Source organism: Vibrio gazogenes, assembly GCF_023920225.1.
GTDB classification, from domain to species: Bacteria; Pseudomonadota; Gammaproteobacteria; order Enterobacterales; family Vibrionaceae; genus Vibrio; species Vibrio gazogenes.
Genome location: NZ_CP092588.1, coordinates 57,672 through 115,342 on the forward strand (window position 1 = coordinate 57,672; position 57,671 = coordinate 115,342).

At 44.5% G+C, this 57,671-nt stretch carries 58 protein-coding genes (2 of these 58 cut by a window edge); 27 read left to right on the forward strand and 31 right to left on the reverse strand.

Annotated elements, in window-relative coordinates; all coding sequences use genetic code 11:
* Positions 1-1,048, reverse strand: the 5' end (the start) of a protein-coding gene (locus tag MKS89_RS15860; RefSeq protein WP_072954196.1) for an FAD-binding and (Fe-S)-binding domain-containing protein. It extends 1,790 nt beyond the left edge of the window; only the first 1,048 of its 2,838 coding nucleotides appear in the window; it begins with the start codon at positions 1,046-1,048; its stop codon lies beyond the left edge, outside the window.
* A gap of 238 nt (positions 1,049-1,286) precedes the next feature.
* Between MKS89_RS15860 and MKS89_RS15865 the strand changes: the two genes are divergently transcribed.
* The gene (locus MKS89_RS15865; protein WP_072954198.1) at positions 1,287-1,598 is read left to right on the forward strand and encodes a hypothetical protein; all 312 of its coding nucleotides are present in this window, start codon (positions 1,287-1,289) and stop codon (positions 1,596-1,598) included.
* Positions 1,599-1,671: 73 nt separating this feature from the next.
* Here the strand turns inward: MKS89_RS15865 and MKS89_RS15870 are convergent, their stop codons facing one another.
* Positions 1,672-1,941 carry a YrhK family protein gene (locus tag MKS89_RS15870; protein ID WP_306345695.1) on the reverse strand — a complete coding sequence of 90 codons (270 nt, stop codon included), beginning with the start codon at positions 1,939-1,941 and terminating at the stop codon, positions 1,672-1,674.
* A gap of 375 nt (positions 1,942-2,316) precedes the next feature.
* Between MKS89_RS15870 and lpdD the strand changes: the two genes are divergently transcribed.
* Together lpdD and MKS89_RS15880 are read left to right on the forward strand one after the other, a co-directional pair.
* Entirely contained in the window at positions 2,317-2,712 is a 396-nt protein-coding gene (gene lpdD / locus MKS89_RS15875) for a prenylated flavin chaperone LpdD (RefSeq protein WP_072954203.1), read from the forward strand.
* Between the two features lie 269 nt (positions 2,713-2,981).
* Entirely contained in the window at positions 2,982-4,133 is a 1,152-nt protein-coding gene (locus MKS89_RS15880; protein ID WP_072954207.1) for an MFS transporter, read from the forward strand.
* 72 nt (positions 4,134-4,205) lie between these two features.
* On the opposite strand, the gene MKS89_RS15885 is transcribed toward MKS89_RS15880, so the two are convergent.
* Positions 4,206-4,622, reverse strand: a complete 417-nt coding sequence (locus MKS89_RS15885) for a MarR family winged helix-turn-helix transcriptional regulator (protein ID WP_072954210.1) — start codon at positions 4,620-4,622, stop codon at positions 4,206-4,208.
* A 233-nt stretch (positions 4,623-4,855) separates the two neighbouring features.
* Between MKS89_RS15885 and MKS89_RS15890 the strand changes: the two genes are divergently transcribed.
* The 4 genes from MKS89_RS15890 (at position 4,856) to MKS89_RS15905 (ending at position 8,966) form a co-directional block, all read left to right on the forward strand.
* Positions 4,856-5,461: a non-oxidative hydroxyarylic acid decarboxylases subunit B gene (locus MKS89_RS15890; RefSeq protein ID WP_072954214.1), complete on the forward strand. Its 606-nt coding sequence runs from the start codon at positions 4,856-4,858 to the stop codon at positions 5,459-5,461.
* Complete coding sequence (locus tag MKS89_RS15895; RefSeq protein WP_072954216.1) at positions 5,451-6,890, forward strand: non-oxidative hydroxyarylic acid decarboxylases subunit C; 1,440 nt, start codon at positions 5,451-5,453, stop codon at positions 6,888-6,890. Before MKS89_RS15890 ends, MKS89_RS15895 begins: the two co-directional genes overlap by 11 nt.
* The gene (locus MKS89_RS15900) at positions 6,887-7,123 is read left to right on the forward strand and encodes a non-oxidative hydroxyarylic acid decarboxylases subunit D (protein WP_072954219.1); all 237 of its coding nucleotides are present in this window, start codon (positions 6,887-6,889) and stop codon (positions 7,121-7,123) included. Before MKS89_RS15895 ends, MKS89_RS15900 begins: the two co-directional genes overlap by 4 nt.
* Positions 7,124-7,751: 628 nt before the next feature.
* Positions 7,752-8,966 (forward strand): glycoside hydrolase family 30 beta sandwich domain-containing protein, encoded by a 1,215-nt coding sequence (locus MKS89_RS15905; RefSeq protein ID WP_207521925.1) that lies wholly within the window; start codon positions 7,752-7,754, stop codon positions 8,964-8,966.
* Between the two features lie 174 nt (positions 8,967-9,140).
* Here the strand turns inward: MKS89_RS15905 and MKS89_RS15910 are convergent, their stop codons facing one another.
* The 3 genes from MKS89_RS15910 to MKS89_RS15920 all read right to left on the reverse strand — a co-directional run bounded on the left by MKS89_RS15910 (position 9,141) and on the right by MKS89_RS15920 (position 10,957).
* Positions 9,141-9,566 carry an MAPEG family protein gene (locus MKS89_RS15910; RefSeq protein WP_072954225.1) on the reverse strand — a complete coding sequence of 142 codons (426 nt, stop codon included), beginning with the start codon at positions 9,564-9,566 and terminating at the stop codon, positions 9,141-9,143.
* Positions 9,567-9,759: 193 nt separating this feature from the next.
* The gene (locus MKS89_RS15915) at positions 9,760-10,308 is read right to left on the reverse strand and encodes a sugar O-acetyltransferase (protein ID WP_072954227.1); all 549 of its coding nucleotides are present in this window, start codon (positions 10,306-10,308) and stop codon (positions 9,760-9,762) included.
* Between the two features lie 163 nt (positions 10,309-10,471).
* Entirely contained in the window at positions 10,472-10,957 is a 486-nt protein-coding gene (locus tag MKS89_RS15920) for a GNAT family N-acetyltransferase (protein WP_072955047.1), read from the reverse strand.
* Between the two features lie 168 nt (positions 10,958-11,125).
* On the opposite strand from MKS89_RS15920, the gene MKS89_RS15925 reads away from it, so the two are divergent.
* Positions 11,126-11,746 (forward strand): Fic/DOC family protein, encoded by a 621-nt coding sequence (locus MKS89_RS15925; RefSeq protein WP_072954230.1) that lies wholly within the window; start codon positions 11,126-11,128, stop codon positions 11,744-11,746.
* Here MKS89_RS15925 and MKS89_RS15930 read toward each other — a convergent pair.
* The 3 genes from MKS89_RS15930 to MKS89_RS15940 all read right to left on the reverse strand — a co-directional run bounded on the left by MKS89_RS15930 (position 11,729) and on the right by MKS89_RS15940 (position 15,137).
* Positions 11,729-11,881 (reverse strand): hypothetical protein, encoded by a 153-nt coding sequence (locus MKS89_RS15930; RefSeq protein WP_162841352.1) that lies wholly within the window; start codon positions 11,879-11,881, stop codon positions 11,729-11,731. The two genes, MKS89_RS15925 and MKS89_RS15930, sit on opposite strands and share 18 nt — an antisense overlap.
* A gap of 202 nt (positions 11,882-12,083) precedes the next feature.
* Positions 12,084-12,569, reverse strand: coding sequence for a GNAT family N-acetyltransferase (locus MKS89_RS15935; RefSeq protein WP_072954233.1), 486 nt, complete (start codon positions 12,567-12,569; stop codon positions 12,084-12,086).
* Between the two features lie 207 nt (positions 12,570-12,776).
* A complete protein-coding gene (locus MKS89_RS15940; protein ID WP_072954236.1) occupies positions 12,777-15,137 on the reverse strand; it encodes a Lon protease family protein in 2,361 nt (786 codons plus the stop codon).
* 323 nt (positions 15,138-15,460) lie between these two features.
* Here MKS89_RS15940 and MKS89_RS15945 point away from each other — a divergent pair, with 323 nt between their 5' ends.
* Complete coding sequence (locus tag MKS89_RS15945; RefSeq protein ID WP_072954238.1) at positions 15,461-16,792, forward strand: MATE family efflux transporter; 1,332 nt, start codon at positions 15,461-15,463, stop codon at positions 16,790-16,792.
* A 133-nt stretch (positions 16,793-16,925) separates the two neighbouring features.
* Here MKS89_RS15945 and aroG read toward each other — a convergent pair whose 3' ends face one another.
* A complete protein-coding gene (gene aroG / locus MKS89_RS15950; RefSeq protein ID WP_072954241.1) occupies positions 16,926-17,993 on the reverse strand; it encodes a 3-deoxy-7-phosphoheptulonate synthase AroG in 1,068 nt (355 codons plus the stop codon).
* 368 nt (positions 17,994-18,361) lie between these two features.
* On the opposite strand from aroG, the gene MKS89_RS15955 reads away from it, so the two are divergent.
* A complete protein-coding gene (locus MKS89_RS15955; protein ID WP_072954243.1) occupies positions 18,362-20,077 on the forward strand; it encodes a phospho-sugar mutase in 1,716 nt (571 codons plus the stop codon).
* 111 nt (positions 20,078-20,188) lie between these two features.
* Here the strand turns inward: MKS89_RS15955 and MKS89_RS15960 are convergent, their stop codons facing one another.
* Together MKS89_RS15960 and MKS89_RS15965 are read right to left on the reverse strand one after the other, a co-directional pair.
* Entirely contained in the window at positions 20,189-21,886 is a 1,698-nt protein-coding gene (locus tag MKS89_RS15960) for a phosphoethanolamine transferase (protein WP_072954246.1), read from the reverse strand.
* Entirely contained in the window at positions 21,883-22,239 is a 357-nt protein-coding gene (locus MKS89_RS15965) for a diacylglycerol kinase (protein ID WP_072954249.1), read from the reverse strand. Before MKS89_RS15965 ends, MKS89_RS15960 begins: the two co-directional genes overlap by 4 nt.
* Positions 22,240-22,467: 228 nt before the next feature.
* Here MKS89_RS15965 and MKS89_RS15970 point away from each other — a divergent pair, with 228 nt between their 5' ends.
* Entirely contained in the window at positions 22,468-22,692 is a 225-nt protein-coding gene (locus tag MKS89_RS15970) for an ROK family protein (RefSeq protein ID WP_165614801.1), read from the forward strand.
* Here MKS89_RS15970 and MKS89_RS15975 read toward each other — a convergent pair.
* Genes MKS89_RS15975 through MKS89_RS15985 form a run of 3 tightly spaced genes read right to left on the reverse strand, consistent with a single transcriptional unit; the run spans position 22,683 to position 26,340 of the window.
* Positions 22,683-24,812, reverse strand: a complete 2,130-nt coding sequence (locus tag MKS89_RS15975; RefSeq protein ID WP_072954255.1) for a putative bifunctional diguanylate cyclase/phosphodiesterase — start codon at positions 24,810-24,812, stop codon at positions 22,683-22,685. The genes MKS89_RS15970 and MKS89_RS15975 overlap by 10 nt on opposite strands.
* A gap of 38 nt (positions 24,813-24,850) precedes the next feature.
* Positions 24,851-25,303: a hypothetical protein gene (locus MKS89_RS15980; RefSeq protein ID WP_072954258.1), complete on the reverse strand. Its 453-nt coding sequence runs from the start codon at positions 25,301-25,303 to the stop codon at positions 24,851-24,853.
* A complete protein-coding gene (locus MKS89_RS15985; protein ID WP_072954261.1) occupies positions 25,303-26,340 on the reverse strand; it encodes a hypothetical protein in 1,038 nt (345 codons plus the stop codon). The genes MKS89_RS15980 and MKS89_RS15985 overlap by 1 nt, the downstream gene beginning before the upstream one ends.
* 390 nt (positions 26,341-26,730) lie before the next feature.
* Here MKS89_RS15985 and MKS89_RS15990 point away from each other — a divergent pair, with 390 nt between their 5' ends.
* Positions 26,731-27,336: a DNA-3-methyladenine glycosylase I gene (locus tag MKS89_RS15990; protein ID WP_072954264.1), complete on the forward strand. Its 606-nt coding sequence runs from the start codon at positions 26,731-26,733 to the stop codon at positions 27,334-27,336.
* A gap of 461 nt (positions 27,337-27,797) precedes the next feature.
* On the opposite strand, the gene MKS89_RS15995 is transcribed toward MKS89_RS15990, so the two are convergent.
* The 4 genes from MKS89_RS15995 to MKS89_RS16010 form a co-directional block, all read right to left on the reverse strand.
* Complete coding sequence (locus MKS89_RS15995; protein ID WP_242656008.1) at positions 27,798-28,265, reverse strand: 5-oxoprolinase subunit C family protein; 468 nt, start codon at positions 28,263-28,265, stop codon at positions 27,798-27,800.
* Positions 28,266-28,279: 14 nt separating this feature from the next.
* On the reverse strand, positions 28,280-28,873 hold the full coding sequence (locus MKS89_RS16000; RefSeq protein WP_083571242.1) for a 5-oxoprolinase subunit B family protein: 594 nt from the start codon (positions 28,871-28,873) through the stop codon (positions 28,280-28,282).
* An 84-nt stretch (positions 28,874-28,957) separates the two neighbouring features.
* Positions 28,958-29,209, reverse strand: a complete 252-nt coding sequence (locus tag MKS89_RS16005) for an acetyl-CoA carboxylase (RefSeq protein WP_072954266.1) — start codon at positions 29,207-29,209, stop codon at positions 28,958-28,960.
* Between the two features lie 29 nt (positions 29,210-29,238).
* On the reverse strand, positions 29,239-29,697 hold the full coding sequence (locus tag MKS89_RS16010) for a LamB/YcsF family protein (RefSeq protein ID WP_242656009.1): 459 nt from the start codon (positions 29,695-29,697) through the stop codon (positions 29,239-29,241).
* 3 nt (positions 29,698-29,700) lie between these two features.
* Here MKS89_RS16010 and MKS89_RS16015 point away from each other — a divergent pair, with 3 nt between their 5' ends.
* Together MKS89_RS16015 and MKS89_RS16020 are read left to right on the forward strand one after the other, a co-directional pair.
* Complete coding sequence (locus MKS89_RS16015; protein WP_131814830.1) at positions 29,701-29,979, forward strand: LysR substrate-binding domain-containing protein; 279 nt, start codon at positions 29,701-29,703, stop codon at positions 29,977-29,979.
* A 58-nt stretch (positions 29,980-30,037) separates the two neighbouring features.
* Positions 30,038-30,820, forward strand: coding sequence for a transporter substrate-binding domain-containing protein (locus MKS89_RS16020; RefSeq protein WP_072955050.1), 783 nt, complete (start codon positions 30,038-30,040; stop codon positions 30,818-30,820).
* On the opposite strand, the gene MKS89_RS16025 is transcribed toward MKS89_RS16020, so the two are convergent.
* The 4 genes from MKS89_RS16025 to proV form a co-directional block, all read right to left on the reverse strand.
* Positions 30,817-32,106: a magnesium transporter gene (locus MKS89_RS16025; protein ID WP_373636469.1), complete on the reverse strand. Its 1,290-nt coding sequence runs from the start codon at positions 32,104-32,106 to the stop codon at positions 30,817-30,819. The two genes, MKS89_RS16020 and MKS89_RS16025, sit on opposite strands and share 4 nt — an antisense overlap.
* Positions 32,107-32,445: 339 nt before the next feature.
* Positions 32,446-33,435 (reverse strand): glycine betaine/L-proline ABC transporter substrate-binding protein ProX, encoded by a 990-nt coding sequence (gene proX, locus MKS89_RS16030; RefSeq protein WP_373636468.1) that lies wholly within the window; start codon positions 33,433-33,435, stop codon positions 32,446-32,448.
* 242 nt (positions 33,436-33,677) lie between these two features.
* On the reverse strand, positions 33,678-34,691 hold the full coding sequence (gene proW / locus MKS89_RS16035) for a glycine betaine/L-proline ABC transporter permease ProW (RefSeq protein ID WP_072954275.1): 1,014 nt from the start codon (positions 34,689-34,691) through the stop codon (positions 33,678-33,680).
* A 2-nt stretch (positions 34,692-34,693) separates the two neighbouring features.
* Positions 34,694-35,881: a glycine betaine/L-proline ABC transporter ATP-binding protein ProV gene (proV, locus tag MKS89_RS16040; protein WP_072955054.1), complete on the reverse strand. Its 1,188-nt coding sequence runs from the start codon at positions 35,879-35,881 to the stop codon at positions 34,694-34,696.
* Between the two features lie 308 nt (positions 35,882-36,189).
* On the opposite strand from proV, the gene MKS89_RS16045 reads away from it, so the two are divergent.
* The 3 genes from MKS89_RS16045 to MKS89_RS16055 all read left to right on the forward strand — a co-directional run bounded on the left by MKS89_RS16045 (position 36,190) and on the right by MKS89_RS16055 (position 38,353).
* Positions 36,190-37,029, forward strand: a complete 840-nt coding sequence (locus MKS89_RS16045) for a tetratricopeptide repeat protein (protein ID WP_072955056.1) — start codon at positions 36,190-36,192, stop codon at positions 37,027-37,029.
* Positions 37,030-37,180: 151 nt separating this feature from the next.
* Complete coding sequence (locus MKS89_RS16050; RefSeq protein WP_072954277.1) at positions 37,181-37,528, forward strand: helix-turn-helix domain-containing protein; 348 nt, start codon at positions 37,181-37,183, stop codon at positions 37,526-37,528.
* 111 nt (positions 37,529-37,639) lie between these two features.
* Complete coding sequence (locus tag MKS89_RS16055; protein WP_072954281.1) at positions 37,640-38,353, forward strand: carbonic anhydrase; 714 nt, start codon at positions 37,640-37,642, stop codon at positions 38,351-38,353.
* A gap of 175 nt (positions 38,354-38,528) precedes the next feature.
* On the opposite strand, the gene MKS89_RS16060 is transcribed toward MKS89_RS16055, so the two are convergent.
* Positions 38,529-39,857 carry an anaerobic C4-dicarboxylate transporter gene (locus tag MKS89_RS16060; RefSeq protein ID WP_072954283.1) on the reverse strand — a complete coding sequence of 443 codons (1,329 nt, stop codon included), beginning with the start codon at positions 39,855-39,857 and terminating at the stop codon, positions 38,529-38,531.
* A 242-nt stretch (positions 39,858-40,099) separates the two neighbouring features.
* Positions 40,100-40,930, reverse strand: a complete 831-nt coding sequence (nadE, locus tag MKS89_RS16065; protein WP_072954286.1) for an NAD(+) synthase — start codon at positions 40,928-40,930, stop codon at positions 40,100-40,102.
* Between the two features lie 210 nt (positions 40,931-41,140).
* Here nadE and MKS89_RS16070 point away from each other — a divergent pair, with 210 nt between their 5' ends.
* Together MKS89_RS16070 and MKS89_RS16075 are read left to right on the forward strand one after the other, a co-directional pair.
* Positions 41,141-41,656 carry a nicotinate-nicotinamide nucleotide adenylyltransferase gene (locus MKS89_RS16070; protein ID WP_072954288.1) on the forward strand — a complete coding sequence of 172 codons (516 nt, stop codon included), beginning with the start codon at positions 41,141-41,143 and terminating at the stop codon, positions 41,654-41,656.
* Positions 41,657-41,991: 335 nt separating this feature from the next.
* Entirely contained in the window at positions 41,992-43,551 is a 1,560-nt protein-coding gene (locus MKS89_RS16075) for a DUF3369 domain-containing protein (protein WP_072954291.1), read from the forward strand.
* 10 nt (positions 43,552-43,561) lie between these two features.
* Here the strand turns inward: MKS89_RS16075 and MKS89_RS16080 are convergent, their stop codons facing one another.
* Both MKS89_RS16080 and MKS89_RS16085 read right to left on the reverse strand, forming a co-directional pair.
* On the reverse strand, positions 43,562-45,508 hold the full coding sequence (locus tag MKS89_RS16080; protein ID WP_072954293.1) for a sensor histidine kinase: 1,947 nt from the start codon (positions 45,506-45,508) through the stop codon (positions 43,562-43,564).
* A gap of 54 nt (positions 45,509-45,562) precedes the next feature.
* The gene (locus tag MKS89_RS16085) at positions 45,563-47,476 is read right to left on the reverse strand and encodes a sensor histidine kinase (RefSeq protein ID WP_235862537.1); all 1,914 of its coding nucleotides are present in this window, start codon (positions 47,474-47,476) and stop codon (positions 45,563-45,565) included.
* A gap of 388 nt (positions 47,477-47,864) precedes the next feature.
* Here MKS89_RS16085 and MKS89_RS16090 point away from each other — a divergent pair, with 388 nt between their 5' ends.
* Entirely contained in the window at positions 47,865-48,212 is a 348-nt protein-coding gene (locus tag MKS89_RS16090; protein WP_072954299.1) for a HopJ type III effector protein, read from the forward strand.
* Between the two features lie 38 nt (positions 48,213-48,250).
* On the opposite strand, the gene MKS89_RS16095 is transcribed toward MKS89_RS16090, so the two are convergent.
* Complete coding sequence (locus MKS89_RS16095) at positions 48,251-48,598, reverse strand: cysteine-rich CWC family protein (RefSeq protein WP_306345703.1); 348 nt, start codon at positions 48,596-48,598, stop codon at positions 48,251-48,253.
* 181 nt (positions 48,599-48,779) lie between these two features.
* On the opposite strand from MKS89_RS16095, the gene MKS89_RS16100 reads away from it, so the two are divergent.
* Complete coding sequence (locus MKS89_RS16100; RefSeq protein ID WP_021021310.1) at positions 48,780-49,220, forward strand: Lrp/AsnC family transcriptional regulator; 441 nt, start codon at positions 48,780-48,782, stop codon at positions 49,218-49,220.
* A gap of 12 nt (positions 49,221-49,232) precedes the next feature.
* Here the strand turns inward: MKS89_RS16100 and MKS89_RS16105 are convergent, their stop codons facing one another.
* Positions 49,233-50,180, reverse strand: a complete 948-nt coding sequence (locus tag MKS89_RS16105) for a LysR family transcriptional regulator (protein WP_072954301.1) — start codon at positions 50,178-50,180, stop codon at positions 49,233-49,235.
* Positions 50,181-50,290: 110 nt separating this feature from the next.
* Here MKS89_RS16105 and MKS89_RS16110 point away from each other — a divergent pair, with 110 nt between their 5' ends.
* The gene (locus MKS89_RS16110; RefSeq protein WP_205409181.1) at positions 50,291-51,259 is read left to right on the forward strand and encodes a DMT family transporter; all 969 of its coding nucleotides are present in this window, start codon (positions 50,291-50,293) and stop codon (positions 51,257-51,259) included.
* A gap of 278 nt (positions 51,260-51,537) precedes the next feature.
* Here the strand turns inward: MKS89_RS16110 and MKS89_RS16115 are convergent, their stop codons facing one another.
* A complete protein-coding gene (locus MKS89_RS16115) occupies positions 51,538-52,692 on the reverse strand; it encodes a hypothetical protein (RefSeq protein WP_072954304.1) in 1,155 nt (384 codons plus the stop codon).
* A 264-nt stretch (positions 52,693-52,956) separates the two neighbouring features.
* Between MKS89_RS16115 and MKS89_RS20910 the strand changes: the two genes are divergently transcribed.
* The gene (locus MKS89_RS20910) at positions 52,957-53,082 is read left to right on the forward strand and encodes a hypothetical protein (RefSeq protein WP_261859404.1); all 126 of its coding nucleotides are present in this window, start codon (positions 52,957-52,959) and stop codon (positions 53,080-53,082) included.
* Positions 53,083-53,293: 211 nt separating this feature from the next.
* Here MKS89_RS20910 and MKS89_RS16120 read toward each other — a convergent pair whose 3' ends face one another.
* Positions 53,294-54,775: an alkaline phosphatase family protein gene (locus MKS89_RS16120; protein WP_072955062.1), complete on the reverse strand. Its 1,482-nt coding sequence runs from the start codon at positions 54,773-54,775 to the stop codon at positions 53,294-53,296.
* Between the two features lie 196 nt (positions 54,776-54,971).
* On the opposite strand from MKS89_RS16120, the gene MKS89_RS16125 reads away from it, so the two are divergent.
* From MKS89_RS16125 to MKS89_RS16140, 4 genes are all read left to right on the forward strand, one after another.
* Entirely contained in the window at positions 54,972-55,493 is a 522-nt protein-coding gene (locus tag MKS89_RS16125) for a DUF3299 domain-containing protein (protein WP_373636467.1), read from the forward strand.
* A 173-nt stretch (positions 55,494-55,666) separates the two neighbouring features.
* The gene (locus MKS89_RS16130; protein ID WP_072954313.1) at positions 55,667-56,248 is read left to right on the forward strand and encodes a class I SAM-dependent DNA methyltransferase; all 582 of its coding nucleotides are present in this window, start codon (positions 55,667-55,669) and stop codon (positions 56,246-56,248) included.
* Positions 56,249-56,442: 194 nt separating this feature from the next.
* Positions 56,443-57,048 (forward strand): thermostable hemolysin, encoded by a 606-nt coding sequence (locus MKS89_RS16135; RefSeq protein ID WP_072955064.1) that lies wholly within the window; start codon positions 56,443-56,445, stop codon positions 57,046-57,048.
* Between the two features lie 10 nt (positions 57,049-57,058).
* Positions 57,059-57,671, forward strand: partial view of an AMP-binding protein gene (locus tag MKS89_RS16140; protein ID WP_072954314.1) — the start only. Its footprint extends 899 nt past the window's final position; 613 of the gene's 1,512 nt are visible here — the first part of the coding sequence; it begins with the start codon at positions 57,059-57,061; its stop codon lies beyond the right edge, outside the window.

Consider the following 57,671-nt stretch of genomic DNA (forward strand, 5'->3'; position numbering starts at 1 on the left):
TCGTAAGCTGTTCTTCATTGTGGCTATGAGACTCAATGAGTAATGCGGTCGCATGTTCATCCAGCGTGGCGATGAAATCCGGCATTCCCGGTTCATCGGCGATAGCCCGGAGTGAGCGGCCATCCATCATTTCCACAGCAGCCACAGGCGTTGTTTTGAGTGTCGTGACGGCCTGACTGGCTTGCTCGATGTCGGGAAAGACCAGCAGCGCTGAAGCTTTAAACGGATGTTCTGCCACGGTGTGGTAGGTGATTTCGGCAATGAATCCCAGTGTTCCCTCGGAACCGATCATCAAATGCTTAATTACGTCAATCGGGTCGGTATAGTCAATCAGCGCATTGAGCGCATAACCGGTGGTATTTTTCAGGCGGTATTTATGTCGAATCAAATCGGTTAGCTGGTGGTTTTGCCGTGTTTGTTCGCAGAGTGTTTGAATCCCGCTGATGAGCGTCGGATTTCGTTGTTTGAACGCTTCAATGCTCTCAGAGTCTGCCGTATTGAGCGTACTCCCGTCAGCAAAAATGATATGGATGTCAGCAATGGTCTGATACGAGTTCTGCGCAGTGCCACAGCACATACCGCTGGCATTGTTGGCTGCGATACCCCCGATCTTACATGCGTTGATTGATGCCGGATCCGGCCCGATTTTTCGTTGGTAGGGGGCCAGATAGCGATTCGCATCCGCACCGATCACGCCGGGTTGTAACTTGATTTTATGGCCCTGTTCTGAAATCTGATAGTTGCGCCAGTCATCGGTTAGGGTAACCAGCACTGAGTCTGAAACCGCCTGTCCGGACAGGCTGGTACCGGCTGCCCGAAATGTCAGATGAATATTGAGTTCATAGCAAATGCGCAGGGTGAATATGACTTCATCGACATCTTTCAGCCGAAGTACAACTTGTGGAATTAAACGATAAAAGCTGGCATCGGTGCCATAAGCTAAGCGTTGTTCCGGCTGCGTGATAATACATTCAGGCGCAAGCCGAGAGGATAAGCGGGTGATGAGATTCTGGTATGGCGCAGAAACTTCCGGGGGCTGACATTGCATGATTTACCTATTTGATTTTTTTTATGATGGGGTTCACGAATTAATATAGCTGTTTTTCGATGCTTTGATATACCGTTTGTTGCACAGTTTGTTTTTCAGGTCAGGGAAATGTTTGATTCCTTACACAATTAGTACGAACTCTTGACCTGAAATTTGAAATCTTTTCCATGTGATTTATTACACTGGCCTCACTGAATTTAATGTGTGAACGCTCAGCCGTTCAAATAGGAGAGAAGTTATGTCTAAACTATCAAACCCGATTGCCATGATGCTACTGACAACTGCAATTGCTTTTGGTCTGACGGCATGTAACGACGATAACGCTGCCACTGAAAAAACCACAATGGGTAGTGAGCAAACAGATTCTGCAACCATGGATGCGGGTCAAGAGTCTGTTGATCCAGCGACAATGGATAATGATGGTCAGGGCTCACATGATCAAGCTGCACCGAAAACTGATCAAGAGATGATGGGAGACGCGCCTGAAATGAGTCAGGGTGTGGTCGGAGAAACGCCTGATGCCGACAGTAAGCAGCATCAAGATAAATAATACGCCTCACTGATTGTTCATCCTGAGTCATCGGCTCTCACGTGAATGCGTGGGAGCCGATGTCATTTCATCGTTACTCGTTATTGTAGCGATTTTGAATGCGATAAAGATGAACCAGACTGGTTAGTTTGATAAATGGTTTAATCAGGAGCTGAGCACTGCCGGCGATAAATAGCCAAGTCCCGCTTTCAACCAACGAATCGTTTAAGAAAAAGAAGCTGCCGATCAGAAACCAGATCGCAATGAGCAGATCATTGAAGGCACTCAATGCCTCATAACGTTGCTGGATGACCAGATGTTCGCCCCCGATATTGATGTCCAGTTTTGCCTTTGTTGTATTAATCACTATGCCTCCATCGTGCATTGATTGAGCTGACTGAAACAATCTGAGTTGCTCAGGCGTGTATCTTGATTGTCAGAGTAACATTTGCACAACAAAAACAAACACTCTCCCCCCTGAATTGTGGTTTATTTTTCATTATTCCAGGCATCCGTTCTCCTCGAACCCACACGCAAGTCCATACAAACTATCCGTTCTAACAAACGATGAGACTTTACACGCCGTATACTTGTCACTACGATGCAAATCGTATGAGAAATACTGATCGTTTGCGCTTGATTAGACATGATTAGCCTGTCGGTACATGGTCGGTGATAAAAGCCTCGGGCAATGATAGTCAATCATTGAAAATAGGAAGACAAAATAGGAAGACATAGTATGACGCCATATTCATCAGATCACATTGTACAGTTAGCGCTGGAATCTGCGGGGATCGTGATTGAGTTAGTCGCTGTTATCGTGGGCCGGGATTTGCTGGTGACGATCCACGGTGGTGATGCCGCACATATTGGTGCTGTGGCACTGGCGCAACCGCGGGCAAGTTTGCAAGATGCATCAAAGGTAAGTGCATCGACGTCGGTGCTGTGTGTGTTAGGCCATAAAGAAGATCTGCTTGCGCATCGTACCGCTCAGGTGATTGCTTCCGCTCTCAATTGTGTTGTTTCGGTCAGTTGTGGGATTCATATCGATCAGGCTAAGCCGGCGCATCTCACGCAGATTGCTGACATGGTGGATAGCTTGGTCCATCAATTGATTGATCGTTTGCAAGTCTGATTGAAAAGCGATTGATTGGTTGATTTTTATAAAAGATAATTTTTATCGTGATAGTTTTTATGCTAAAAAGCACCGCATAAAATCATTTAGTTAGTGTTTTCAACTGCCTTTCTCCGTTTCATTAATGAAAAATGTCTGTTCATCTGTTTGATAAAAATTATTAATCGTTAAGACTATGATTTTTCATTTTATCTTTTGATGAGTTAGCGCGATATTCGCCGCGAAAATTTCCGATTCCTGTTGTTCTATCTGATTTCGAGGCTATTCAGTTGGAGACTTCCTCTATTGCTACTCAGCGCATTGCGGTGCCTGTGATCGCTTTGGCCCTGTATGCGATTGCGTCCGGTTACCTCATGAGTTTGATCCCACTTATTCTGACTCATTATGGGCTAGACACATCGCTTGCGAGCTGGCTTGCCAGTGTTTTTTATGCCGGTCTTTTGTTAGGCGCGGTGATGATGGAACCTTTTGTGAACCGTTGCGGGCATCGACTGGCATTTATCTGGTGTTTGGTGATCTTGCTACTTTCCATTGTGGTATTGCCATTACTGCCTTATGCCGCGATCTGGCTTGCTGCACGTTTTGTGGCCGGGGTTGCGGTTGCCGGTGTCTTTGTGGTGGTCGAATCTTGGCTGTTACATGGTGATGCGTCTCGACGTGCAAAGCGTTTAGGCATTTACATGGTGGCTTTATACGGCGGGACTGCAATTGGTCAGTTCGGTATTGGTTTGGGGGTCTCCGGTGTGATCCCATTTACGGTCATTATTGTGTTGTTGGTTCTGGCTTCTGTGGTTTTGATTTATGGCGACATGGATCAGCCGCCTGCACAACAAGCGATAAGTTTATCCTGGAAACAGATGACCAAGCTTAACCATGCTGCATTGATCGGGTGTCTGGTTTCTGGACTGATGCTGGGGGCCATTTATGGTTTAATGCCAGTTGAACTCGCAAATCGTGGCATTCCGACGACACATCTTGGTAGTTTGCTCGCATTGGTTATCCTCGGCGCAATGGCCGTACAGCCGATCATTCCTTGGTTGTCAAAATTTCTGGGGCGTAAACTCCTGATGGCCATGTTTTGTTTGGTTGGTGCCGGCGCATCCGTTTTACCGGTCCTTTACTCTGGAATGAGTACGTTGGTACTTGGGTTATTTCTGTTGGGTGTTGCAACGTTTGCGCTCTATCCGATTGCGATCAATCTCGGATGTGACAAGTTAGATGCTAACTATATTGTGTCGGCAACGCAGGTGATGCTGTTTAGTTACAGTGTGGGTTCGGTATTGGGACCGCTCATGGCGAACTGGTTTATACAAGGCAATCAGGGGCTGCTGGGCTATTTATTTGTGATTTCACTCAGTACCTGCTTCTATATGCTGATTTCCAGTATCAAAACCAAGCATCAGTGGGTTGCCGGGGGCTGATATTTTCTCAAGAAGCGAATCATGCAAAAGCACTGACAAACCGTCAGTGCTTTTGACGTTTTGGGGCGGTGCTTAACGGCTGGCGGATAATGTATTCAGAATACGCAACAATTGTTGATGCTCCGCTGCTGAGATACGGCTCAGAAACCGCATATCGAGTGATTGAACGACTGCCATTGAATCATGGTAAAGCCTTTCGCCTTCCGTCGTTAAATAAACAAAACGGCGTCTTTTATCTTGTGTGCCATGCTGCCGGTTAATCAGCCCCCGTTTTTCCATTCTGCCCAGTAGTTCTGCCAATGTTGCTTTGGTCGTAATGGCCGCTTCCACCAGATCAACTTGTTCAATTCCCGGAGATTGGGCAATCGCATGCAAAACGGAAAACTGTGGTTTTGTCACATGGGGTAATGCTTCTTGCCAATAGGATGTGTGTTCTTGAAATAGTTTCCGCATTAAGTGAAATACAGCTGAATCTAATGGTTGAGTCATCTGTTCAGGTTATCCTTGCTCTTAATGAAAGAAGGGCACGATGTTATACAAAATATCGTCATACAAAATACCCATTCATTACGTATTTTTGCTAATTATATACCCAAGTTGCTGCAAGGGAACTTAGGTATCACTGATTTGAAATTTTAACATTGCTTTTTGTGTGTATAAGATTTAGTTTAACCATATTGTTCGTATGCGAACAATATTTTCAATCACAATTTTGAGGGTGTATGAGGCTAATTGTTGGAATGACAGGTGCTACCGGGGCCCCTTTGGCTGTTACGCTATTGCAAGCATTACAGCAAATTCCGGATGTAGAAACACATTTTGTAATGTCGCGTTGGGCAAAAACAACGATTGAACTCGAAACGTCAATGACTGCCAGAGACGTCAGTCTTCTGGCCGATGTCACGTATCATTCTGCGGATCAGGCGGCGGCGATTTCATCCGGTTCATTCAGAACAGACGGCATGATCATTATTCCTTGTAGTATGAAGACTTTGGCTGGTATCCGTTCCGGATATGCTGAGGGTTTAATTGGTCGTGCTGCTGATGTGATCTTAAAAGAGCAACGTCGACTAGTGCTTGTTCCCCGTGAAATGCCGCTCAATCCTATCCACTTAGAGAATATGCTCGCGCTTGCCAGAATGGGCGTCTCGATGGTGCCCCCCATGCCTGCGTGGTACAACCGACCTGAGTCTGTCGAGGATATTAAACAGCATATTGTCACGAGAGTGCTGGATCAGTTTGGTCTGGATGCGCCGTTTGCGAAACGTTGGCAAGGTCTTTCTCAAAGAACCAATAGACATGATGAGGAAATCGTTAATGATTTTTGATGATTTAAGAAGTTATTTAAATGCGTTAGAAGAGCAAGGACAACTGCTGAGAATTACCGAGCAGGTGAAAGCAGAACCGGATATTGGCGCTGCGGCCAATGCGGCTGGGAGAATTGGTGACGGTGCACCGGCACTTTGGTTTGATAATATCGAGGGGTTTACCGACGCCAAAGTGGTGATGAATACCGTTGGGTCGTGGCCAAATCACGCGATATCAATTGGGTTACCACCCAATACACCGGTGAAAAAACAGATCGATGAATTTATTCGTCGTTGGGATAATTTTCCTGTGGCACCTGTTTATCGGGACAACCCGCCTTGGGCAGAAAATACCGTTGATGGTGAAGCGATCAATTTGTTTGATATTCTGCCGCTTTTCCGGCTCAACGATGGGGATGGCGGATTCTATCTCGATAAGGGGTGTACAGTTTCTCGGGATCCGACGGATCCAGACAACTTTGACAAGCAAAATGTCGGAGTTTATCGGCTGGAAGTCAAAGGTAAAAGAAAGTTGGGTTTGCAGCCGATTCCGATGCATGACATTGCGATTCATCTGCATAAAGCAGAGGAGAGGGGCGAGGATCTGCCTGTGGCGATTGTGCTCGGTAATGATCCAATCATCACACTGATGGGGGCAACACCACTTAAATATGATCAGTCTGAATACGATATGGCAGGGGCGCTCAGAGAAGCACCGTATCCGATTGTAAAAGCACCGTTGACCGGATTTGATGTGCCTTGGGGATCTGAAGTCGTGCTCGAAGGGGTTATTGAATGTGGTGTCCGTGAGATCGAAGGACCATTCGGTGAGTTTACCGGACATTATTCCGGTGGTCGGAGAATGACCGTTGTCAGAATTGATAAGGTTTCTTACCGGACCAATCCAATTTTCGAATCCTTATATCTCGGAATGCCGTGGACGGAAATTGATTATTTAATTGGGCCTACGACTTGTGTCCCCTTGTATCAACAACTCAAAGCTGAGTTTCCTGAAGTCCAAGCAGTGAATGCCATGTACACACATGGTTTACTGGTGATTATCTCGACGAAAAAACGTTTCGGTGGCTTTGCCCGATCAGTCGGAATGCGTGCCATGACCACGCCGCATGGTCTTGGCTATGTCAAAATGGTCATTATGGTTGATGAAGATGTGGATCCTTTCGATTTAAAACAAGTGATGTGGGCGATGTCATCGAAAGTGAATCCGGCAGGTGACTTGGTTCAACTGAATAACATGTCGGTTCTTGAACTGGATCCCGGCTCATCGCCGGCAGGGATGACGGATAAATTGATTATCGATGCGACAACGCCGGTTGCTCCGGATAATCGAGGAAACTACGGGATGCCAGTTAAAGATCTGCCTGAGACGAAAGAGTGGGCATCCAAATTAATTCGTATGATTGATGAAGCAAAGGAAGGTAAACAATGATTTGTCCACGCTGTGCCCATAAAGAGATAATGACACTTGCTCTGTCACCAGTCCCCGATGTATGGACGGTCTATCAATGCCAACAATGCCTCTATACTTGGCGTTCTACAGAACCGCTCAGACGGATAAGTCGCGAGCATTTTCCTGATGCGTTTAAAATGACACAGGCAGATATCGATAACGCGCTGCTATTACCGGAAGTCCCCCCATTATTACCTGTGAATGAACGGTAAATCATAGGGAAGGAAAAGTATCAGAGAGAGGCTACTTCAAGTCGGGGTAGGCTCTCTTTTGTTTTCCTTTGAACCGTTATTATCGAATCGTTCCGGCTCAAATTTGTATCTTTTATCTGGATGCGATCTTTCGTGCGCACACAGAGGCGAAGATTGTTCATTATCTTATAGAAACCAAGTTTTGAATTTTATGATATATTTTTTTATTTATATATCAACAAGTAATATTCAGTACTGTGTTCCTTATAATAAATTAAAATTAAATATAATTTTATTCGTCATCAAATCAAATGAATTCATTCATTTTAATCGTATTTAATCCGGTCCGTTTCATATCACAATAAATAAGGTGCTTATTGAATTAAATGTATTTTATTCGTATGTAATTACTTGGCACTAGTCATATTTTATAATTTTTGTGGGTTACATATATTACATGGGATGGCATAGTTGACAAGATCACCTAATATATAAATGTTGGGATATATTTCTAAGTGGTTCTGTTATTCAATTGTTCTCATTAAGTTTTACGAAGTCAGACATCTATGTATGGTTGAGTAAATGAATTGGCAGTTATATCTGTCGTATAATATTTAACACTAGCTAACAAGGTTGGACAAATATGGAGATGAAGAAATTACTAGGAATCTCAACGGTTTTTTTGCTTGGTTCGATGAGCTTAAATGCCGTTGCTGGTTCTGTATACGTGAATTTTAATGCCGAATATCAAGAAATTGATGGGTTTGGCGGCATGAATGCACCTGGGTGGGTTAATGATTTAACATCGGCACAAGCGACGACTGCATTTGGTAATGGTGATGGTCAGATGGGTTTATCCATCATGCGTATGCGAATCGATCCTGATTCAAACCAATGGTATAGACAAGTACCGACCGCACAAATTGCTCATTCTTATGGTGCCAAATTATTGGCAACACCTTGGTCACCCCCTGCTTATATGAAGACCAATAACAACGTCAATAATGGTGGAAAACTTAAAAAAGAACATTATTGGGGATATACCAACCATTTAATGGATTTTACCCATTATATGGCCGGTAAAAATGCACCAATTTATGCGTTGTCAATCCAAAATGAACCGGACTGGCATCCAAATTATGAGTCTTGCGATTGGTCAGGTGCAGATTTCGTCAATTATTTAAATGATCAGGGATGGCGTCTGGACGCTTCGCTTAAAATTTTAGCGCCAGAATCATTAGGCTTTAATCCTGCCCTTTCCGATCCAATTTTAAATAACTCTGTAGCCAGTAGCCATGTCGATATTATCGGCGGTCACTTATATGGTGTGAAACCCAAAAACTACCCGCTTGCATTGCAAAAAGGTAAAAAACTTTGGATGACTGAGCACTATACCGATAATGAAGATGGAAATAACTGGAACAAAGCCATGGATGTTGGTCTAGAGCTACATCAAAGTATGGTTGCTAATTATAGCGCTTATATCTGGTGGTATGTTCGCCGTAGCTATGGCTTGTTAAGTGAGAATGGTAACATCAGTAAACGTGGTTATGTGATGTCACAATATTCAAAATTCATTCGTCCGGGTGATGTCCGTATTGCGGCAACTGAAGTACCGGAAAGTAATGTCTATGTGACGGCTTATAAAAACCGCTCCGGCAAACTGGTTGTTGCCGTTGTCAACCGAAGCAACTCTCATAAGGAACTGAAATTTACGCTGCAAAATGGCACTGTTGGTTCAATGACAAAATATGTCACTTCAGCGTCTAAGAACGTCAGTTATGGCGGCAAATACGCAGTGAGTAACAATCGCTTTACTGCTTACGCAGACCCTTGGTCAGTGATGACATTTGTATCTGAGTAATTGATGTCAATGAAGGTGAGGTCTCCTCACCTTTTTACCTTTAAAATAAACCTTGGGCACAATCTTGAGTAAAATGGTGGCTCAAGGTTTATTTGATTATGCAGGGGGGGTGTTTATCGGCTTATTTTGTTCTCTCACGTGTTTTTAAGGTGTGAGTTTGGTGACCACCTGAGCTCATGAGGCAAGAGTGAGCGCACACAAAACAAATAAACAGATATTGGATAATAAACCGAGTAAGAAGAAATAGGAGCGCGGACTAGGGTTCGTTTCTGTGGCAATCGCATAGTAAAGCACCATATGTACAATTCTTGCCCCGGCAAAAACCCAGATAAAAATACCCGTCCAAAATACATTCGTTCCCACTAAAATGGCTAAAAATGATGTCCCCAACATGATTGGGAGATTTTCCAGCGAGTTCATAAAGGTGCGGTGAGATCTGAACACAAATGAATCGTGACTGAGTGATGCATCAATTTTACCGGGGATTGCACCTTCCTGAGATCCTTTCGCTACAGATGCAACGAATCCTTGAATCATCCATGTGAGAAGAATAATCAAAATACCCCAGAAAGACGTCGTATATAAATCCATAGAAGTCATATTTTCCCTCATTATGTTGCTCAACTGTCAAACCAAGCGCTTGTCCATAGGAAATCTCAAGCGTGTGGCTGTCAGGATAGCTGGGATCGATCATATCTTTGATTAAAGTACCTTCTTCGCCTGATGACACAATCATTATTTCAAGCAGGGGATTAGGTACCATTTGTTAAAAAGGACCAAAGCTTGTTAGCAATTAATCATCCAGCGTTTTGATAAATTTAGCCGGTACGCCCCCGACTAAAGTGTCTGGTGCCACATTTTTGGTTACCACGGAACCAGCCGCAATCACTGAGCGTGCACCGATGGTGACACCTTGGCAAATCACGGCATTTCCCCCGATCCAGACATCGTCTTCGACGACGATTGGTAAACACTGAAATTGCCAATTCTTGCGTTTTCGATAATCTAATGAATGGGTCGGTGTATAAAATTGGACACTTGGGCCAATTAAAACATCATTGCCGATTGTTATCGGTGCATTATCTAGCATGGTCACACCCATGTTGATGTAGGTATTGTTACCGATAGAAATGCTCTTTCCATATTCACAGAGGAATGGCGGACATACGACCGTATTTTTTCCCACATGCTTGAATAATTGGGTAACGTAAGGTTTGGCCGCTTCAAATTGACGTGAATTTATTTCTTTCAGTAAATCAAACGCTCTATTCCTCAACTCAGCAAATTCGGAACTGGTTGCATCAAATTCCAAACCTAAGCCCATTTTCTCAAATTCACTCATATTCTTATCACCATTGTAGTATGCGTGTCGTTACTTATATGGCTTTAAAATACCAGTGATTGTACGACAACGATGTGTATGCGCTCTCACTTTCATGGCTCTCAGCAAACGTCGTCAAGTAAGCATGCAATTCAAATGTTACTTACTCATATCAACTCACATCTTACGAGGATATCTGATGATTTGGGTGAAGATGTTTTTCCATTGAGAAATTGATGAGAGACGCATCGTTGCGTTGTACTTCATTGTTCTTGACCACAGTAAAGCCACGACATTCGAAGAAAGGTTTAGCGATAAGCGACGCCTCAACGTATAAGCGTTCGATACCGGCTTCTGTCGCTTTTGCAAGCAAGTGTTCATAAAGGGAAGCAGCAACCCCGATTCCCTGAAAATCTGGATGTGTATAGGTGCAATCAATATGGCCATCACTATCGAGCTCGATAAAACCGGCAATTCGGTTGTCGATGATTGCCACGAATGGTTGCTTGTGACTGAGTCGCTCAGCCCACAACTGATAATTAATCGGTGTCGGGGCCCAAGCTTCCTTTTGTTCGGGTGTATACACCGAAGGATCAATGGCATGTACCGACTGATAAAACAAGTCAGCAATCTCTCGGGCCCATTTTGGGGAGTAGGTTTGTATCTTCATCGTTTCTTTCATTAATAAATTCAATTTGTTATGGAGAATGATGATTATAAAAAATAGTAGACTTGCTCACAAAAACATTTTGTATCCAAGAGTGAATAGTCCGTTGCATTGAATTATTTTTTATGCACTCCTACACTACACAAAAGGTTTAACTAAGATGCAGTACCAATGTCAAGATATGATGTCGATATTGAAGAAACGCAATATCAGCCGGGGTCTGGAAACTCAGTTCTTTTAAACAAGCTGGGAATTGTAGATGCTGAGGAGATGAATGAAGTTGAGACCTATCTTCTCGTTAAACTATACGAAAAACTATTCTCAAACACAGTGATTGATGATGAATTCAGTTTCCAAACTATCATGAGTTGGCATCGACAATGGCTTGGTAATGTGTACTCTTGGGCTGGAAAAATCAGAAATGTTAGGATGTGGAAGGATGACTTCGAGTTTACGGTACCACGCCAAATTGGCCCAATGATTGATGATTTTGAGTCAAAATATCTATCGCAAATACAATATGTTGATAAAATGACGACAGAAGAACTCATTGCATTTATTGCGGAAAGTCACGTCGAATTTATCCTGATTCACCCCTTCAGAGAAGGTAATGGTAGAATTAGCCGATTGCTTATCGATTATATGAGTCAAGAAGCAGGATATGGACTCCTTGACTACAGCTTATGGGATCAAAATAAAGACTTCTATATCGCTTCTATACAGGCAGGATTGAGTGGCGATTACCAATATACAGCAAGGTTAGTCAAAGGAGTTTTAGCCAGCGAGTGTTAAATGTGCGTGCTTTTTCTTATTAGATTTAAGCTTTTGCTCAATGGTTTTTATGGAGTCGCCGGTTTCAATCGCAGTCGAACTCGCAACAGAACGATAGATCATCTTTTGAGTGACTTTTCTTTTCTCAGCTTTCATGCTTTTCCATTCTACATTTATTTATAGACACCGTTAAACACTATATCAGGGCTATAAAATGATCAATGTATAAAGCCTAAATTATATCGTAAATGACGGGGTTTGCCCTTTGGCGAAAATGAGTCACATCGAACTGAAAACCGACGCGAGTCATCACCTCAAACGATGACTGAATAGTTTTTTATCCCGCTTGCGCAATCGATTATGTCCGCAGCCATTTGTACATGATGTAGCTATCAACAAATCCTAATTGAGCGTGCTGATAGGCTTTCGGAATGGTTCCTATGATCGTAAAACCGAGCTTCTGCCATAGCCTGACGGCGATTTCATTGGTTGACACGACACTGTTGAACTGCATGGCGTTAAAGCCAAGTTCAAGCGCTTTCTGTTGTGAATGTTCACACATTTGACGCGCAATCCCTTTACCTCTGGCTGCACCTGAGACCATATAACCGCAGTTACAAATGTGACGACTCGGCCCTAGTGCATTCGGCTTGATGTAATAAGTCCCCAGCACAACATCGTTTTCAATGAAAGCATAGGCTTGCAAAGGTATTTCATACCAGAGCACGAATGCTTCTTCTAACGTCATATTCGGATCGAATGCGTAAGTTTCTTGAGCCTGAATTACCGAAGAAAATGTTGGCCAAAACGACTCAAACTCCGATTTTGTGATTTCCCTGATCATGACCATGACTCCTAATATATAACGAGCGATATAGACGGCTTTATTTGCAGTTCTGCCGCACGAATTTGTGAGCGGTTTATTTAGAACTAGGTTGATATCCTACTGATTTATTAGAGATAAATCATGCTTTTTTTGATGGGCTGAGTGTTGGGGCAGTAAGAAAAATGGAGCGGGGCAAATAGCAATTTACCCCGACTCATACGCTGCTTACTTGCGCATTGCGTTTAGTTTGGCTTGGGCAATTCCAAAGATCGAATTGATCGGATAACTACCGTCTTCCGTTGCAGTGCCGGCGGGTTTACCGGTGAAGATTTCGATCGCTTCGGTGACATGGTCTATCGCCCAGATATGGAACTCCTGCTTTTCAATGGCATTGACAATATCATTGCGTAACATCAGGTTATGTACATTGGAGCGGGGAATAATCACCCCCTGTTGTGGGCGACGGCCTTTGATGGTGCATACATCGAAGAACCCCTCGATTTTCTCATTCACTCCGCCAATCGGCTGTGATTCACCAAACTGATTCATCGAGCCGGTAATCGCAATATCCTGTCGGTTGGGCTGTTTTGAAAAAGCAGAAAGGATGGCACAGAACTCCGCCATACTGGCACTGTCGCCATCGACTCCGCCGTAAGACTGCTCAAACGTCAGTGTTGTGGTGAGCGGGAGTTTAGCATTCTGACCCAGTACCGAATGGAGGTATGCGGTGAGGATCATCACGCCTTTTGAGTGAATACTGCCACCGAGATCAACACTTCGTTCGATATCGATAATGTCGCCTTCACCGTAACAGGTGGTTGCCGTAATACGATTCGGTACGCCAAACATATGATCGGTGGTGCTGAGTACCGACAGCGCGTTCACCTGGCCGATCGCATGTCCTTCCGTCTGCATCAACGTGGTGCCGTTGAGAAATCCTTCCATCACATTATGCTGGATACGATTAACCCGTAGTTCCTGATTGTGCAGTGCTGCATCAACATGCCCCTGACGAATCATATTCGAGTTGGCTTGCTTGGCCACATAGTTTGATTCGCGAAGTAGATTCGCGATATGTGCTGAGTGTAGTGACAGTTTATTTTGATCTCCGGCGATGCGGGAGCTGTGTTCAATGATGCGCCCCATCGCTTTGCGATCACAATGGAGTAAGTTGTTGTCGTGCACGAAGCTGGAGATAAATCGTGCATATTGTAGTTCTGAGTCTGCGTTGCGAGGCATTTCATCCTCAAAATCAGCGGTGACTCGGAAGAGTTCACCGAACTCAGGATCATAATTCGTCAGTAGTTGGTAAGTCCGGTAATCCCCGAACAGAATGATTTTCACATTCAGTGGAATGGGTTCGGGATCCAGCGAGATTGCACCACTTAACGTTACTTCTCTCTCCAGCGATGTCATGCTGATCTGACGTGAACGCAGGGCGCGTTTCAGACCGTCCCAGACGTAGGGTCGCTCCAACACCTTAATCGCATCCATGAGCAGAACCCCGCCATTGGCACGGTGTAAACTCCCTGAGCGAATCAGTGAAAAATCGGTGAATACGGTCCCTTTGTAGGTGGCGTTTTCGATATAGCCGAACAGCGAGTGATAATTCGGATTCTCTTCAACTACGATTGGAAAGCAGTCTTTCGGGTGGCTGACCAACACATTGACTTTGTAGCGACGCGGTAATTTCTTGTCCAACGCGGCTGCCGCGATCTCACCTTGTTCGCCACTTTCTTCCAGAAAGATATCGACATTGTCGATAATATCTTTGCGCAGATTTGCAAGATGGGTTTTGATTTCCGGGTGACCGGAATAATCCTTTCTGAGTTTTTTGATAAGGTGATTGAGCACTTCGCCTGTGACTTCATCATTGAGCTTTTTAATTTTTTCGTTGTAGCTTTCTTCCCACTCAGAGAGTTGGCGAACCATATTTCGCAGTTTGACTTCCAGTTCGTCAATGGTATCTCCGAAATAAGTCTGTTCCTCTTTCGTCAATGCCTCAAATGTGGATTCGGTATGCATCTCATCGCCATTCATGGCGATAAACTGATAATCACCTTGTTGAGTGATTATCAGGCTGACGCCTTTTTCTTTCGCATCGTTGGTAATTTGCTCTAACTCGGTTTGCTGCTTGGCGGCGAGCTGATTTTTGAGCTGTTCTGCCCGGCCGATATACAACTCGTTATCGAATGCCAGAGGAATCGCGCCCACCAGTTTTTCGAGCAACTTCTCGATATCCTGACGCAACTGATTGCCAAGCCCGAGTGGCAGTTTTAAAACTTTCGGGGTACGACTTTCGGTAAAATCTGCCACGTAGCACCAATCAAACAGGGCATCAGGGTCGTGTTGATGACGATTAAGATAGCGTAGAACCATCGTTCGTTTACCGAGTCCGTTTCTGCCGATGGCGTAAATATTGTATCCTTTTTCTTTGATCGACATGGCGAATTCAACTGCTTTTTGTGCCCGTTCTTGCCCGACGATCTCATCTATAGGGGGTAAATCTTTTGTGGACTTACTGGACAGATTTTCCAGCTTGGCAACATGATAAAGCTGATGTGTTTGTAGTCGTTCGATTGCCATGATTCCCTCACGCCTTTCCTTTTTTTATTCAGTGTAGATGTAATTGTTTGCATTTTTAGTGACTTAGCGCTGATTAGTATCTGATTGGACAAATAAGCAGCAGTTTATGGTGAAATGTAATCGAATCATGAAATTATGGTGACCGGGAAAGAGTGCTTTGATAATCAGCATAGAGTCAGTAGACTAGCGTTCCTTTTCGCCCGACAGCATAAAGATGAACGTAATTCGCGAAGCCGAATACCATTTCTGTTCCATGCTGATAGTCGGGTGCAAAGTGCCGATGATGTTTGATTTTATCTGACGAGAGAAGAGTTTTTATTTTTATGCAGAAAACTGTAGATGTTCCGCAATCACTGGGTCGCCAGCTTTTCAAAATGACTTGGCCTATGGTCTTTGGTGTACTTTCTCTGATGGGATTCCAGTTGGTTGACAGTATTTTCATCGCGCAATTGGGCGTGTTGCCACTGGCTGCCCAAGGGTTCACATTGCCGATGCAAATGGTCATCATTGGTTTGCAGGTCGGGCTGGGAATCGCGACCACATCCGTGATTGCCCGTGTTCTGGGAGCAGGCAAGCTGCAGGATGCAAAACAGCTGGGAGGCCTGATACTGACAATCGGCAGTATTAGTGTGGCAGTGTTGACGGTGCTGATCTATCTGCTCCGCCATCCGATTCTGGCATTACTGGGCGCGACCCCGGAAGTATTCCCCATTATCGATCAATATTGGACTGTTTGGCTGATCAGTGCCTGGACCGGTGCAACGTTGTACTTCTTGTATAGTATCTGTCGTGCGAATGGCAATACGATCCTCCCCGGGACGATGATGATGGTCACCAGTTTGGTTAACTTGATTCTGGATCCAATTTTTATTTTCTCGTTTGATTTAGGAATCAATGGCGCAGCGTTGGCAACGATCTGTGCGTTTGGGGTTGGTATTGCCGTGGTTACGGTGAAAGTGTTGTCCCGCAATTGGATGTCGTTTCAATGGGAAGGGCTGGATATCCGGGCCAGTGTGAAGTCGATTTTACAGGTGATGGGACCGGCAACAGTGAGTCAGCTACTTCCGCCTGTTTCTTCGATGATGGCAACTCACATTCTGGCGTCATTCGGCAATGAACCCGTTGCTGCATGGGCGGTGGGGTCGCGGTTTGAGTTTTTCTCGCTGGTGGCTGTATTGGCACTTACGATGGCAATGCCGCCAATGGTTGCCAGAATGCTTGGTGAGCGAAAAATTACTGAGATTCGTCATCTGGTCGGAATCGCAGTGCGGTTTGTACTGATTTTTCAGACTGTATTTGCAGTATTGGTCTTTTTTCTGGCGAGTTCGATTGTGGCGTGGATGGCTGATGTTGCGATGATCCAACAATTACTCCGGTGGCATCTGATCTTTGTTCCGATCAGTCTTGGCCCGCTGGGAATTTGTATGTTGATGGTATCGATCCAAAATGCGTTGGCAAAATCATACACCGCGTTGGTGATCTCTGCGTTGCGGCTGTTTGTCTTCTTCCTTCCTTGCTTGTGGATCGGTGCGCAAATAGCGGAACTGAAAGGTATCTATCTCGGATCGATGGTCGGCAACATCTTGGCGGGTCTGTGTGCCTGGTTGATCTATCGGAGAACGATACGGCAGATTGAACAAACGTCATCTGACTGAGGTCTTTTCTGGCTAAGATTGACGATTCGCGATGCAATGGTTCGCAATGACAATAAAAATCCCGCTTGTAAGCGGGATTTTTATTCACAGCGTTATTCTTGAATAAAGCCGGGAGGGGATAAACGCTTACTGATTAAGCGCGATCCGCTTTTGCTTTGCGACGCGCTTCAACCGCAGCAGAGAGTTGACGTAGTACCTGCTCCGTATCCTGCCAGCCGATACACGCATCAGTAATCGACTGACCATAAGTCAGAGCTTGTCCAGCGACTAAATCTTGGCGTCCTTCAACCAGATGCGATTCAATCATCACGCCGAAGATTTGATCTTCGCCATTGGCAAGTTGTGCTGAAACGTCTTCAGCCACCACCATTTGACGCTGATACTGCTTACTGCTGTTCGCATGGCTGAAGTCAACCATCACCTTTTGCGGCAGATCGGTCTCGGCCAGTTTATCTTTAACATCCTGAACATGCTTTGCACTGTAATTCGGCTCTTTACCACCACGTAAAATGATGTGGCAATCCGGGTTTCCGGCGGTTTCAACAATCGCAGAATGCCCAAATTTAGTTACAGAAAGGAAGTTGTGAGATGCGCGTGCCGAGCGAATGGCGTCCGCTGCAATTTTGATGTTACCATCGGTGCCGTTTTTAAACCCGACCGGGCACGATAGCCCAGAGGCTAACTCACGGTGAACCTGTGATTCTGTGGTTCTCGCCCCGATTGCGCCCCAACTGATCAAATCTGCGATATATTGTGGTGTGATCATGTCCAAAAACTCACTGGCAGTCGGCATCCCAAGATTGGTCAGCTCCAGCAACAGTTTACGTCCGATTTTCAGACCTTCGTTGATCTTATAGGTATCATTCATGTACGGGTCATTGATGAGACCTTTCCAGCCAACCGTTGTCCGTGGCTTTTCAAAGTAGACGCGCATGACGATTTCCAGATTGCCACTTAACTCATCACGCATTTTTTTCAGTTGTTTGCCATATTCGATTGCGGCTTCTGGATCATGGATAGAACATGGTCCGATAATCACAAGGAGACGGTCATCTTTGTCATTCAAAATATTATGAATGGCTTTACGCGCATTAAATGTTGTTGAAGAAGCAACGTCAGTTGCCGGAAATTTTTCAAGAATGGCTACCGGCGGGAGTAATTCTTTAATTTGTTTTATTTTTACATCATCAGTCTGAAACATTCGGTTCTTCTTCCTCTCTTATTACGACACATCTGTCAAGGGGACGTTTGTCAAGGCAACGCAGCCCTCAGATGTTTTAACTTACGTAAGGTATCGGGTTCAATATTATGTTGCAATCATTTTTTTTATATAAATGCAATATTAAACCTATCTTTACATTAAATGTTGTTTGTAAAAAATAGTGTACACTTGCGCTTGAAGGGGTGTCGTGGAAAGGTATAAATTGTATTCAGTCTCTCATTGTGACTGAAATGCGATGAAGGGTTTCTATTATTTATCGATTGCGTACTCACAAATAATCCGTGATCTATCATACACTGTGGATCTCGAAAACATGTAGATCACGAAATAGTGCAAAGGTATCTCCCATGAATGAACAATTTTCTCGTTGGCTGGCAAGAGACCCGGATCGGACAACAAAAGATGAATTACAAATATTGATTGATGCCGGGAATCAGGAAGAACTGCAAGATCGGTTTAATGGTCGTTTAGCGTTTGGGACGGCAGGTTTGCGTGGCAAAGTGGGTTGTGGCCCCAACCGGATGAACCGTCTGGTTATTCAGGAAACGGCAACCGGGTTAGGCAACTATCTCATTCAGCAGGTCGAGCAGGCCAAAGAACGAGGTGTCATCATTGGTTATGATGGTCGTTTGGATTCGAGAGATTTTGCCTACGATACCGCATCAGTGCTCGCAGCGTTGGGGATTAAGGTATACCTCACTGATCAAGTTGCTCCGACGCCGGTGGTTGCCTATGGGATTCGTCAACTGAATACCGCAGCCGGTGTGGTGGTGACAGCCAGTCATAACCCGCCGGAATATAACGGATTTAAAGTGTACTGGGAAAACGGTGCGCAAATCATTCCACCACATGATCAAGGGATCGCACAGGCAATTGAGCTGGCGTCTCAGCAGCCACTGCACACGATGTGTCTGACCGAAGCTGAAGCAGAGCAGCGGCTCGTATGGTTGAGTGATGACTACTATGATGCCTATCGGCTGGCGGTCCATCAGCATCCATTATTACAATCGGGTGCTCAGGAAAACAGTGGCAATGACATTGCCATTGCCTATACCGCGATGCATGGTGTTGGCGCGCCTTATGCTGAAGCATTGCTACAGGAGGCCGGATTCACACAGGTCCATAGTGTTGCCCAGCAGCGTGAACCCGATGGTCGCTTCCCGACGGTGAAGTTTCCGAATCCCGAAGAGCCGGGGGCAATGGATCTCGTGATTGGATTGGCGGAACAAGTCGGGGCGGATCTGGCTTGTGCCAATGACCCGGATGCGGATCGCTTTGCGGTTGCAGCGCGTCAGGCTTCCGGTGAATTTCGGATGTTGACCGGAGATCAGGTTGGCAGTTTGTTAGGCGATTATTTGTTAGAGAAAGGACACACGCAACAAGCACTGGTCGGTAATACCATTGTTTCTTCCAGTCTGCTGGAGAAGATCGCCGAGCATTATGGTGCCACTTATTTCAAGACGCTGACGGGATTTAAATGGCTCACAAATGTTGCCATGCAGCAACAGCGTGAAGACTTGCCGTTCTTATTTGCGTATGAAGAAGCGTTGGGTTACACCATCGGCACACAAGTGTGGGATAAAGACGGATTATCAACACTGCTGGCGTTTGTACAGATGTGTACGGCACTCAAGCACGACGGACAAACGGTCTGGGATCGGCTCGAAGCGATTTATCGTCGGCACGGTCTGTATGTGACTGCCCAGAAAAGTATCGCCTTATCACCAGAGACACCACCAATCGGTGATGCATTGCGAGCGGATCCGCCGCAGGCGATTGCCGGACGTCAAGTGATGGTGACAGAAGATTATAAGACATCGCAACGCCATTTGGCTGACGGACGGACGGAATCGATTGATTTACCGGTGAGTGATGTGTTGGTGTATCAATTGGATGGCGGTGCCAGAGTGATTGTCCGCCCTTCCGGTACGGAACCGAAACTAAAATGTTATTACGAACTGGTGACCGATATTGCCGCCGATGAAGCATTTCAGGATGCACAGCAGCGCGCAGATGAACAATTAAGTATGCTGATTGCCGAACATCAGATCCATCTGCAATAGCGCGTTTGATGCGATATGTAACAACAAAACCAACCAGAGCAGCATTCGCTGCTCTTTTTTATTGGTGGTTATCCATATCGCTTGTGATCACGGAGTATCAGCAGAGACGAGCTACTCTGGGTGATCGGGCGATTTTTCCGATAGCTGTGCTATCGCCATTGCCGGGTTGGATGAACGGCATTTGGCAAAGACATCTTGTTGTGGACGATAAGCTTGGGTTGTGACATCCAGCGCGCCCAACAATGTATCGAAGAGATAGTCGTGAGAGATCCGGGCTTGTTGCGCCTCCGTTTTCAGACAAGCTTCATTGACGGATTTGGTTTGTTTAAATCCCGGTGACATCCATAGCATCAGCGGTACATGCGTCTGATATTTCGGCGCGATGCTATAAGGCAGACCGTGCAGATAAACCCCGTCTTCACCTAACGATTCACCGTGATCAGACATATAGATCAAGGCGGTATTGTAGCGATCTTCCAGCGATTTCAATTGGTCGATGGTTTGACCGACAACGTAATCGGTATAGCGGATCGTATTATCATAGGTATTGATTAACTGTTCTTGGGTACAGTTTTCAATATCCGCTCTCGGGCAGTCTGGCTGGAACGCGGCAAATTCTTTCGGATAACGCTGATAATATGTGGGGCCGTGACTGCCTATCAGGTGTAGGACGATGATCCGATTCCCCTTCATCGAAGCGACTTTTTCCTGAAAATTTTCAAGCAGCTTGATGTCGAGACAACTTGTACCATTACATAATGGGTGGCTGCTGCTCCGGGACAGATTTTCTTCCCGAAGGCGTGCGGGCACATGCTTGTCTGCGCCGTCATTTTCGCGCCAGAGAACATCGACACCAGCTCGGTTGAGAATATCCAGTACATTGTCTTGATGGAGTGCCTCTCTCTCATTGTAGTCAGACTTATTCAGCCGCGAGAACATACAAGGGACAGACACTGCAGTTGCGGTTCCGCATGACGAGACGTGTTGAAAAGAGATCACATCAGACTTGCTGGTATATGGATTGGTTTCTCTCGGATAACCATTGAGCTGATAGTTTTGACTTCTGGCGGTTTCCCCTAACACAAAAACAAATAGTGTCGGTTTGCCATTACTGGCAGTTGGTTTGGGTTGATAGGCGTCCAGACCGATCTGTTTATAATCCATCGGAGCCGTCAGATAGCTTTCTCGGATAAATCGATCGAGGCTATGTACGTAATAGGTCGGAATGATCAGTTTACGCAAATAGCTGTTGTTTCTGCCGACGGAGGCGTAGTCCTGATAGTAGAACATGGCAATAATGATGATCCCCAGTAGCGATATACTGATCGTCAGGAGCTTTTTACCGACTAAGCGTAGGACGCTGCGTTCTGGACGGATCGGGGATAACCACAGTGAAATGGTTGGAATGATCCCCAGAATGGTGACCCATAAGATCGAGTTCATACTCAGATATGAGGTTGCTTCACCAGTGTTGGTTTCGACGATATTACGGATCATATCGATGTCAAATATGACACCGTAGTTGTAACTCGCATAACAGACGATGCTTGAGGTAATGATCAGAATAGAAAAGAAGACCTTGGTGATTTTCGGCCAAGTAAACAGCGCAAAGATAATATTTAAGGTGCAGAAGAAAAATAGCGGGATTGAGATGATAAAGCCGGTATCAACCGTCTCAAGCTTGTTGAAAATGGTCTTCAAAGCCGAGTAAATCGGCAGATTGAGAAATACGGCAAAGTAAGCTGAAAGGATCAGCGTCATGATGGTATATGAGAACGGGTAAAATGTTATGGTGCGATTGATTTTCATACTAAAATCCACGTCCAGATAAAGGCAGTCAGTAAAATGGTGACAAAGACAGCCGCAGAGCCGATATCTTTGGCTCTGCCGCTTAATTCGTGAAATTCGTCACTGATCCGGTCAACAACAGCTTCGACGGCAGAGTTAAACAGTTCAGCGATTAAAATCAGGATCAACGATGCAATCATGAGCATCTGGTCGCTTGACGTGACGTTGAGCCAGAAAGTGAGCACGATTAGTGGCATAGAGACCATCACCTCCTGACGAAAGGCGGCTTCATGACGCCAGACCGAGCGGAGGCCTTTCATCGAATAAATGGTGGCGAAATAGACCCGCTTGAGCCCTTGATGGCTTGTTTTCATAACATCCTCATATGAATCAGGTCGTAAAAAATCTGACATGTGGTTGAAACATTGAGATCATCGTAGTGGGCAAGTCTTAAGATTTACTTAAGAACGATAAAAGAGATGTCACCTTTAAAGAGCCGAGGAAATATCATGTGTATTGGCATTGACCGGCAACCGGATCGATGAACTGGCTGCACAGGGAGATGAGCTCGCCCAACAGGTTTGTGTGATTGTGAACGTCGGTTGGCACAATCGCTGGCGGCATACAGCAACATTATTGACCCGGATGTGGTGGTCTTTGTTGGTAGCGTGAGCAATATCCAGCGTTTCTATCACAATATCCCGCAAATACTGCCTGAATTTATTTTTGGCGGGGAGTATCAGACACCGATGGGGCAAGCTGTCCATGGCGATTCAAGAGGCGTCCGTGGGGCTGCATGGTTATGGTCTGTCGGCGATCAATCGTGAGCGTGTGGTTCGAGAGAGGTGAATAACCGGGAATAGTTTTGTATTGATGAATGGATGGCCTGCGCTAAATTGTCCAGTGGCACCGGGGCAGAAAAGTAATACCCTTGCAGACTATCGCAACCTTTTTCTATGAGGTAACGGGCGTGTTCTTCCGTTTCTACACCTTCACAACAGCTATGTAATCCGAGCTGTTGTGAGAGCGACAGAATAGCATTGAGAACCGAAGCATCTTTATCACTGTTAAATGAGTTGACGACAAACTGACGGTCAATTTTTAAGGTATCGATATCAATGCGGTTCAGATAGCTCAATGATGAATAGCCGGTGCCGAAATCGTCGAGTGCAATGGAACTACCCTGCGCCCTGATTCGAGAGAAGAATTGGTTTGCCAAATCAAACTTTTCCAAATAACTGGACTCGGTAATCTCAAACTGAAGCCGGGTAATATCTTGATGATAGGTTGTTAAAGCCTGATGCAGGACATTCTCCAACTGAGTTGTCATTAAATCTTTCGATGAAATATTGACGGAGATGATGACGGGATGGGGACAGATTGACTGAATTTCATCTAAATCCTGAATAGCCTGACAGAGCATCCAGCTCGTGATTTCGCTGATTTTGCCGCCATTTTCTGCGATAGGAATAAATTCGGAAGGTGCAATCATCCCTAGATCTGGGTTGTTCCAACGGATGAGTGCCTCAAATCCAATCACTTCACCTTGGCGAGACACTTTAGGTTGATAAACCAAAAAGAATTCATGGTTGTCAATTGCCGTTGATATACGGTTGATGATCTGCAACATACGCCGTTTTTGATGTAACATTTGAGGATTGAACAGCCGATATGACCCTTTACCAACGTTTTTGCTGTGAGACATCGCAATATCAGCGTTAGAAATCAGGGTATCGATGTCGAAATCGGACGCTTTGGCCATGGCAATACCAATACTGACACTGGTCTGGATTTCCCACTGGCTGATGGTAATCGGGGTTTTCAGTCGGTCGATAATTGTTTGGGCAATCTGTTTCGCGATACTTGAATCCGGCAGATCGGGTAATACCACCAGAAAATCATCACCACCGAGGCGGGCAAGCGTGTCATTTGACCGCAGACTCCTCGCAATGAGTTGACTCAGATGACGTAACAAATCATCACCAGCTGTGTGCCCCATCAAATCGTTAATATCTTTAAAACGGTCTACATTGAGGAAAAAAATAGCCATATCGGTGTGATGCTGCTGTGCACTGAGTAGATATTGTTTCAGTGTTTCCATCACATAGCGTCGGTTGGGCAAATCGGTGAGATGATCGTAATTGGCGAGGTGAAACATGGAGACTTGTTGCTGGCGCAGCTTTTTATTCTGTTCCTGATTCAACTGATGTTCCTGATTGATCGTCTCCAACATTGAATTGATATCTTGGCTCAGGTGCAACACTTCACTGACGCCTTCAGCGGCATGCCGGAGCGTATAATTTCTCGAGTGTTTGACTTGTCTGGTAAATGCCGAGAGGCGGATCAAAGGCGTTACAATGCGCTGAAACATATACCAAGAAATGGCCAGAGAAATGACCAGAATCAGCAATACCAGAGGAATGGCTTTGATAAGGAGATCGTGACGGCGACTGGCAATTGGCTGGTTGAAGTCGTGGACGACTTCCAAATAACCGACCGGGTAATCCGGATTGCCAATGGTGTCCATGCTAACCAAAAAATCATCAATATGTGTCACTGGGAATGTTTTTTTTTGGGCAATGAGAGCCTGATACTGTGGATTATCAATGATATGAATCGGTTTGGCTGAGGTTTTAGAGTAGCGTTCTAGTAGATTCCAGTGTGCGTCATAAACATCGGCATAGAGAATGTGATCATATCTTTCGAAAGAGAGGAGTTTATTTTTCAGAATGAAATTTTCCGGCTCTTCAGAAAAACTGAAGAGCAGATCATCGGCAACATTTGCGACTAAGGCCTGAAGATTGTTTTTTACAGAATGAATATAAATGGCTTCGTATTCTCTAAGAGAGACCATAAAAACCGAGAGTGCACAAAGTGCAATCGACAGTGTACTGATGAAGAGAAATTTCCCTCGGATACCCAGCTTTTTATGATTCCCTGCTAACATCAAGTCAATCCTGTTTTTGGTTGTATTCTAGCCAATTGTTATTTTTGATAAACCACAATCACATTATTGGGGAGCGCCACTTGTGTCGGTACATAGCCGATCGCGTTATCTGTTGTTGCAACATAGTTCAGCAATTCCTTCACGGACGAGAGTTCGAGTGGCGGGTGACTTCGTCCCGTAAACAGCAATTGTGCCCAGTAGGATTGAATCCGACTTTCGGTTAAACCAATCACTTTAGTATTGAACAGTATTCGAGTGGGGTTGCCAACCTTTAAAGCGACCGCTCGATATTTACGGCTGAGTGTTCCACCCATGTATATTTGTCTGACTTCATGGTGGGTTAATATTGGCAGATGTGCTGCTACATTGGCGATGACAAGAATACCCGGCGGTGATTTGGCATAACTGAGCGGGCATAAAATCACTAAGTTCAGCGCCAGCCAAAAGCTAAATATGTGATAGAAGCGATGTCGTTGCGGTGCTCTACTCATCAGAACACCCACTCTAGGCTGATTTTGTAGAGATTGGCATTTCTGCTGAAGTCATTCTGAATCGAATCAAAAAAAGCGTTTTCCTCAGGTTTGCCATCTAATAAGGTGACTTCTGCTTTGAGTGCGATTTGGGGGTGTACATCCCAGCGAGTGCCAAAAGTCCATGTCGTTAAATTATCCTGAGTTCTGGATTTCAGTGTACTGACGGCTTGATAGAGTTCACTGTCAGATATTGGTACTTCATTGGCATATGATTGATATCTGACATGGCTTTGCGCAAAGGTGGTATAAAATGTCAGTGGGTGAATATTGTAGCCGGCGGAAAGGTAATAACTGTGAATATCTTTAATCAAATATCCTTGCCGAGGATTAATCATGCTCCACTCAGCACGTAAGAAGTAATCGATGGTTTCATAGGTTATCGCTACCTCTTCAAGGTCGATCCAGTGTTTCTGCCCCAAAGCCTTTGCGGTTTTTGTATAACCGCCGTTTTCTAGTGCTGCTTGCAACTGATTCAGCTCTGCTTTATTCAGGTTTACTTGCCCGTGGTGATGAGACATCCGTAGTGTCAGGTCATCGATATTAAGATGTGCAATCAGTCCACCAAAGACTTTGACATCGAATTCAGTTGTCCCGAAATTGGTGTCGTGTGTACCTGAGTAATGTCCTAAATAAGTTTCGATAGATGCGTCGATATTGTCACTAGCATGGCCCCATGCTAAATCAACCCCGTGATATGTCGGGAACAGCCAACTTTTATAGATTTGCTGCGGTGCAGAGATCCAAGGATAGGCATAACCGACATCAAGGACATCACTTAACGCGAAAAAGGGGGTTTGTAATCGGCCAACTTTCAATTGGAGGTTATCGCCCGGTTGATAAGAAAAGTACGCCCAATTAATGAGATCTTGGTCTGCGGAACGCTGTGTTCGTACGATGCCTTGAACTGTTGCACTAAAGGCGGAGTTGAAGCGGTAGGACGTTTGCAAACCGAGTAATGTTTCCGGTTTCAGAGAGATGCGATCCGAATATTCCATATACGTTGCCTGGGAGGTCGTCAAATAACCCGCGGTTATCCGGCCAAACCCAGAAAGGGAAAAATGGTCATCAGGATTTGCATATCCTTCGTGGGGGAAAAAAATCAGAAATAAAGTAAAGAAGCAGGCTATTTGAGATACTTCTTGGTATTTTCTACGATATCTTATATTAAAAAAAGACAACATCATATTGAGTCTGCGACGGTGCTCACCATCCAAATTGTTAATAAATTGTAACTTATTTCTTTCTAAGAAATCTATTTAGATTTTGAATAGATTTGCTTGAATTTCACATAATATATCTAATTGCTTCGAAGATGAAAGGTTATGTCTCTGATAAGCAGTTTTTTCATTTACTATTGTTTTAATTGGTGTATTTGAGAGAAAAATATGAGTGATGAATATATTGGCCCTGATGGCCTGAAGCGGTGTCAATGGTGTAGCACGACCACTGATTTTCTTGACTATCATGATCATGAATGGGGATTTCCGGTCGATGATGACCGAACCTTGTTTGAAAAAATATGTCTGGAGAGCTTTCAGTCTGGTTTGAGCTGGCGGACGATCCTAGCCAAACGAGAGAATTTTCGTCGGGCTTTTTTGAATTTTGATTTTAACCAAATGGCTCAGTTTACCGAGCAGGATGTCGAACGTTTGCTACAAGATGCAAGTATCATCCGGCATCGTGGAAAAATTGAAGCGGTTATTAACAATGCTAAACGAGCGCAGGAACTGGTGGCTCAGGAAGGGTCTTTGGCGGCTTTTTTCTGGCGCTATGAGCCGGATCCAGCCACATTACAAGAACCTCAATCGGTATCCACTTCACCGGAATCAGTGGCTTTGTCGAAGCAACTGAAAAAGATGGGGTGGAAGTTTGTCGGGCCAACGACGATATATGCATTTTTACAGGCAATGGGACTGGTCAATGATCACGAAAAAGGCTGTGTGATTCGGGAAAAAGTGGCACGGGTTCGGGCTGGTTTTCAACGGCCATAGCCGTGATAACAATTCTCACAAATGAGACAGTCGTGATTTTCACTGTAAAATACATCCATTCATTTTGACAACCGAAATACAGAGAACTATAAAAATGAGTAATCATTTTATAATGATTAATATCATTAAAATTATAATAAAGTTCATATGCATCTATATTCATTATTGCAAATGATGCAGTAATGATTTGATCGAATGGAGAAAGCAGAATGGTTATCGAAGTTGGATTGGTTATGTTATGTACAGGCGTTTTGTTAACGCTTTACTTCCGTATCAACCGCTAAGCGAGGCTTGACGCGTTTGATGAGACTCTGAAACGCAGTGTCAGGATAGAGACTGTGATCATGTCCGATGATAGAAATATCAATCGGCACAAAAAGACCATGACTTGTCATCCATATGACGAGCATGGCTTTTTTATTTGAGCCGATATTGATGAAGTCACCTATATTCTACCGATATCACAGCATCAAATGTTCATCGAGTTGCTGTAAGCGCAGATTTGTTTCTTTTCTGGCTTGTAGTGCCGTTTCGATCGTAATTGACTCAAACTGAGCTTTGTAATTGGGTTGCATTTGGCCGATCAGGTCAAGGTCTGAACTGATGACTGTCCCGATAGTCGCATAACCACCGCCTGAGACGGCATCGCGAAGGAGCACAATGGGTTCCTTACCTGACGGCACTTGGATGGAACCGATCGGATAGCAGGCATCGACAATATTTGACGGATCAGAACCGGCACCAAACGGCGGAACTCTTGGTTTGAATTCAAGTGAATGACTGCCTTTAAAGCGATAACCAATGCGGTCAGCTTCGCTCCCGACCAGCCATTCGTCTCGATAAAAACGGCGCAGGCTTGTTGGCGTTACTCGATGTGCATATAGCCCCTCAACGACCCGAATCGTTGTTTCTTTATGAATCGGCCGCAAGAAACGTTTAGGAATCAGATGCAGTCAAAACATCCACCGTGACCGACAGTCTGTTTGGGGGTATCGGTTCTGGGGGTCAGATATTTCGGGACTTCAAGTTGCTGTTCTTGCTCGACCATTTGAAACATAAAGGGGAGGCCGGCAACAAATCCAACCATCGAGACAAACCAGGGGGAGTGGCTATGTGCACGAATAAAGTCTTCAATGTTGCCGTGCCCGTTTAAGCTCGCAGCATATTCTAAATCAGTTTGTTCAGGCGATTGATGCCGATCCCGAAAACGCATCAGCGTTTCGTGTGTCCAAGGATCATTGTAATAAACAGGAATTTCAATGATCCGAGTATTGAGACGATGGGTGATGCTGCGGGCACTTTCAAGTGATTTTACTTTGTCCGGCAATGTTTGTGGCGATATCCGGTCGGGATTGAACCGAATTTGAAACGATGCGTTGGCAAGACAGATATCTAAAATTCCCGATAGACTCATCGCTTTCAAGCGATTGGTTATGTCTAACCCGCGGAAAAATGCAGGCAGTGACATCGACTCGGCGATCTCAGCAAACAGGTGTTCATCGCCCCCGAAAGAGTATCGGATTGATTGTTCAGGCATGTCCTCATTCTCCTTCCTCTTACTGGCCAGCGAATATTCCCGACAGGCCGTTGCATTTACCATTTTGACTTCGCGAGTATGGGGTTACTTTGGCGATTCAATACTGGCAATCACTTGACCGGGTTCAATAAAATCTTCGTTCTCGATATAAAACGATCTCAGGATGCCATCGACATCTGCAGTGACTTCGGAAAACTGTTTCATTACTTCAATTAATCCAATCACCTCACCACGGTGTACTTCACTCCCTTCAGCGACAAATTCTGCTACGTCAGGCGCCGGACGCCGATAAAAAATACCGGGTAACGGGGAGATGATTTGATGTGTACTTGTCATTCCTTACCTCAATCTTGGTGATATAGATTTTAACGATTCACACGGTTGGGCGCCTGAATCGAAATACCGGCTTGTTCCAGCGTTTGTCTGACGACTTGAACGAGTGCCAACGCGCCCGGGGCGTCACTATGAATACAGATTGAGTCGAATTGTACCGAAATCTCCTGATTATCAATGGTCGTTACTTTATTTTTGCGACACGCTTTGAGGACTCTTTTTGCAACCTGATTCGGGTCCAACATTTCGGTTTTCCGGGTAAAAAAGACGATTGAGCCACTTTGATCGTATTCTCGATCTGCATAAAACTCACAAATGACTGAGTGACCTTTGTCTAATGCAAGTTGATGGAGCCGTGAGCCATGCATCACATATAAGATAAGTTCTGGTGCAAGACGGTGGAGCTGATGAATAAATAAGTTGGCCGCTTCATCGTTGTTGGCCAGATGCATGTATAATGCACCGTGGGGCTTGATATGCTGTAAGGGCATTTCGTGAGCGGATGCAATCTCTCTCAACGCCCCGATTTGGTAAATGATGTTGCAAACGGATTGGGCGTTGCCATTCTTTCTGATCTCGTTTACAGGCCGTGGTCTTTAGAAGGGCGGCGGATTGAAACTCGTTCTCTGGATGATGTGATCGATCCGATGAGTGTCGGTTTAGCTTGGAAGCGTGGTAAGACTTTTACCCAAGCGATGCTGGCTATTCGGAGATATTTACAGCAAGCCTACCTTACTCCGAAGCAGAATACGATCAGAAATACGGTACTATAAAAGTCCTGATGATATGATCAGGTCTGTGGGTACATCAAATAAATAAGTGGTTGAATTGATGATATTGATTGCCGGTTTTATGCGTTTTATTACTCAGACAGATCAATTGGCATATATTCGCAAACGAGGTTGCTTGCGGGTTGGTACACCGGGAGATTACCATTTACTATCATACTTTGATGGTGAGACATTTTCCGGCTATGACATTGACATGGCTGCTTATTTGGCAGAGCAGTTGGGGGTTGAAGTTGAGTTCGTGTTGACTGCAAGGCAGGCGCTGGTTTCCGGGTTGTATTCAGACCAGTTTGATATCGCGATGGGTGGGATTCCTCGTTCAGTCTCTGGTCAGTATGAGGTTGAACAGACGCAAAGTTACCTGACTTTTCATCATGTGTTGATGACAACAGCGGACAACCAATCACGTTTCAGTGGTTTTGAGCAACTCAACCGTCCTGAGGTAAAAATTGGTGTGCATGTTGGTCAAATCTATCAAACATTGGCTGAACAGTATTTTCCGGCAGCCACGATTGTGCCGTTTGAGAACTATTTAAATATGCCACTGGCCGTCGAGGCCGGGCAGATCGATGTGATGATGACTGAAACGCCATTCGCGCAGTTTTATCAGGTGGCCGAATCACCATTGGTTGTCGTTCGAGAACTGACGCAGTTGGGGCAACATCAATTCAGTTATCTGCTGCCTCTTGGGCAGCAGCGGTTACTCAATATGGTCAACTTGATGCTGGATGACATTAAACTCAAAGGTATCGAGCGACAGTTGATGGTCAAACATGCATTGCACCAACCTGTTGAGTGTCATGTACCGGACAGTCATTCTGCTTAAAGTAAAATCGCACCGGCCGTCCCCAGAAAAGCAAAAAAGCCGACGACATCGGTGACGGTTGTCAGAATGACCGAACCTGCCAGTGCAGGGTCGAGTTTGAATTTATCCAACAATATCGGGATTAAAACCCCAAACAATCCAGCCGTTGCAATGTTGACGACAATGGCGAAAGCGATCGTCATCCCCAATCCCAGCGATTGATACCATAGGCCAGTGATAGCTCCGATAATCAATGCCCAGAACAGGCCGTTCAATGCGCCAATCCCCAGTTCATTTTTCAGGAAAGTCCATCGGTTGCCGGACGTGATCTGGTTTAAAGCCATCGCTCGTACCATTAATGTGAGGGTCTGACTACCGGCAATACCACCCATCGAGGCAACAATGGGCATCAACACAGCCAGAGCAACGACTTGAGCGATCACATTTTCAAAGAGTCCAATTGTGATAGAAGCCAGAATTGCTGTCATCAGATTAATACCGAGCCATACTCCCCGTTTTTGTGCCCCTTTGAAAACGGGGGCAAACAAGTCATCCCCTTCGTGAATACCGGTCCCTGCCATCAGGCGGGTTTCGTAAATTTCTCGTTGAACGCTAAGCGTAAACTGCCAGTCAACTACACCGATCAAGATTCCGTAATCCCCCAATACGGGGAGCGTCGGGTATTCCGAATGCTCAAGCGCACTGACGGCTTCTGAAAGTGGTGCGGTTGCTTTGAGTTGGGTGAGATTGGTTTTATTCAGTGAACTGAGCGGTGCTGACAGGTCTGCGGTCAGTAAATCTGCGGAACTGATCAGACCTCGGAATTTTTTATCTTTATTGATCAGATAAATATAAGGCGTCGGATCATCCTGATATTTATCCAACAAGATTCTGGCACGACTGACCCGAATGTTGAACGGCAAAGTAAACACTTTACGGTTTGCCCAGTGACCAAGCTGGTTGTCATCATACTGGTTGGCTTGGTCATAAAGTTCCAATTCATCCCGGCTGATTAATCGCAGTGCTTCACTGATGATTTCATCAGGCAGGGAGTCTTCCCACTCCAACAGCGACAGGTTATCTAGCTTCGTGAGGATTAATTTCAGTTCAGTCGGTGTCAGACTTTGAATCACTGAAATCCGAGCTTCTGAACGCATTTCCGTCAGAACGGGAATATGAAATTCAAGGGGTAAAGCCCGCCAGAGCTTGACCCGTTGCTCTACTTTTAAGGCCTCAAGTAAACGCGCGACAGTATCCGAATCCATACCGTGATTCAGATATGAGGTCAGTTGTTTTGACTGGTCAATATCATCGGCTTGTGTCAGTGATTCAATAAATAAGGATAAGTCGTTTTGATCGCTCAATTTTTTCACTCCGAGAATGCATTCATAACACCAGATTGCATCAGAAAAGATCTGCACCGGAGCATATGGTTATGGGATGTCCATTGAGGCAGCACTTCCTGAATGTGTGGTCTTAAAGATACACTGAATCCTACGGTTACTTGGACGGCTATGATACTCAAGAATAAAAACGGCAGGAACAAAAATCAAAGGGAAGTGGTGAGATTCTGGGAGAATCTATCTGAAACCATCAGACAGGCCTCAAGATCGACCTGACGATGGTTTCAGTATGGATTAGCGTGACTATTGCGCTGCGGCTTTCGCTTGTTTTATCCAAGAGTTAAATAATTTCTGGTGAGCTTTGATCCAACCATTGGCATGCGCTTCAATATCCGCGGAACTATTTTTTCCCTGACTCATCATCATGTTTTCTGCATTCACATCGTTGATGTTGAGCTTCATGAGTGAGAATAACTTCGCGGCTGCTGGGTTATTTTGTGCAAACTTCTTATTCGCAACAATTCTCATTGTGTTCATCTCGAAACCATAATTTTTACCATTCGGGAGACTGGTATCAATGTTCTTCCGATCGCCGGGTAGTGCTGAGAACGGTACTTGAAGCCAGACAACATCTTTTCCCGGAACCAATACACCACTGACCCAATACGGTGTCCATGTGTAATATAAAATCGGCTGACCTTTGTGATAGCGAGCGATTGTGTCAGCAATCAGTGCCGAATATTTACCCTGATTGTGTGTCACAGTTTGACGTAAACCGTAAGCATCTAAATGATGCTCGATAACATTTTCACATCCCCAACCGGGGTTACATCCGGTAAGATCCGCTTTACCATCATCGTTGGTATCGAAAAGCTTAGCCAGTTTCGGATCTTTTAACTGTTCAATATTGGTAATTCCGTATTTCTGGGCTGTTTTTTTGTCAATGAGATAGCCCTGTGCCGCACCTGAAATATAGTTGCCTGCAACATAGAACGCGTCGTCACCACCTGATTTTTTATATTTGTTGTCGTGGAGGGGGAACCAGCCAACAGCAAGGTAAGTTGCGTCGTCGTTGGCAATCGAGGTATAGGCGACGTTGTAATCGACTTCTTTGGTGGGTAAAACCGTATAGCCTAAAGCTTCCATCGCTTTGTTGACGATTAGCGTCTGAAAGGTTTCCTCTGCAATTGTGGATTGAACGGGCTGAACCGTAATCCCTTTTCCGGGTAAATCTTCAGCAAAAGCCAGTGAGGCTTGACACGTTGATAATACCAGACCGGTGGTTATCAACATTCTCCGTGTATATTTCATATTTGATTTCCTTATATAGATGAGCTTATCAATGCCCGAATTACCTCAATACTTCGCATTTGGGCCTCTTCAGGTCTTAAGGAAAAGAACCGCTGGAATACACTTCATTGATGTGAAGGTCCGGTTCTATGGTCAGCCAATCAGAAACGAGACTTATGGTTGAGTTCGTGACTGACTGGCGATATTCCCTCGTGCTGCGTGGCTTTGTTATTTCGTAACCCTGGTTAATTTCTTTTTGCAACCAGTCGCCAGATGAAACTGGCGGGACCAGAGTGATACCAACGACTTTTGTTATCCCGGGTTGCAATGCCGATGGTTTGCGTAATGCGATCCAATAGAATGGCGAGAATCACAATCCCAAGTCCGCCAACAGCTGCCATCCCCATATCGAGCCGACCAATACCGCGTAATACGGTTTGTCCCAGTCCGCCCACGGCAATCATTGAAGCGATGACCACCATAGAAAGTGATAGCATCAGTGTCTGGTTTACGCCAGCCATGATCGATGGCATCGCCAAAGGAAGCTGAATGCGATACAACATCTGTTTCGGGCTTGCACCGAAAGCATGACCGGCTTCAACCAGTTCTTCTGGAACTTGTTGGATGCCGAGGATGGTCAATCGAACGATGGGCGGCAGTGCGAAAATAATGGTCACGACGACACCGGGGACATTACCAATCCCGAACAACATCACAATAGGAACGAGATAGACAAACGCAGGGGTTGTCTGCATCGCATCAAGTATTGGCCGAATTATTTTCGCGGCCGTCTGATTCCGGGCCAACCAGATGCCGAGCGGCAGCCCTATCAGTAAGCAGAAAAATACCGAGGTCATGACCAAGGCCAATGTCACCATTGCACCACTCCACGCACCGACCAGACCGATCACAATTAATGAAATCAGTGAAACGATCCCCATGCGTAGCCCGGCCATTTGCCAAGCCAGCAAAAACAACACCACTAACATGATGGGAGCGGGTGTGGTGACTAATACGGTCTGGAATGAGCTGAGGATTAAATCGATCGGAATGCGGATCGCCTGAAATAGCGGGCGTCCATGCGTTACTAGCCAGTTGAGTGCCGTTTCTACCCATTGATCAAAGGGGATGATTGCGTCTTTAAATGGGTGTAACCAGTGAAATGTCTCTGGTGGTGGCGTGCTGGCATTTAACCAGTCACTGCTCGCAGCGGTGCTTGTCGCCCAAGGGTCAACGTTTTGTGTGGATTCCATTGCCATAATTATTCTCTGTCTAAAGTCTGAAGTAATCGGGATTTGCTGATAACACCCAGATAACGGTTATTGTCATCGATGACTGGCAGTGAGTAAGGGACGGTCGCAACTTGACCGATTAATTCGCTGATGGGGGTGTCGGCATGAACATGAATCGTGTTTTGGAGGAGTGCACTGTAGAGTGAATGTTTTTGTTTTTGAGCTTCTTTAAGTGAATCGATGGAGACGACGCCTTCATAGCTATAGCCCCGATCGACAACAATGCCAAACTCCCTGTCATTATCCAGTAGCAGTTGTAGCGCTGCGGCTGGTCCATCATTGTCATGTTTCTTCAGAACTGTGGCGGTTTTTCTCAGGGCGATATCTTTTGCCGTGAAAATATTGGCGACATTCACGCCGCGGAAAAAGGAACTCACATAATCATTGGCGGGATTGTGCAGAATATCATCCGGTGTGCCGACTTGAATGACTTCACCATCTTGCATAATGGCAATTCGATCACCGATACGCATGGCTTCATCCAGATCATGGGAAATAAAAACAATGGTCCGTTTATCATCGTTCTGTAAGCGAATCAGCTCATCCTGCATCTCAGTACGAATGAGCGGGTCGAGTGCTGAAAAAGCTTCATCCATTAACAGGATATCCGGGTCATTGGTTAATGCCCGGGCAAGTCCGACCCGTTGTTTCATTCCTCCGGAAAGTTCATCTGGAAAAGAGTCCCCGTAAGCATCCAGCCCGACTCGTGACAGTGCATTTTGGGCGCGCTCATAGCGGGTTGTTTTATCTATGCCCGCCAGCTCTAAGCCAAATGCAGTATTGTCGATGACTGACATGTGCGGCATCAGTGCAAAATTCTGAAAAACCATTGAAATTTGCTTACGCCGAACTTCACGGAGATCTGACGCGGAGATATGTGCAATATCCCGGCCCTTGAGCAGAACACTGCCTTGTGTTGGTTCGATTAAGCGATTCAATAAGCGGACTAGTGTCGATTTTCCGGAGCCGGAGAGCCCCATGATCACGAAAATTTCGCCTTCCTGAATCGAGAGAGATACATTTTTGACACCGACCGTGAGGCCTGTTTTTTCAAAAATTTGGTCTTTATCCAGCCCCTTTTCCATTAAGGGAAAGGCGGTGTCAACTGACTCCCCGAATATTTTGTAAAGCTGCTTTACTTCTAAGATAGCTTCCATGTCATCATGACCCATATTGTTTAAAATTAACAACTATATATAATGAACTCTAAGCATTAATTGGATTAAAATCAAGCGCTTCTATTTTTTGATATTTTTTTGTAAACATAACTTGTTGATTTTAAACTAATATTTATTTCCTTATTTTTTTCATGCCTTTGCGAAATTATTTGTGTACAAATTAATTATTTTTTATCTACTGTGGATTGTTTCGTGCTGTATTTCATTAGACAATGTGGATGATGCTTGCCGTGTAGAAGATAAGTGATGTGAAGAATAAGGGGTCTGCCGTGTTAAAAATTATACTGATGGTTGGAATCATACTGTCTTTTTTTCTGAGAACTGCCGTTGCAGAACCGGAACAGAAATACTCACAAACTGATATCTTGGATCGTCCGCTTATCGAGCGCTATATTCTTGATGAGCTAAAATCACTTCGACAAGATCAACAAGATCTGGAACGCCGTTTAACTATCCAGATAACGGATCGGGAATTGAGCGTTGCTGATAAATCAATGAATTATGCCAATGTCACGGTTACTTATTTCTTTTATATCATCGCTGCTGCAGCGTCATTGATAGCTTTATTTGGCTGGCATTCATTGAAAGAGGTGAAAACCAACACGCGTGAGTTGGCCGATAAACGCTTAAATAAAATTGCGCAAGATTATGAGAAAAAATTTCTCGCCTTGGAGCGCGATTTGAAGCGCAAAACGCGGATCATCACGGACAATAATCGCGAGATTGAGATTATCAATGAGATTCACAACTTGTGGCTCAGAGCGCAGAGTGTCCAAACACCAGACCAACGGGTGCAAGTTTATGATGAAATTCTGAAAATCCGTCCGGGAGATTTAGAAGCATTGACCTATAAAGCTGATGCTGTGATGGAAATGAAAGAATATCACTGGGCAATGAGCTTATGTAACCGAGTGCTTGAGCTCGATGAAACCAACGGTCCGGCGCTGTATCAACGCGCTTGTGCCTACGCGCGTTTGGGCGCTGAAGAGCAGGCGATTATTGATCTACAGCTCGCCGTCGATCTCAGTCCTTCACTCCGAGAGTTCATTGCTGAAGAGTCAGACTTTGAAGGACTACACGGTCACAAGACGTTTGATAGTTTGCTGACCGCGCCTTCTCAGGAGTAGTGTTGTGAATCAATCATGACGATTGGTTGACACATGACCCATACACATCTGTCATGTTGTCGGGATTTATCGGTATTCGTCGTTGTTGATCGCCATTCGTTGCTGTTAACCATCGGATGGCGAGCAAAACGTTCTGAGAGGAGATCCCTTCATGACATATACACCGGATGATCTTGAGGCACTTTATCATGTTTGGATGTCGCAAAAAGCGAGAATGCATCTGACACAGATGGAAGTGGCTAAACAGTTGGGGCTGACCCAAATTCAACTGTCTAACATTTTGCGGGGGCGTGAGCCTCTGACACAACAATTCGTACAATCTTTTTGTCGATATCTCCATGTCGATCCCTATCAGTTCATGCCCAGCCTGATCAAACAGCAACGAGAAGGACAACAGCAAGTCAAACTCGTCAATCGAGTGATTATCGATGGTGATATTGATTCGGTTTATGTGGATGGCAATCAAGTCGTCATTGAGTACCGAAGTTTGGTGAGATAGACTCAAACACCGACAAGGTATCTTCAGCTTAATCTTTGATTACTCACAAAAATAAGAAATAACCGACCCGTTGTATCGTAATCGTATTTGATATCACGACATGGAGAAACAATGAAAAAAATCATATTGGCAATGTCAGTAGGCGCTTTATTTTCCACCATGACTCAGGCTTCAGAATGGGGATATATTGGTGAAAATGGTCCGAAACACTGGGGACATGTTTCCAAGATCTGTGAAACCGGGAAAAACCAGAGTCCGATTAATCTGACGGATACAGTCACATCAGAACTGAAGCCTTTGGCGGTTGATTACCAAGGGGAAGTGACCTCCCTGACTAACAATGGTCATACGTTGCAGGCGACCGTAACAGGCCACAACACGCTGACCGTTGATGGCAAGCACTTTGAACTGAAGCAATTTCATTTTCATACCCCTTCCGAAAATTTGATTAAGAGTCACCAATATCCTTTGGAAGCTCACTTTGTCAATCAAGACGGTGACGGCAATCTCGCGGTTATCGCTGTGATGTTTGATATCGGGGCTGCTAATCCGGCGTTGGCGCTGTTGGCACAGAAATTACCGGAAAAAGGCGATGCTGTGCCAGTCTCTTTCCCTGTGAAAGATCTATTACCGGCAACGCAGAAATATTATCGTTTCAATGGATCGCTCACCACGCCACCGTGTAGTGAAGGAGTTCGTTGGTTTGTCATGAAACAGGCGAAAACACTCTCGACCCAGCAGGAGAATGAACTGACTTCTGCTATGGGACACAACAATCGCCCCGTTCAGGCACGTAATGCGCGCGTTGTGTTAGATGAGAAATAGATAGACGAAAAATAGCTTAGATGAGACATCATCGGTTCAGGTGATTTCACTTGTTATTCCAGGAATTCACGGTTGAACAGACCAGCGTTTGAAAAGGCAAGCCCCTGATATTCAGGGGCTTGTTGCATGAGGTATGTGCGGGGAAAGTCGAGCCAATCACCTTTAACTTATCATCTTAACCTATCACGACCTGAGCCAGCAGATAACCGACAATACAGCCCGTCACAACGGCAATGAGACCGACTGCCATAAACGAGTGGTTGAAGTACCATTTTCCTATTTTCGTCGTGCCGGAGACGTCAAAGTTGACGGTAGCGATATCCGATGGATAGTTTGGAATAAAGAAATAACCATAAACGGCAGGCATCAGACCAATCAACAGTGCAGGATTCAGCCCCAGCGCCAGTCCGACAGGCAGCATCATCCGAGCGGTTGCGGCTTGAGAATTGACCACGACAGAAACCACGAAGAGCGCCAGCGCGAAGGTCCAAGGATATAACTGAACCATTTCAACAATCCCGGACTTGAACTGAGGCATCGCGTATTTGAAATAAGTGTCTGACATCCAGGCAATCCCAAAGATTGCAATGGCTGCAACCATCCCAGATTTAAAGACCACGCCATCGGGGACATTTTTCGGGTTTGTGCGGGTGACCAGCAGAATGATCCCACCGAAGCAGAGCATCATCATCTGGATGACAACGGCCATACTGATGGGTTTTGCCCCTTCGCTAATGGTTCTGATTTCCGGCACCATCGCAATTAAGACAATACAGAGAATTGAGCCAATAAAGAGTAAAACAGAGTTTCTTGCTTTTGCCGGTAGGGTTTCATTCAGCGTAGTGGCGGTTGTATTTTTAATCTCTTCTTGCCAAACCGGATCTTGCAGACGTGCCTGATACTCAGGATCATCTTGCAGTTCTTTTCCCCGTTTCAGGCTATATAACGACATCGCGAGTGTACCGCAAAGTGTAGCTGGCACGGTGACCATCAGAATAGAGAGGAGTGTGATATTGGCCTGAACGTTGACTAACTGAGCCAGATAATAAACCACAGCCGCTGAAATCGGAGACGCTGTAATCGCTACCTGTGAAGCCACAGAAGCAGCAGCCATCGGACGTTCTGGCCGAATACCATTTTTCAGTGCGACATCACCAATGATTGGCATAATGGAGTAAACAGCATGGCCGGTACCCAGCATAAAGGTCATGGTATAAGTGACAAATGGTGCGATGAGGGTAACGCGTTTGGGATTTTTCCGTAACAGTCGTTCGGCTATCTGTAGCATGTACTTCAATCCGCCAGCGGCTTCAAGAATGGATGCACAGGTGACGACGGCCAAAATGATGAGCATTACCGTAATGGGTGGTGAGGTCGGTGGCATTTTGAAGATAAATACTTCGATAACCAAACCGATGCCAGACACCACGCCCAAGCCGATACCGCCGTATCGAGAGCCAATGTAAAGCATCAATAATAGGAACAGAAACTCTATATACAACATATTGTAAACTCCTATAATAATTCGTTACTTCATCATCATCGATACGGTAAAAAAAATATTGACGATAGTCATATTCACCCACCGTTTTTTCAAAAGTGTTATGTGATCGGAGAGAACTCACATTATGGGATAAAAACGTGACTACGATGCAAATATGATGTGTTGTTTACTAGATGGGAATGTTAATGAATTGTGGAAAATCATGCGATGATTGATCTTCCACAACATTAAGGTGGGGGAGATTAGTCGTAAATTGTCGGAATTGGCTGACGTTTATGTTGAGTGGACTGATAAATTGCGACTAATCGATCAACGACACTCTGCGGGACAGGCTTCCCTTCCAGAAAATCATCAATCTGATCGTAGGTCAGATTCAGCGCTGCTTCATCCGCTTTTTGCGGTGCCAGTTCTTCCAAATCAGCCGTCGGCACTTTATTGACCAGTACATCCGGTGCGCCCAGTGTCGCAGCGACCTGACGAACCTGACGTTTATTTAATCCGAACAATGGGGCGAGGTCACATGCACCATCACCAAACTTAGTATAAAAACCGGTAATATTTTCTGCAGAGTGGTCGGTGCCGAGCACGAGGCCACGCACATAACCGGCAATTTCATATTGGGCAATCATACGGGCACGTGCTTTGACATTACCTTTCACGAAATCCAGTTGCGCATGGTCTTCGGGGAGTAATCCCGTTCCTGCCAGTGCTTGGTGAGACGCAGCGTGAAGCCCGTCAACGCCGGCTTTAATATTCACAGAAACAGCATGGCTCGGCTCAATAAAGGTGATAGAAAGTTGCGCTTCATCTTCATCTTTCTGTTCACCATAGGGCAGTCTGACCGCGATGAATTGATATGGGGTGTCGGGATGTGCCTCATTGAGTTGATTAACCGCCAACTGTGCCAGACGACCACAAGTGGCCGAGTCAATTCCACCGCTGATACCGAGCACCAGAGACTTACAGCCGGATTCAGTCAGTTTGCGTTTAATAAAGTCAATACGACGCTGAATTTCATACTCTGGGTTGATAGTAGGTTGGACACGCATTTCCTCGCGAATAAGCTGTTCCATTTTGAGATTCCTTTTCGTACAAGAATAAACTAATAACAAGAATAAACTAATAACAAGAATAAACTGATAGTATGACACTCAAGCCACCGCGATCGGGAGATATACGGAATCCTATATCTATCTTAAGGTCACTTGGGTATATAGCAACTTTTTAGTATCATACCTATTTCGTTGAATTAGAAAACCGGATAATTGCCAGAAAGGAAGGATATGTTGAAAATCGCTGTATTTGGCAGCGCTTTTAACCCACCAAGCTTGGGTCATAAAAGTGTGATTGATTCACTGAGTCATTTTGATCAAATCTTACTCGTCCCGAGTCTCGCCCATGCATGGGGGAAGAAGATGCTCCCTTACGAGCAACGATGTCGCTTGGTTGATGCTCTGATATCCGATTTAGGCGGTGATAAAATTCAACGTTCTACAATTGAAGAACAGCTCTATTTTCCCGGCAAGCACATTACCACTTATGCGGTATTGACCGCATTACAGAAGATTTATCCGCAGGATGAACTAACGTTTGTTATGGGGCCGGATAATTTGTTTCAATTTGCCCGCTTTTTTCGTGCGAAAGATATCCTCAAGCAATTTAATGTCATGGCCTGTCCGGAAAAAGTACCCGTTCGCAGTACGGATATCCGCCAAGGACTTCATCAAGGCAAGACGATCGATACATTAACGACACCATCTGTTGCTCAATTGATCCATTCACTATCGCTCTATCACTAATTAATGCTTCGATGACATGGGTTGGTCGCTATCTGAGGGACGCTAGATGTCCGACTCAGTGTGCCTTCCTCTGACATCCTCCACACCTACGACTCAACCTGATTTCGGTCGGCTCTCAGAGCTGGACGCATCGGTTTCAAATTCGTGCAACCTGAATTGTAACTTTGTGACCTGTGTAGTGACTGTCCCTGTAATCATAACTATTTGATTTTAAAATATAACCTATATGAAAGGACAATGCTTTTTTGATGTTGTTCCGATAAGTGAGAATAAAACCATTAAGAGTTATGGGGAGTGTGCTAAAACTATATTAGGTCGATGACAAAGAGGTGTTTATGGAATTATTTGCAGATATGCGTTCAGGTTCTTCAGATCATGAAGAAAATAAAGACAGTCACTCATCGACTAATGTTCAAGGTTTAGAACCTTGGAAAGTGTTGCTGGTGGATGATGACGCACAAATGCACCAGATTACAAAACTGGCGCTCAGTAATTTTGTTTTTCAGAAACGCCCTTTGAAATTGATCTCCGCATATTCTGGCAGTGAAGCCCAAGAAGTATTTAAACAAGAAGATGATATTGCACTGGCACTGATAGATGTCGTGATGGAAACGGAACATGCCGGACTGGATTTGGTCCGCTTTATCCGAGAGACCTGTCGTAATCGTATTATCCGGTTGGTCCTACGGACAGGGCAAGCAGGTCAGGCGCCGGAAGAAAAGGTGATTCAAGATTATGAAATTGATGACTACAAAGAAAAAACGGAGCTCACCACCCAGAAGTTAAGGACTTTACTCTATTCGATGCTGAGGGCATATCGGGACTTATGTCTCATTGAAGAACAAAAGGAGGGATTAAGCAGAGTCATTGAAGCCTCAGCCAAGGTCCAAAATACCAGAACATTGAAAACTTATGCGACAACGGTATTGAAACAACTGACCTCTCTCCTCGGGCTCGAAGCCTCTGCTTTTTACTGCATCGTTTATCCTCATGATCGTGAAGACGGAGAGCGGGCCCTGACGCTGGCTGCAACGGGGAAATATGTTTCCTTTTATAAAGAGTGTAGTTTTAGTGTGCTACCGGATTTGGTTGCTCAGCGCTGTCAGGAAGTCTTGAGAAAACGTGCCTCCCAAAATTATGGGGACGCTTATGTTTTCCATACCCGCGATGAACGGGATGTCACGAATCTTCTCTATGTCAATTTGAACGGTGAATTATCAGATATTGATAAACAGTTGTTGGAAATATACATGCAGAACATCTGCATGACATTCGACAACATCAACTTGTTTGTCGATTTGCAGGAAACCTCGGTGGAGCTGGTGTATAACCTCTCGAATGCTGTCGAAGCTCGTAGCAAAGAGACCGGCGCACATGTACAACGCGTATCATTGTATAGTGAACGCTTGGCTCAGTTGTATGGCATGACTGAAGCGCAAGTCAAAATGATCAAACATGCTGCACCGTTACATGATGTCGGTAAAGTGGCTGTGCCTGATTGTATTTTGCATAAGAACGGTAAGTTGGACGATAAAGAATGGACTATCATGCAAAAACATGTGGAGTATGGCGTCGAAATTTTGAGCAAATCAGCTCGTCCGTTGATGGTAATGGCGAAAAACATCGCTGAATATCATCATGAACGATGGGATGGTACCGGTTATCCTCATGGTTTATCCGGAGAAAATATCCCGATTTGTGGCCGAATTACTGCACTGGCAGACGTTTTCGACGCTTTAGGGGCGAAACGGTGTTATAAAGAAAGTTGGACAGATGACGAGATCAAACAGGAAATTTTAGCCCAGCGAGGAAAACAATTTGACCCACAGCTTGTTGACTTGTTTATGGCGCACTGGGATGAATTTATCAACATTCGCAATAGTCTGCCCGATTGAGTCTGAATCGTTATGATACGGTTTCCGGCTCTTGAATCTTTAATTGCCCGGGAAGTTTGAGCCGGTAGTGCAGACCTTGTCCGGGCGTTGATGAAAACTGTAATGTTCCCTGAAGTCGTTGGGTTACCAGATTAAACACTAAACTCAGGCCAAGCCCCGAGCCCCCATGCCCTCTTTGGGTGGTATAGAACGGTTCAAATATTTTTTGATGTAAATCCTCAGGGATGCCGATGCCGTTATCGAGATACTCAAATACAATCGACTCATCCTCCACATAAAAACGAATCACAATTTGCGGTGCAACTGGTGTATTTCTGAATGCATGACGCGTGCTATTTATGATGAGGTTGGCAACCACTTGCGTCAAACTGCCCGGAAAACTATTCATCATGAGGTTTTTATCCCCTTCCAACACCGGGTCAACCGGCACTTTTCTGGTCTCCGGATACATGCTGACGATTAAGGCTTGCAAGACCTGATAGATGTTGAATTGACTTTGGCACTCTGATATTTGATCAACCGCTGTCTGTTTAAAGTTCTGCATTAATTGAGATGCCCGAGTGAGATTACTTTTCAACAGTTTGACACTTGAATTTAATTGTTGGGTGAGTTCCGTAAACTGATGGGTTGTGAGTGTCTGATGATGGAAGCTCTCTTCCAGCATTTTTCTGACATCTTCTGCGATTGATGTCGCCGTGACTGCAATCCCAAGAGGGGTGTTGACTTCATGCGCGACACCGGCAACCAATCCGCCGAGTGCGGTAAATTTTTCTGATTGAATCAGTTGAGTTTGAGCTCGCTTGAGTTGTGTCATATTTTGCGCCAACTCATCGGTGCGTTGCCTGACTTTATATTCCAGCTCTTGATTGAGCTGTTTTAAGGCCAGCTGTCCGGATTTTAGCTCAGAAATATTCAGCGCCGTTCCCCGAAAGCCGAGGAATTCATGCGCGTCGTTATAGCGGGCCAGCGCCTGAAAGACAAACCATTGTCGGATGCCATCCAAAATGATGATGACTTCACACTGTTGGAAACTCTGCTTGTGAGTGAGAAAACAATGTAGCCCCTGTGCTGGTTGTAACGCTTCGATTTGCTTGAAAGGGACAGGATGACGTTCCGATAGATGTAAGGCGTTTAACATGCCTTCCGAGGCATAAATCAGCCGGAGTGAGTCATCCGTTTCCCAGAGCCAGTCAGATGATATGAGTGCAAAATGTCTTGAGCGAGTCCGTTCCAAATGATTGCTCTGGTAAAAAGCCCCGAGGCTTTGGGTTAATTTATTGGTCTCTTTGACCAGCAACGATAACTCATCATCGTGTTGTGTGATAAATGGTGCCTGATAGACTTCAAGTTGCGTCCCCGGGTTTATCGGGTTGTAACGTTGCAGGAAGCGAACAATCGAGTATATCCGTTGATTGATGCTGCGGTGAAAAATAACGAGGATCAGATAACAGACCAATATGGTTTTGAGGGTATTAATCGCTAATGTTGTCAAAAACTTACGAATCAGGGTGTTGTAGATATTTTCGAGGCTCGATTCAACAGTAATGGTGCCGATCAATTTTGTTTCATCACCTACCGGTTCGCGAACAGTCAGTGGGTAAACATGTCGGATCATCCCTGAAGTGAGCGGTTGACCAACGGCGAGGTTGTAATTACCGGATTGAACTTTCAAATAGTCAATATCGGATAAAAGCACCAGATGATCCATTCTCTGCTGCAATCGTGTCAGGTTAAAATCCCACATAAACGAAGCCAGTACATGTGTGTGCACGTCTCGAATTTCTATATGGCGTTTTTCAATATGATCCATATGTTGTGTGTAATCGAAATAGAGCTGAGCCACCGTGGAAATCAATGTAAACACACTACTGAGCAGAATCAGGATGAACATCACACGTCGGCCAAGACGGCTCCGCAACGGGGAAATCAATTCTGTGCTGTATTTACCTGTTGTCATATCCTTGAGACCCTAGCCGACAATTGTTCACCCTGAGAAAGTGTGTGTTGCAAATTAATCCAATGTCTTCGGGAGCTGAATGCGATACTGAACGCCTTGACCCGGCTCTGAGGTAAATTTCAAATGACCTTTCAGTTTTTGGGTGACCAGATTAAAGACCAGATTGAGCCCCAGTCCCGAACCGCCATGACCTCTTTTACTGGTATAGAAGGGCTCAAAAATCTTTTCGTGTAACGAGTGTGGGACACCGATACCATTATCCTGATATTCAAAAATAATATGCTGGCCTTCTGCATAGAATTTGATATGAATTTCCGGTGACGGATGGTCACCTTCAAAAGCATGGACGAGGCTGTTCATAATCAAATTCGAGATAATTTGAGTTAATGTTCCCGGCAAACTCATCATTGTCAGCGCCTCATCCCCTTCAAGTTGTGGTGACACCGGAATCTTGCGGGTTTCTGGATGCATACTGGCAATTAATGCCATCAGCACCTGATGAATATTGAATTCACTATGATTTTCAGACACTTGATCAACAGCGGTCTGTTTGAAGTCCCGAATTAACTTCGATGCCCGGCTTAGATTGCTTTGCAGTAATTCTGAGCTCGATTTCAGTTTTTCCGTTAGTTCAATAAACTGAGTGGACGTTAAAGTTTGATCGCGAAATGCACGTTCAAATTCCGCAGTGACTTCCTCAATGAGCGATGTTGCGGTTACCGCAATCCCCAACGGGGTGTTCACTTCATGGGCGACACCAGCCACCAACCCACCGAGTGCAGCTAATTTTTCCGACTGGATCAGCTGTGCCTGTGCCTGTTTGAGTTGTTTGAGACTCTGTGCCAAATCATGTGTCCGTTCCTGGACGGTGTTCTCTAAACTTTGATTGAATTGTTCTAGCTCAGCTTGTACAGATTTGAGCTCGGTAATATTCAGTGCTGTGCCACGAAAGCCTAAGAATGTATCCTGCTCATTGTCATAGCGCGCCTGTGCCTGAAACATTAGCCACATCTTATGCCCGTTCAAGTCGAGAGCCACTTCACAGTGGTGAAAGTTTTGCTTGCCGTTTAAGGATTGTTGTAACTGAATTGCTGTTTGAAATTGTTCAATTTCATGGAATGCCAAACGATGGTTTTCTTGTAAATTGAGTACTTCCAGCATGGTTTCTGAGCAATACACCAGTTTCAGAGCCGAGTCCGTTTCCCACAGCCAGTCAGACGAGACGTGGGCAAAATCCGCTAAACGCGCCTGTTCGAAGCGAATATTCTGATATAAAATTGTGAGGTTTTTAGTTAACTTATTGGTTTCATTGCATAAAAGAGATAATTCATCATTTTTTTGCGTAATAATCGGATAGTTATAAACGCGTAAGGGGTGGGTTCTGTGCCTGGGATTATATTGTCTCAGGTAGCGGACAATTGCGTAAATACGTTGATTGATACTATGGTGGAAAATAATCAGAATCAGATAGCAGACCAGTGCCGTTTTAATCGTATTGATTGACAGAATGACCAAAAAGTCATGCATCAGCGAGTTATAGATTTGCTGAATATCCGACTCAACGCGAATCGTACCGATTTGTTCTGATTTCCCGGTGATCGGGTCTTGAAAAGTCAGCGGATAAAGATGGCTGACTGCTTGCCCCGTCACTGGTGTTCCTGCACTGATTTTATAGTTGTCAGACTGTATTTCCAAATAATCAATATAAGGCAGATTAATTAGCCCATTAACTCTTTGCTGCAAAATGGTGAGATCAAAATTCCACAGTGATGAAGCCAGCAAGTGGGTGTGAATATTCCGGATTTCGTGATGGCGTCGATCAACGTTACTAAATTGTTTGTTGTAGTCGAAATAGAGCTGCGTTAGGGTCGCTAAAAAAGTGATTGTCCCACTGAGTAGTACCAAAATAAAAATGATTCTTCGTCCCAAGCGGCTTCGCAGTGGGTGAATCGATTTCATCTCTTCCATCTCTTGATCTGCTTCTTGTATCGGCTTTTCAGTCTGTGATCCCATATTTTCAATGCCTTGGTTTCAGTCCGTATCGTCGTCATTTGCAAGGGACATGCTTCTGTCAGAGCGAGCACATCTAAGTTAATTATTGATGACATTAAGTTTTTCTGCTCAATAGTTGCTAAAAAAATCCTCATTCTGTCGGCAAGACTCACAGAAGTCTGGAGAGAAACAGCATTTTCTGTGCCTGAAAGAAGAAACTGATGCCTTCATTTTCATGATCAATCCTCTTTATTTTTGTTAGACTCATTATCGCTTTGTCTGCCTGATGTGGCTGATGAATACATTTTCAACCCGTCAGATTGAGCAGAGCTTCGTGTGAACCGCCTAACTAGAGACCATTTTTATGACATGTAATGAATTACTTGATGTGATCCGTACTGCGCCAGAGCAAGTTGATTTTTCTGGCGTGATGCGTGTGATTGAGGAGCACTATGATTTTATACCGACTCGATTTAGCAATGGTGAGATGATCAACGACGCAGATGAAAACCAAGGCTCATGTAAAATCTTTTCCTTTGCGAAATTACATCAGTTGAGTCCTGAAGAAACGCTGGCTTGTTTTGGGGACTTTTATCGTCAGGATGTTCTACAACACCCTGAAAATCAGGATCATCAGAATATCCGTAACTTTATGCGCACCGGTTGGGCAGGGATTCAGTTTGAAGGGCATGCATTAGCGGCAAAAGCATAATGTCGCACCGAGGGCCGCGGTACGGAGACAAGATTTTGTTATAGCAGCGGCTGTCGGGCAAGGCAGCGACGACACAAGCAGTGGGCTGCCCCCGTTTTCTCTCGGGTTGAAATGTGAAAACACCAACAGTCTGATTCACCGGCATGGACACCACAATAGGTCGGTTCTCCGCATTGCGGGCAAGCATGAGAGGTTGCTGTTCCGCTCAGTCGTTGCATAATTTGTTCTCTTTGTTGATCGGTATAATGGCGCCACTGCCGGATCTCTTCCATCGTTCGGTAGCACCCCGAACAAAGACCATCTTCATTTTTACAGTATCCCACGCACGGAGATTTGATCGCTTTTCCTGACACTTCGACTGACTCATTTTTTGATATGGCAGACACTATAAGAGATCGCCCTGTGATGTTGCAATATTTTGCAGTCGGGTGAGTTTTAGGCAGTCCTTTCGAGTTCACAAAGGTGACTGTCCTTTTAAGAGAATACGATGATGAAGAAACGGGTTTACATTACGACCGCCACCGTTACTATAGCTTGGACGCGGCTCTTAAACACAATGAGTTAAAGATGGATCGATTTGACGAAAAAATATTACAAGAGTTGGTTCGCTTTGGACGAATCTCGAATGTTGAACTTGCTGAGCGGGTTGGGTTATCACCTTCGGCAACGTTAAGAAGAGTCCAGGAGCTGGAACGTAACGGAACGATTAAAGGCTACCGAGCGGTTATTGATAAACATAAGCTAGAGATCGGTTTCGTTGCTTATGTTTCTATTGGGTTGTCTGATCACAGTAAAAATGCTCAATTGGCATTTGAAGCGCATGTACAGTTTGCACCTGAGGTGACAGAGTGTCATAACATCACCGGTGATAATGAGTACTTACTTCGTGTTGAGACGAAAGACTTGCTGGCTTATAAGCGGTTTCATTCCGAAGTATTGGGTGAATGTGCTCAAGTCAATACGATTACCACCATGGTGGTGATGGACTCACCGAAAGATGAACGGTGAATGATCATCAATCTATTCAGGGCTAATATTTTTCTCTGGATAGGGAATTGTATCCTGTATCACGTCTCGACACAGTGAACGAAACCACTGACTACCCGGGTCATCTGTCAGTGCTTTCGGCCAGCAAAGATAATATTTGGGGTCTGGAAAGGAAAAAGGAAGATCTCGAATCGTCAGACCAAATTGATCTTGGAATCGTTCGGCCAGCAGACGACTAGAGCTGAGTAGCAGATCGGTCTGTCCTACGGTTGCCAATGCTGCAAGAAAATAAGGGGTTCGGAAAGAGAATCGTCGCTCTTTGACCTGTTCTTTAAGCGCGTCATTAATGAAGTTTCTAGATGTTCCGCCCATACTGACCAGAATATGGTTATGCGCTATATAGTCATCTAACGTAATGTGAGTTTTACTCGCTAACGGATGATTTCTTGACATAATACAGCCGAATTTCTCTCGCCCAAGTAAGCATCGTTCAAATGAGTTAGGAACCTGAATGTAATTACTAGCGAGCACCACATCAACATGATGTTCTGTTGAGTGGATCAGGCTGGTTTCGGTAATTGTACTGGTTTCGAGCGAGGCATGTGGAGCACTTTGGTAGAACTGAGATGCAATATAAGGTACATAAGCTTGGGCCTGATAATGGGTTGTCTGTAAGCGAAATGAGCGCTCACTTTGGTCCGGAGAAAAAGTTCGGATGGAGTTGAGTCCTGCCATTTGCTCGATCATCTGGCGAATTGGGTATTCTAGCGCTGCAGCTTTTGCTGTCGGAACCATGCCTTTTGAAGTCCTGATGAACAACGGATCGTCAAATGCGTCACGCAAACGTTGTAACAGGCGGCTCATGGCAGACTGACTTAAAAACAGGCGATTGGCTGCTTTACTGACGTTTCGTTCTTCCAGTAGATAGAGTAATCCCATTAATGATTTCATATCTACATGCTGTAATTCTGACGATAACATCTGTTTATCCCACTTTTCGCATAATTGTTAGAAACATTATGCATTGGATTGTTTGGCAAGAGAACCGCATGATATGGGTAGGACGATTTTTTTTCGCAAGGGGATGAGTGGTGAACATATCACGTAACTTTATATATGGGCTGTTATTGAGTTGTACAACCATGATTGCGTGGGGAATGATTGCGATAGCATTAAAATTATCGAATGATTTTGCAGATCCGGTAACACTCACATGGCTGCGTTTTTCAGTGGCTGGTATCATCGTTTGGTTATGGCAAAAACGGAATAATCGTTTAGTTCAATATCGGCAATTAAAACGTCCAGAATGGCTGCGTTTGGGGCTGGCCGGGGTGTTATTAATGATTAATTACACCTGTTATGCATGGAGTCTGGCTTATCTGACTCCGGGCTCATCTCAATTAAGTATGCAAATGGCACCGCTGTTTTTGGCGGTTGGAGGCGCGGTTTTCTTTAAAGAATACATTTCATGGCGGCAGTGGGGATGTTTCGCTTTGCTGTTTGCGGGGCTGTTGATCTTTTTCCATCCGGTTTTGCGAAGTGGTCGAGGGACTGAAACCGTCATTTTGCTGACTGGTTTGAGCATTATTTTCGTGTCTGCGCTGGCATGGAGCCTTTATGCGCTGGTTCAAAAATCTCTCTTTAAACACCTTGATTCATCCAATATATTGTTGGGAATTTATCTCATGGCTATGGTTGTCATGTTGCCTCTGACATCCCCAGCAGATTTGCTGAAAATGTCGTTGGAAGAGTGGTTGATTGCCCTGTTTTGTTGCCTGAATACGGTCGTAGCTTATGGGGCGTTTGCCAAGTCGCTGACATATTGGAAGACGGTACAAGTGAGTTCTGTGATTGCAGTGACTCCGGTCATGGCTTTTTTACTGACAGAGTTATGTGTTGCCATGGGATGGTGGACAGACGTGATAGAGCCAGCACAAGCTGACTGGTTGAGTTTATGTGGGATGGGGTTGGTCGTTTTTGCGGCGATTAGCGTTCAATTGGTGAATGTTAAACGTCGTGAACGGGTAACGAGTGAAGTGACAGAGCCATCGACGGCTTAATTACGAGGACAGGCACTTTAGTTTGCTGATTTGAAGTGTGTATTCGTATGAAATAAAGTGCGTGCCCACATAAAATAAAAAACCATGCTGTAGATTTTATATCCGGCATGGTTTTTTGGTTCTTAAGACAGGCACTTTCATTAAACATCTGGTGGCTGTATTGAGATAGTGAGAATAATGATTGTTTGCAAAATTTTTATTATCGCATCTTGCAAAATGGGCTTTAATAAACATATATCTTTCTATAAAACCCATTAATTTTGATAAAAATGACTAGGTTACTTTGTTTGCGTTTTAATAATAGCTTGAGATAGTCCATTTAGATAAGAGGTGAGTACCAAATCGATTGATAAAATATTTTTGTACCAGCCATTCCAGATTAAAAAGCAAGTGATTAACGTTTTTAAATCTTGTTCTAAAGTCTTGCTTTCATCTTTTAGTATATCTAAACCATAGAGAGCGAAATCCTGTCTGATATCGTCTTCTTTTAAATTTTCCACAAACGTTGTCAGGTCGGATTTCAATTTTTCTTGAGTGATGGCAGGAATGTCTAAACTCACCCCTTTCATTTTTATAAAATAGAAAGCGGTACAGGTTTGTAGGTTCTTTGTTTGTTTTTCTAGCCAATCTTCACTGTTTTTGAATGTGCTGCCATCCCACTCATCTAGTCCAATCGATTCACCGAAACGTAAATAAATGGATGATTTTAATTGCTCTCGCTCTCCTGGTTGAGTGCCATTACCGTAAAAATCTTCAAATATTTCGGAGACGTCTTTTCCATTATATTTATTACTGCTGGCATTACCTGCCATAATCATCCCATCGACATTGGCTAAATTTTTATAATAAGCACCAAATTGATCAATGATGTTTTGTTTTTTCTCATGTTGTTTGTTTTTTGGGAGAAGATGATCCGTTATTTTATGTTGTAGTAAAAATTCCCCTGTGATTTCTGATAAGTCACCAAGCCATCCTGATGCCATCAATCGGTCTTCAACAACAGGGACAATATCTTTTATCTTATCCCAGATTTTTGGGCTTTCAATAATGCTTTCTGGTACTGGTGTGAGTGGGCCGTTATGGTTGTTAGCGTCTAAAATGGCAAAGATATGTGCGACATCGTATAGATTATTATTTGACAGCACCGTCTCATGGCTATGTTGCATTTTTTGAGTGTAATTACTGGCAGGGAAAGGCGTGATGTTTGCTGTTTCGGGGATTAGAATTTTATTCCAACCAAATGAATTATAATAAATTTTTCGAAATTTAGTTAACATCAGGTTTGTGTCATTTTCTAAAGATGAATTGTCTGCTTCTACCGACTTCATAAAGCCGATATATTCTGACATTTTATAGGTGTCATTTTCTGGCTCATCATTATGGACAGACTCTCCGAAATTAAAATTAAAAAGTTCGACGTCTTGCGTTTGCATTTGATTACTCCTGTCAAATCGATAGCTTAATACGATGCCTATTGTGTTTAGCTTCTATTCAAATAGGGTATTATCTTGTTGCTTGATGAAAACTTGAAAGCAGCTATTCTACTAATTGTTATGTTTTTTTTGATATAATGTAAAGATATTTCCTTATTCAGTTGGGGAGATTTTTTACTAAATGCTAAGTGTGGTAGGTATTCGACAAATAGGCTTGAGCAGTATAGCGCTTACCTTGCCGACAGGCGTTGGGTTGAGTGACAGATGCGAGTGGAGGAAATCGGTCATATGGGGCCTCATCAGTCTGAAATTGTGATGCGATTATCTCTTGGACAGAAAGAGAGCGTTGTCTCTGGATTGGGACAAAAGCGCAATAATAATGTCCGGTAAAACGTCAATTATATTTGGTAAAACGAACAATCCACGTCATATCAGAGTTTCTGTCTTTTACTTCTATTTGGAACAAGTCACCTCAATAAAAAACCACGCTGAAAGATATTGATTCCCTCAGCATGGTTTTTCGTTGTAATTGATTGTCGCTTTCGCCTTTATTTCATTATCACATCATCCATACGGATACGATATGACAATCACAATCCGATTACTTGGTTAAACTCAAAGCTTCATTCATCACATGGAAGATATAGTTTTGTTCTACAGCACCCTGAAAAAGATAAGCTTCAGGACCGCGGGCGAAAATAGCAACATCTTCACCTGAGTGGGTTTCAGAGGACAGTCCCACCAGCGCTTGCTGTCTATAGTCTAGATCTAATACTTCTTTTTCTGTGGGGTTAGAACGAGCTCCTTTGACAGCACCTGGTCCATTTCCGTATGACAGTGTTGTGTAACGTTTACCATAATCATCGACGTTGTACTGACCATTTCTCTTTGACAGACCGAGAATTGGGTTGCCGCGATCGGCATAACCATTTGAAATCAAAGTGTGTGCATGGTCTGCGGTCACAATGATGAGTGTATCTTCAGGGTTGGTTTTGTCTAATGCCGCTTTGATTGCATCGTCATAAGCAACGGTATCAATCAGGGCCCGGGCTGCATTGCCAGCGTGATGGGCGTGATCGATACGTCCGGCTTCAACCATTAGTAGATAGCCTTCTTTATTTTTGGACAAAATATCAATCGCTTTCGCGGTCATTTCTGCAACGGATGGTTCACCGTCTCTACGGTCAGCTTCATACTTCATATGGCTGCTTTCAAACAGGCCAAAGGCTTGTTTGGTATGACCATTTAGCGCATCAAACCCTGTTTTGTCATAAACGTACTTGGCATCTGGGTGTTTTACCTGCCATTCTGAAATCAGGTTACGGCCATCTTTGCGCTTACCTTTCTTACCTTCTGGATCAACTGTTGTGGCTGGTAAGAACTCACGACGTCCACCACCAAAAACAACATCCATACCTTTACCACCATTGAAATTGATCAACTGTTGCGCGATATCAATACAACCTTGGTTTTTAGCAATGTTTGGGAGTTTCGTATCATTTTCCCAGTTACGATCAGCTGAATGAGCGTAAGTGGTTGCAGGTGTTGCATGGGTAATGCGTGCCGTTGAAACCACACCAACGGACAGTCCTTTTTCTGCTGCCATTTCCCAAGCCGTTTTGGCTTCGTGGCCGATTTGGGTATTACAAAAGCCTCTTTGAACGTTGTCATCAACGCTGATAATGCCTTGCTTGGTTTTTACCCCAGTGACCATTGCACTTGCGGTACCTGCTGAATCAGGGGTTTGGGCATCAGTATTGTAAGTTTTAGACAGGGCAACGTAAGGCAACTGTTCCATTGCGAGCTGATACTCTTCGCCTTGCATACCGCGACGTTGTCCCTCATAAATTCGAGCTGCGGTGATCGTACCGACACTCATGCCGTCGCCAATAAATAAGATGACATTTTTAGCCGGTTTAGCGATGGGCTTATTCGCCTTTGCTTTAGCAATTTGTTGCTGAGCCTGGACAAACCAAGCATCGTTTTTTTGCGGTGTATTCATTTGAGACGTTTGACCGGTTGAAGTACAACCGACCAGTGACGCCATCAGTCCACTGGCTAATAAAAGATGGTTATTTTTCACAAAAATTCTCCGTGTTTTTTTTATAATATCCACTGATACCACATTGAGATCCGTTCTCTTATTAATACGGAAAAACATGAATAATTTGTGAATAAATCATTAAGATTTTGTGTGACTATATTATTTATCGATTGATTCAGTATATTGAAGAGCAAGAAAAATCAGTCCTTAAAATACAGTTTTGGATGAATCTATGATTGAAAGAAATACGGTTTGGTTTTTATTTGTCTTGATGGGGTTAGGTTTATTGTCTGATAGTGTCAGTGCGCAGGCTCGGCAACAGTCAGTTATGACATTATCATGGGAAGACTTGATTCCCGAGGGGGAACAGCATCCTGATCCTCCCGTCCGCGCGACACCCATTGACCATGATAATGATACCCCGCCACAGTTGAAGATTGGTGGTGTTCGGCACGACTTGGATGGAAAAATAGTGAGAATCCCGGGATTTGTCATTCCACTGGAGGGAGACGATAAAACAGTGACCGAGTTTCTGTTGGTACCATTTCTTGGTGCATGTATTCATGTGCCGCCACCGCCTCCGAATCAGATTATTTATGTCAAATTTGAGCATGGGGCGCCGATCCGGCAGTTATGGGACATTGTTTATGTTGTCGGTCAGCTCAAAACAGAAACAATGAATCTGGACTTGGGAGAAACGGGTTATGTGTTGTATGGGCAAGATCTAGACGACTATGAGTCAGACGATCGTGGATAATTAAGAGGACAGACACTGCAGCGATCTGCTGGTCTAATGACCAATTTTCTACTTTGACGATAGCGAGTTGGGACGTAGGTGACAAATCTGTATGGTGATGAATAGGTAACGCTATGAAGCGAAGGTTGTTTTGGTTATCCTAAGCCCTGAATCGGAGTTGGATGGAGGTCACGATGGCGAAGGATTGGGATGAACTCGCTATGGCTTGGGAATCTGATCAGGTCAATAGAGAGCTGACAGAAAAAGTATTTGCTGAATTAACGAAGAATATTCATTTGGAAGGCAAACACATTCTGGATTTCGGATGTGGAACTGGCTTGTTAAGTGAGTTGATGTCGCCACAAGCTCGCTCGGTTGTTGCATTGGATTCATCAGAGGCCATGATTGAAGAGCTCGATAAAAAAGAACTGACAAATGTTGAGCCTGTTGTTGACGCTTTGACGAGAGGACTCGTTGCTCAGCATCCAGCTTTTCGTAAACAGTTTGATTTGGTGGTTGCCGTCTCTGTATGTGAATTTTTACCTCATTTGGCAGAATCTTTAGAGATTATTTATTCGCTGCTCAATCAAGGGAGTACATTTATTCACTGGGACTGGATCATCGATGATGAGGACCGAACATCTGGTTTAGGTATGGTTGAAATGCAGGATGAGTTGATTCAGGCGGGTTTTGCTCAGGTGAACGTCGCTCAGGTCTTCAAAGTTAAAACTGCGCAGGGAGTCATGTCTGTCATGATGGGGGTTGCGGTTAAATAATTTATTTACACTCTCAATTTGTTGTTACAACTCGACACATTTCAATTGTCATTTTAATTTCAATATTAGTTTTAGAAAACAGCGCCATTGATGCGCTGTTTTTTTTATGTCGTCTTTGGCTTCAATTTTCTCTCTTAAGCTTTTCTTAAGTATTTCCTCTTATGCTGATTTCAGGTCTTCAAGAGGGTTGAATGATGCAAGCAGCTCTACGCAATTCTTCAATGAAATTAGAGATGATTAGTGAGACGCATCCAATGCGTCATCAGGTTGAACAGTATATAGCCGAAAGATATTCATATGCATTTGATGCCAATATTGAGCAATTCATGCCACTGTTTCTAGCGTTGTTACAGGGAGATGAGATTCAGTCAATTTGTGGTTATCGAGCTGCCTCTGAAGCTCCGTTATTTCTGGAGCAATATCTGGACTTGTCAGCTGAAAAAGCAGTTTCTGAGGCTTTTGCCCAGCCCATCGAGCGTACGACGCTGATTGAATTCGGACAACTGGCTTCGTTTTCCAAAGGGATATCACCATTTCATTTTTATCTGATTGCACAACGCTTGGTTGAGATGGGATATCAATGGTGTATTTGTACAGTCACTGATCCGCTGTATGCACTGATGAAGCGCTTAGGACTTAACCCTATCGTGATTGCTCAAGCGGATGCTCAAAGAGTTAGTAATGCTGCTCAGTGGGGACGTTACTATCAGCTTCGTCCCCGAATTGTCGCCGGTGATCTTCAACAAAGTCTGGCCCATTTGAAGCGTTATTGGTTGACCAAAGGTATTTGTATAGAGTGAGGCATTATTCATGAGTGGAACCATCTTATCTGCATTATTTTCCCATGCGAGTCAGTGTCCGGATGCCATTGCATTTATCGGTCAGAATTCGCTTGGTGAACCGGAAACACTGACGTTTCAGCAATTGTCTGAGCAAGTCTGTCATTATGCTGGTGTATTCAGCGAATTACAGTCACATTGCATCGCTATCTATGCAGAGAACAGTTTGTCCTGGCTGATTGCCGATTTAGCTGCAATGTATGCACAGATTCCTTGTGTGCCGCTGCCTAAATTCTTTAGTTCTGCCCAGATTGAACACGTCCTTTCTCTTACGGGGACAGACACGCTTATTTATGATCAGCCTTTGCAAGGATTTGAGTCTTGCGGTGAGCTGCAAGAGTGCGCCATTGGGCGGCGATCAGAATTCAACCATGCGTTTGGACATTCTCATTGTGTCCATGGGGGAATTCTTCCGGGGACAGTCAAAATTACGTTTACCTCTGGTTCTACCGGGCAGCCTAAGGGTGTGTGTTTGAGCCAGCAGAACCTCGATCAGGTGACTTCGAGCTTGGCGCAGGAGATGGTCAAACAAAGTGATTTAGAGAAACATTTGGTGATGTTGCCATTATCCACATTGCTGGAAA

Coding starts and splice junctions, on each gene's coding strand:
- MKS89_RS16090 (WP_072954299.1), top strand. CDS start 47,865: ATGACATGTAATGAATTACTTGATGTGATCCGTACTGCGCCAGAGCAA.
- MKS89_RS16135 (WP_072955064.1), top strand. CDS start 56,443: ATGCAAGCAGCTCTACGCAATTCTTCAATGAAATTAGAGATGATTAGT.
- MKS89_RS15910 (WP_072954225.1), bottom strand. CDS start 9,566: ATGACTTCTATGGATTTATATACGACGTCTTTCTGGGGTATTTTGATT.
- MKS89_RS16010 (WP_242656009.1), bottom strand. CDS start 29,697: ATGCCCTTACAGCATATCAAGCCCCACGGTGCATTATACATGCATCTG.
- MKS89_RS15890 (WP_072954214.1), top strand. CDS start 4,856: ATGAGGCTAATTGTTGGAATGACAGGTGCTACCGGGGCCCCTTTGGCT.
- proX (WP_373636468.1), bottom strand. CDS start 33,435: ATGTTGATAACCACCGGTCTGGTATTATCAACGTGTCAAGCCTCACTG.
- MKS89_RS15930 (WP_162841352.1), bottom strand. CDS start 11,881: ATGAAAGCTGAGAAAAGAAAAGTCACTCAAAAGATGATCTATCGTTCT.
- MKS89_RS16070 (WP_072954288.1), top strand. CDS start 41,141: ATGTTGAAAATCGCTGTATTTGGCAGCGCTTTTAACCCACCAAGCTTG.
- MKS89_RS16075 (WP_072954291.1), top strand. CDS start 41,992: ATGGAATTATTTGCAGATATGCGTTCAGGTTCTTCAGATCATGAAGAA.
- MKS89_RS15920 (WP_072955047.1), bottom strand. CDS start 10,957: ATGAAGATACAAACCTACTCCCCAAAATGGGCCCGAGAGATTGCTGAC.
- MKS89_RS15975 (WP_072954255.1), bottom strand. CDS start 24,812: ATGTTAGCAGGGAATCATAAAAAGCTGGGTATCCGAGGGAAATTTCTC.
- MKS89_RS15925 (WP_072954230.1), top strand. CDS start 11,126: ATGTCAAGATATGATGTCGATATTGAAGAAACGCAATATCAGCCGGGG.
- MKS89_RS16105 (WP_072954301.1), bottom strand. CDS start 50,180: ATGTTATCGTCAGAATTACAGCATGTAGATATGAAATCATTAATGGGA.
- MKS89_RS16115 (WP_072954304.1), bottom strand. CDS start 52,692: ATGCAAACGCAAGACGTCGAACTTTTTAATTTTAATTTCGGAGAGTCT.
- MKS89_RS16045 (WP_072955056.1), top strand. CDS start 36,190: ATGGTTGGAATCATACTGTCTTTTTTTCTGAGAACTGCCGTTGCAGAA.
- MKS89_RS15960 (WP_072954246.1), bottom strand. CDS start 21,886: ATGAAAATCAATCGCACCATAACATTTTACCCGTTCTCATATACCATC.
- MKS89_RS16085 (WP_235862537.1), bottom strand. CDS start 47,476: ATGGAAGAGATGAAATCGATTCACCCACTGCGAAGCCGCTTGGGACGA.
- MKS89_RS15900 (WP_072954219.1), top strand. CDS start 6,887: ATGATTTGTCCACGCTGTGCCCATAAAGAGATAATGACACTTGCTCTG.
- MKS89_RS16005 (WP_072954266.1), bottom strand. CDS start 29,209: ATGACAAGTACACATCAAATCATCTCCCCGTTACCCGGTATTTTTTAT.
- MKS89_RS16080 (WP_072954293.1), bottom strand. CDS start 45,508: ATGACAACAGGTAAATACAGCACAGAATTGATTTCCCCGTTGCGGAGC.
- MKS89_RS15985 (WP_072954261.1), bottom strand. CDS start 26,340: ATGGAATATTCGGATCGCATCTCTCTGAAACCGGAAACATTACTCGGT.
- lpdD (WP_072954203.1), top strand. CDS start 2,317: ATGACGCCATATTCATCAGATCACATTGTACAGTTAGCGCTGGAATCT.
- MKS89_RS16055 (WP_072954281.1), top strand. CDS start 37,640: ATGAAAAAAATCATATTGGCAATGTCAGTAGGCGCTTTATTTTCCACC.
- MKS89_RS15915 (WP_072954227.1), bottom strand. CDS start 10,308: ATGAGTGAATTTGAGAAAATGGGCTTAGGTTTGGAATTTGATGCAACC.
- MKS89_RS16060 (WP_072954283.1), bottom strand. CDS start 39,857: ATGTTGTATATAGAGTTTCTGTTCCTATTATTGATGCTTTACATTGGC.
- MKS89_RS16130 (WP_072954313.1), top strand. CDS start 55,667: ATGGCGAAGGATTGGGATGAACTCGCTATGGCTTGGGAATCTGATCAG.
- proV (WP_072955054.1), bottom strand. CDS start 35,881: ATGGAAGCTATCTTAGAAGTAAAGCAGCTTTACAAAATATTCGGGGAG.
- MKS89_RS15885 (WP_072954210.1), bottom strand. CDS start 4,622: ATGACTCAACCATTAGATTCAGCTGTATTTCACTTAATGCGGAAACTA.
- aroG (WP_072954241.1), bottom strand. CDS start 17,993: ATGTTTCAGACTGATGATGTAAAAATAAAACAAATTAAAGAATTACTC.
- MKS89_RS15980 (WP_072954258.1), bottom strand. CDS start 25,303: ATGAGTAGAGCACCGCAACGACATCGCTTCTATCACATATTTAGCTTT.
- MKS89_RS15940 (WP_072954236.1), bottom strand. CDS start 15,137: ATGGCAATCGAACGACTACAAACACATCAGCTTTATCATGTTGCCAAG.
- MKS89_RS15965 (WP_072954249.1), bottom strand. CDS start 22,239: ATGAAAACAAGCCATCAAGGGCTCAAGCGGGTCTATTTCGCCACCATT.
- MKS89_RS15895 (WP_072954216.1), top strand. CDS start 5,451: ATGATTTTTGATGATTTAAGAAGTTATTTAAATGCGTTAGAAGAGCAA.
- proW (WP_072954275.1), bottom strand. CDS start 34,691: ATGGCAATGGAATCCACACAAAACGTTGACCCTTGGGCGACAAGCACC.
- MKS89_RS16020 (WP_072955050.1), top strand. CDS start 30,038: ATGATATTGATTGCCGGTTTTATGCGTTTTATTACTCAGACAGATCAA.
- MKS89_RS16100 (WP_021021310.1), top strand. CDS start 48,780: ATGGATCGATTTGACGAAAAAATATTACAAGAGTTGGTTCGCTTTGGA.
- MKS89_RS15935 (WP_072954233.1), bottom strand. CDS start 12,569: ATGATCAGGGAAATCACAAAATCGGAGTTTGAGTCGTTTTGGCCAACA.
- MKS89_RS20910 (WP_261859404.1), top strand. CDS start 52,957: ATGCGAGTGGAGGAAATCGGTCATATGGGGCCTCATCAGTCTGAAATT.
- MKS89_RS15865 (WP_072954198.1), top strand. CDS start 1,287: ATGTCTAAACTATCAAACCCGATTGCCATGATGCTACTGACAACTGCA.
- nadE (WP_072954286.1), bottom strand. CDS start 40,930: ATGGAACAGCTTATTCGCGAGGAAATGCGTGTCCAACCTACTATCAAC.
- MKS89_RS15945 (WP_072954238.1), top strand. CDS start 15,461: ATGCAGAAAACTGTAGATGTTCCGCAATCACTGGGTCGCCAGCTTTTC.
- MKS89_RS16000 (WP_083571242.1), bottom strand. CDS start 28,873: ATGCCTGAACAATCAATCCGATACTCTTTCGGGGGCGATGAACACCTG.
- MKS89_RS15955 (WP_072954243.1), top strand. CDS start 18,362: ATGAATGAACAATTTTCTCGTTGGCTGGCAAGAGACCCGGATCGGACA.
- MKS89_RS15990 (WP_072954264.1), top strand. CDS start 26,731: ATGAGTGATGAATATATTGGCCCTGATGGCCTGAAGCGGTGTCAATGG.
- MKS89_RS15905 (WP_207521925.1), top strand. CDS start 7,752: ATGAAGAAATTACTAGGAATCTCAACGGTTTTTTTGCTTGGTTCGATG.
- MKS89_RS16050 (WP_072954277.1), top strand. CDS start 37,181: ATGACATATACACCGGATGATCTTGAGGCACTTTATCATGTTTGGATG.